General features: G+C 64.0%; 49 protein-coding genes and 1 pseudogene (1 of these 50 running past the window's edge). 35 read left to right on the top strand and 15 right to left on the bottom strand.

From position 1 onward, the window contains the following. Window positions 1-211: the 5' portion of a VOC family protein gene (locus FZI91_RS00240; RefSeq protein ID WP_155936761.1), read on the bottom strand. The gene continues 155 nt to the left of window position 1, outside the view; 211 of the gene's 366 nt are visible here — the first part of the coding sequence; the start codon lies at window positions 209-211; the stop codon falls past the left edge of the window. 116 nt (window positions 212-327) lie between these two features. Between FZI91_RS00240 and FZI91_RS00235 the strand changes: the two genes are divergently transcribed. The 6 genes from FZI91_RS00235 (at window position 328) to FZI91_RS00210 (ending at window position 5,880) form a co-directional block, all read left to right on the top strand. Continuing rightward, on the top strand, window positions 328-1,059 hold the full coding sequence (locus FZI91_RS00235) for a L,D-transpeptidase family protein (protein WP_162526753.1): 732 nt from the start codon (window positions 328-330) through the stop codon (window positions 1,057-1,059). 30 nt (window positions 1,060-1,089) lie between these two features. Beyond that, window positions 1,090-1,983, top strand: a complete 894-nt coding sequence (gene map, locus FZI91_RS00230) for a type I methionyl aminopeptidase (protein WP_162526740.1) — start codon at window positions 1,090-1,092, stop codon at window positions 1,981-1,983. Continuing rightward, window positions 1,980-3,485, top strand: a complete 1,506-nt coding sequence (locus FZI91_RS00225; RefSeq protein WP_155936760.1) for a cobyric acid synthase — start codon at window positions 1,980-1,982, stop codon at window positions 3,483-3,485. The genes map and FZI91_RS00225 overlap by 4 nt, the downstream gene beginning before the upstream one ends. 101 nt (window positions 3,486-3,586) lie before the next feature. After that, window positions 3,587-4,189 carry a hypothetical protein gene (locus FZI91_RS00220; protein WP_162526752.1) on the top strand — a complete coding sequence of 201 codons (603 nt, stop codon included), beginning with the start codon at window positions 3,587-3,589 and terminating at the stop codon, window positions 4,187-4,189. A gap of 108 nt (window positions 4,190-4,297) precedes the next feature. Then, window positions 4,298-4,924 (top strand): alpha/beta fold hydrolase, encoded by a 627-nt coding sequence (locus FZI91_RS00215; protein WP_162526739.1) that lies wholly within the window; start codon window positions 4,298-4,300, stop codon window positions 4,922-4,924. 41 nt (window positions 4,925-4,965) lie between these two features. Beyond that, complete coding sequence (locus FZI91_RS00210; protein WP_155936759.1) at window positions 4,966-5,880, top strand: alpha/beta fold hydrolase; 915 nt, start codon at window positions 4,966-4,968, stop codon at window positions 5,878-5,880. Here FZI91_RS00210 and FZI91_RS00205 read toward each other — a convergent pair. Next, a complete protein-coding gene (locus FZI91_RS00205; RefSeq protein ID WP_155936758.1) occupies window positions 5,861-6,856 on the bottom strand; it encodes an alpha/beta hydrolase in 996 nt (331 codons plus the stop codon). The two genes, FZI91_RS00210 and FZI91_RS00205, sit on opposite strands and share 20 nt — an antisense overlap. Before the next feature lie 108 nt (window positions 6,857-6,964). Here FZI91_RS00205 and mqo point away from each other — a divergent pair, with 108 nt between their 5' ends. From mqo to FZI91_RS00165, 10 genes are all read left to right on the top strand, one after another. Continuing rightward, window positions 6,965-8,449, top strand: coding sequence for a malate dehydrogenase (quinone) (gene mqo / locus FZI91_RS00200; RefSeq protein WP_162526738.1), 1,485 nt, complete (start codon window positions 6,965-6,967; stop codon window positions 8,447-8,449). Window positions 8,450-8,460: 11 nt separating this feature from the next. Continuing rightward, window positions 8,461-8,913 (top strand): GNAT family N-acetyltransferase, encoded by a 453-nt coding sequence (locus tag FZI91_RS00195; protein WP_375234399.1) that lies wholly within the window; start codon window positions 8,461-8,463, stop codon window positions 8,911-8,913. After that, complete coding sequence (locus tag FZI91_RS00190; RefSeq protein WP_155936756.1) at window positions 8,906-10,798, top strand: VWA domain-containing protein; 1,893 nt, start codon at window positions 8,906-8,908, stop codon at window positions 10,796-10,798. The genes FZI91_RS00195 and FZI91_RS00190 overlap by 8 nt, the downstream gene beginning before the upstream one ends. Before the next feature lie 19 nt (window positions 10,799-10,817). Then, window positions 10,818-11,432, top strand: a complete 615-nt coding sequence (cobO, locus tag FZI91_RS00185) for a cob(I)yrinic acid a,c-diamide adenosyltransferase (RefSeq protein WP_155936755.1) — start codon at window positions 10,818-10,820, stop codon at window positions 11,430-11,432. Between the two features lie 11 nt (window positions 11,433-11,443). Continuing rightward, window positions 11,444-12,778, top strand: a complete 1,335-nt coding sequence (locus FZI91_RS00180) for a cobyrinate a,c-diamide synthase (RefSeq protein ID WP_162526751.1) — start codon at window positions 11,444-11,446, stop codon at window positions 12,776-12,778. 59 nt (window positions 12,779-12,837) lie between these two features. Continuing rightward, the gene (locus tag FZI91_RS23790; RefSeq protein ID WP_203448891.1) at window positions 12,838-13,314 is read left to right on the top strand and encodes a hypothetical protein; all 477 of its coding nucleotides are present in this window, start codon (window positions 12,838-12,840) and stop codon (window positions 13,312-13,314) included. 253 nt (window positions 13,315-13,567) lie between these two features. After that, window positions 13,568-13,855 (top strand): hypothetical protein, encoded by a 288-nt coding sequence (locus FZI91_RS24160; protein WP_166548230.1) that lies wholly within the window; start codon window positions 13,568-13,570, stop codon window positions 13,853-13,855. Between the two features lie 236 nt (window positions 13,856-14,091). Then, window positions 14,092-14,730 (top strand): MspA family porin, encoded by a 639-nt coding sequence (locus FZI91_RS00170; protein WP_162526737.1) that lies wholly within the window; start codon window positions 14,092-14,094, stop codon window positions 14,728-14,730. A gap of 3 nt (window positions 14,731-14,733) precedes the next feature. Next, complete coding sequence (locus FZI91_RS23865; protein ID WP_166548218.1) at window positions 14,734-15,036, top strand: hypothetical protein; 303 nt, start codon at window positions 14,734-14,736, stop codon at window positions 15,034-15,036. Beyond that, on the top strand, window positions 15,033-15,326 hold the full coding sequence (locus FZI91_RS00165) for a hypothetical protein (RefSeq protein ID WP_155936753.1): 294 nt from the start codon (window positions 15,033-15,035) through the stop codon (window positions 15,324-15,326). The genes FZI91_RS23865 and FZI91_RS00165 overlap by 4 nt, the downstream gene beginning before the upstream one ends. On the opposite strand, the gene FZI91_RS00160 is transcribed toward FZI91_RS00165, so the two are convergent. The 3 genes from FZI91_RS00160 to FZI91_RS00150 are packed head-to-tail and all read right to left on the bottom strand — an operon-like array spanning window position 15,309 to window position 19,158. Beyond that, entirely contained in the window at window positions 15,309-15,944 is a 636-nt protein-coding gene (locus tag FZI91_RS00160; RefSeq protein ID WP_155936752.1) for a TetR/AcrR family transcriptional regulator, read from the bottom strand. The genes FZI91_RS00165 and FZI91_RS00160 overlap by 18 nt on opposite strands. Then, window positions 15,941-18,757 (bottom strand): RND family transporter, encoded by a 2,817-nt coding sequence (locus FZI91_RS00155; RefSeq protein ID WP_155936751.1) that lies wholly within the window; start codon window positions 18,755-18,757, stop codon window positions 15,941-15,943. Before FZI91_RS00155 ends, FZI91_RS00160 begins: the two co-directional genes overlap by 4 nt. Beyond that, a complete protein-coding gene (locus tag FZI91_RS00150; RefSeq protein ID WP_239001971.1) occupies window positions 18,754-19,158 on the bottom strand; it encodes an MmpS family transport accessory protein in 405 nt (134 codons plus the stop codon). Before FZI91_RS00150 ends, FZI91_RS00155 begins: the two co-directional genes overlap by 4 nt. A gap of 1,094 nt (window positions 19,159-20,252) precedes the next feature. Between FZI91_RS00150 and pks2 the strand changes: the two genes are divergently transcribed. From pks2 to FZI91_RS00135, 3 genes are read left to right on the top strand one after another with little or no spacing between them, the layout of a single operon-like run. Continuing rightward, a complete protein-coding gene (pks2, locus tag FZI91_RS00145; RefSeq protein WP_155936750.1) occupies window positions 20,253-26,546 on the top strand; it encodes a sulfolipid-1 biosynthesis phthioceranic/hydroxyphthioceranic acid synthase in 6,294 nt (2,097 codons plus the stop codon). A 10-nt stretch (window positions 26,547-26,556) separates the two neighbouring features. Further along, window positions 26,557-27,972, top strand: coding sequence for a condensation domain-containing protein (locus tag FZI91_RS00140; protein WP_155936749.1), 1,416 nt, complete (start codon window positions 26,557-26,559; stop codon window positions 27,970-27,972). A 2-nt stretch (window positions 27,973-27,974) separates the two neighbouring features. Next, window positions 27,975-28,652: a GAP family protein gene (locus FZI91_RS00135; protein WP_155936748.1), complete on the top strand. Its 678-nt coding sequence runs from the start codon at window positions 27,975-27,977 to the stop codon at window positions 28,650-28,652. A 66-nt stretch (window positions 28,653-28,718) separates the two neighbouring features. Here FZI91_RS00135 and FZI91_RS00130 read toward each other — a convergent pair whose 3' ends face one another. The 6 genes from FZI91_RS00130 to FZI91_RS00105 form a co-directional block, all read right to left on the bottom strand. Next, a complete protein-coding gene (locus FZI91_RS00130) occupies window positions 28,719-29,552 on the bottom strand; it encodes a hypothetical protein (protein ID WP_155936747.1) in 834 nt (277 codons plus the stop codon). Then, the gene (locus FZI91_RS00125) at window positions 29,539-30,702 is read right to left on the bottom strand and encodes a hypothetical protein (protein WP_155936746.1); all 1,164 of its coding nucleotides are present in this window, start codon (window positions 30,700-30,702) and stop codon (window positions 29,539-29,541) included. The genes FZI91_RS00130 and FZI91_RS00125 overlap by 14 nt, the downstream gene beginning before the upstream one ends. A gap of 4 nt (window positions 30,703-30,706) precedes the next feature. Further along, the gene (locus tag FZI91_RS00120; RefSeq protein ID WP_155936745.1) at window positions 30,707-30,991 is read right to left on the bottom strand and encodes a hypothetical protein; all 285 of its coding nucleotides are present in this window, start codon (window positions 30,989-30,991) and stop codon (window positions 30,707-30,709) included. Further along, window positions 30,991-31,572 carry an SAV_915 family protein gene (locus tag FZI91_RS24155; protein ID WP_309224219.1) on the bottom strand — a complete coding sequence of 194 codons (582 nt, stop codon included), beginning with the start codon at window positions 31,570-31,572 and terminating at the stop codon, window positions 30,991-30,993. The genes FZI91_RS00120 and FZI91_RS24155 overlap by 1 nt, the downstream gene beginning before the upstream one ends. Before the next feature lie 233 nt (window positions 31,573-31,805). After that, window positions 31,806-32,582: an energy-coupling factor transporter transmembrane protein EcfT gene (locus FZI91_RS00110; protein ID WP_155936744.1), complete on the bottom strand. Its 777-nt coding sequence runs from the start codon at window positions 32,580-32,582 to the stop codon at window positions 31,806-31,808. Continuing rightward, window positions 32,579-34,537: a DUF2232 domain-containing protein gene (locus FZI91_RS00105; protein ID WP_155936743.1), complete on the bottom strand. Its 1,959-nt coding sequence runs from the start codon at window positions 34,535-34,537 to the stop codon at window positions 32,579-32,581. Before FZI91_RS00105 ends, FZI91_RS00110 begins: the two co-directional genes overlap by 4 nt. 109 nt (window positions 34,538-34,646) lie before the next feature. Here FZI91_RS00105 and cobA point away from each other — a divergent pair, with 109 nt between their 5' ends. Further along, window positions 34,647-35,849 carry a uroporphyrinogen-III C-methyltransferase gene (gene cobA, locus FZI91_RS00100; RefSeq protein ID WP_162526736.1) on the top strand — a complete coding sequence of 401 codons (1,203 nt, stop codon included), beginning with the start codon at window positions 34,647-34,649 and terminating at the stop codon, window positions 35,847-35,849. A gap of 45 nt (window positions 35,850-35,894) precedes the next feature. Continuing rightward, on the top strand, window positions 35,895-37,409 hold the full coding sequence (locus FZI91_RS00095; protein ID WP_155936742.1) for an MFS transporter: 1,515 nt from the start codon (window positions 35,895-35,897) through the stop codon (window positions 37,407-37,409). Here the strand turns inward: FZI91_RS00095 and FZI91_RS00090 are convergent. Further along, window positions 37,406-37,765, bottom strand: coding sequence for a hypothetical protein (locus tag FZI91_RS00090; protein WP_155936741.1), 360 nt, complete (start codon window positions 37,763-37,765; stop codon window positions 37,406-37,408). The genes FZI91_RS00095 and FZI91_RS00090 overlap by 4 nt on opposite strands. A gap of 41 nt (window positions 37,766-37,806) precedes the next feature. Between FZI91_RS00090 and FZI91_RS00085 the strand changes: the two genes are divergently transcribed. Then, window positions 37,807-39,549: a proline--tRNA ligase gene (locus FZI91_RS00085; protein ID WP_162526735.1), complete on the top strand. Its 1,743-nt coding sequence runs from the start codon at window positions 37,807-37,809 to the stop codon at window positions 39,547-39,549. Continuing rightward, the gene (locus FZI91_RS00080) at window positions 39,549-40,037 is read left to right on the top strand and encodes an SRPBCC family protein (protein WP_162526749.1); all 489 of its coding nucleotides are present in this window, start codon (window positions 39,549-39,551) and stop codon (window positions 40,035-40,037) included. Before FZI91_RS00085 ends, FZI91_RS00080 begins: the two co-directional genes overlap by 1 nt. 84 nt (window positions 40,038-40,121) lie before the next feature. Here FZI91_RS00080 and FZI91_RS00075 read toward each other — a convergent pair whose 3' ends face one another. Together FZI91_RS00075 and FZI91_RS00070 are read right to left on the bottom strand one after the other, a co-directional pair. Continuing rightward, a complete protein-coding gene (locus FZI91_RS00075; RefSeq protein ID WP_155936739.1) occupies window positions 40,122-40,595 on the bottom strand; it encodes a ferritin-like domain-containing protein in 474 nt (157 codons plus the stop codon). Then, the gene (locus FZI91_RS00070; protein WP_155936738.1) at window positions 40,592-41,059 is read right to left on the bottom strand and encodes a hypothetical protein; all 468 of its coding nucleotides are present in this window, start codon (window positions 41,057-41,059) and stop codon (window positions 40,592-40,594) included. Before FZI91_RS00070 ends, FZI91_RS00075 begins: the two co-directional genes overlap by 4 nt. Window positions 41,060-41,199: 140 nt before the next feature. Here FZI91_RS00070 and rimP point away from each other — a divergent pair, with 140 nt between their 5' ends. Genes rimP through FZI91_RS00055 form a run of 3 tightly spaced genes read left to right on the top strand, consistent with a single transcriptional unit; the run spans window position 41,200 to window position 43,186 of the window. Continuing rightward, entirely contained in the window at window positions 41,200-41,736 is a 537-nt protein-coding gene (gene rimP / locus FZI91_RS00065; protein WP_155936737.1) for a ribosome maturation factor RimP, read from the top strand. Next, window positions 41,733-42,728 carry a transcription termination factor NusA gene (gene nusA, locus FZI91_RS00060; protein WP_155936736.1) on the top strand — a complete coding sequence of 332 codons (996 nt, stop codon included), beginning with the start codon at window positions 41,733-41,735 and terminating at the stop codon, window positions 42,726-42,728. Before rimP ends, nusA begins: the two co-directional genes overlap by 4 nt. A 38-nt stretch (window positions 42,729-42,766) precedes the next feature. Beyond that, a complete protein-coding gene (locus FZI91_RS00055; RefSeq protein ID WP_309224218.1) occupies window positions 42,767-43,186 on the top strand; it encodes a DUF4149 domain-containing protein in 420 nt (139 codons plus the stop codon). Here FZI91_RS00055 and FZI91_RS00050 read toward each other — a convergent pair. Beyond that, complete coding sequence (locus tag FZI91_RS00050; protein WP_162526734.1) at window positions 43,183-43,377, bottom strand: hypothetical protein; 195 nt, start codon at window positions 43,375-43,377, stop codon at window positions 43,183-43,185. The genes FZI91_RS00055 and FZI91_RS00050 overlap by 4 nt on opposite strands. A 162-nt stretch (window positions 43,378-43,539) precedes the next feature. On the opposite strand from FZI91_RS00050, the pseudogene FZI91_RS24150 reads away from it, so the two are divergent. The 9 genes and pseudogenes from FZI91_RS24150 to FZI91_RS00005 all read left to right on the top strand — a co-directional run. Then, a pseudogene (locus tag FZI91_RS24150) lies at window positions 43,540-43,755 on the top strand (YlxR family protein); the annotation flags it as partial. A 199-nt stretch (window positions 43,756-43,954) separates the two neighbouring features. Then, complete coding sequence (gene infB / locus FZI91_RS00040) at window positions 43,955-46,711, top strand: translation initiation factor IF-2 (protein WP_162526732.1); 2,757 nt, start codon at window positions 43,955-43,957, stop codon at window positions 46,709-46,711. Then, entirely contained in the window at window positions 46,711-47,196 is a 486-nt protein-coding gene (rbfA, locus tag FZI91_RS00035) for a 30S ribosome-binding factor RbfA (RefSeq protein ID WP_155936733.1), read from the top strand. Before infB ends, rbfA begins: the two co-directional genes overlap by 1 nt. Further along, window positions 47,177-48,172 (top strand): bifunctional oligoribonuclease/PAP phosphatase NrnA, encoded by a 996-nt coding sequence (locus tag FZI91_RS00030; RefSeq protein ID WP_155936732.1) that lies wholly within the window; start codon window positions 47,177-47,179, stop codon window positions 48,170-48,172. The genes rbfA and FZI91_RS00030 overlap by 20 nt, the downstream gene beginning before the upstream one ends. A gap of 86 nt (window positions 48,173-48,258) precedes the next feature. Further along, window positions 48,259-49,563: an MATE family efflux transporter gene (locus FZI91_RS00025; protein WP_309224217.1), complete on the top strand. Its 1,305-nt coding sequence runs from the start codon at window positions 48,259-48,261 to the stop codon at window positions 49,561-49,563. A gap of 65 nt (window positions 49,564-49,628) precedes the next feature. Further along, window positions 49,629-51,116, top strand: a complete 1,488-nt coding sequence (locus tag FZI91_RS00020) for a DHA2 family efflux MFS transporter permease subunit (protein ID WP_155936731.1) — start codon at window positions 49,629-49,631, stop codon at window positions 51,114-51,116. Between the two features lie 124 nt (window positions 51,117-51,240). Then, a complete protein-coding gene (locus FZI91_RS00015; RefSeq protein WP_155936730.1) occupies window positions 51,241-52,179 on the top strand; it encodes a methionyl-tRNA formyltransferase in 939 nt (312 codons plus the stop codon). 79 nt (window positions 52,180-52,258) lie between these two features. Continuing rightward, window positions 52,259-52,468: an MbtH family protein gene (locus tag FZI91_RS00010; protein WP_155936729.1), complete on the top strand. Its 210-nt coding sequence runs from the start codon at window positions 52,259-52,261 to the stop codon at window positions 52,466-52,468. An 89-nt stretch (window positions 52,469-52,557) separates the two neighbouring features. Continuing rightward, the coding region (locus tag FZI91_RS00005; protein ID WP_155936728.1) for a non-ribosomal peptide synthetase at window positions 52,558-57,671 on the top strand (5,114 nt) is incomplete at its 3' end.

Here is a 57,671-nt window from a genome sequence, read left to right as displayed (position 1 = left end):
GGTGCAATCGGTTCTTGGCCACCTTCTGGTCACGGTTGGCCAGGAAAAACAACGAAGGCGGATGTCTGTCGGGCTGAAACACCTCGATGTCGCCGTCTTGGTCTTCGGAACACTGCCATTCGAGGGCCTCGGCCCACCACCGGCCGAGCATGGTGGCGTTCTGGCAGTCGATCACGATGGCTTCCAATCTGACGGTTGAGGTCAGGCCCATGAATTTGATTGTGCGCCCAGTCGCTAACGTTCTGCCCGGAGTTGACGAACTAGCATGTAGTAAAACAGCATCCAGGGAGGATCGAGAGCTTGCGCAGAGCATTTCGGAGTGTGCTTGTGGTGACCGGGCTCGCCGGGCTCCTCATGAACATGGCGATCACCGCACCAGCGACCCTTGGCCACGCATCGGCCGCGTCTCCCAGCGGGGTGGCCTCCGTGTCACCCACGCCGGGGCAGACGGTCGGTGTGGCCATGCCCGTGACGATTCGTTTCGCGGCTCCTGTCGCGGATCGGCCGGCCGCCGAGCGGTCCATCGACTTCTCCGCATCAAAGGTGCCGACGGGAATCTTCAGCTGGATCGACGATTCGACGGTCCGTTTCACGCCACGTGAGTATTGGCCTTCGCATTCGTCGGTCACTGTGTCGGTCAGTGGAATGAAGTACAAATTCCAGACGGGTTCAGAGGTACTGGGCATCGGCAGCATCAGCGCCCACACCTTCACGGTCAAGATCGACGGCACGGTCATGCGTGAGATGCCCGCGTCGATGGGGAAGCCCAAGCACCCCACGCCAGTTGGTTCATTCACGGCGCTGGAGAAGCAGAGCCCCGTGGTCATGGATTCGCGGACCATCGGCATCCCGCTCAACGATCCTGAGGGCTACAAGCTGACCGTTTACTACGCGGTGCGGGTCACCTGGGGCGGCGTCTACGTGCACAGCGCCCCATGGTCGACGGGATCACAGGGCAATTCGAATGTCAGCCACGGCTGCATCAACCTGAGCCCGGATAACGCATCCTGGTACTACAACACGGTGAGCATCGGCGACCCCATCGTCATCAACGCCTAGTCGATTCGGCGTTCCGGCTACGCTGCCTTCATGACTGCGCCTGATTCTCTTCGCGCTAGCGGCTCATCGACACGTGCTGCGCTGCGCCCGGGTGAGCTCTCGCCCGAGCGCAGGGTTCCTCTATCGATCGACCGGCCCGAGTACGTGGGCAAGGCCAAGGTCGCCGAGGCCATCGGGGAGCCGTACGTCCAGACGCCCGAGGTGATCGAGAAGATGCGCGTCGCCGGGAGGATCGCGGCGCAGGCGCTGGCGCTCGCTGGCAAGGCGGTGGCCCCCGGTGTCACCACCGACGAACTGGACCGCATCGCCCACGACTACATGGTTTCGCAAGGCGCCTACCCGTCGACACTGGGGTACAAGGCATTTCCCAAGTCATGCTGCACTTCGCTCAATGAGATCATCTGCCACGGGATACCGGACTCCACCGTGATCCAGGACGGGGACATCGTCAACATTGACGTCACCGCCTATATCGACGGTGTGCACGGCGACACCAACTCCACCTTCTTGGCCGGGAATGTGTCCGAGGAGCACCGGTTGCTGGTCGAGCGGACACACGAGGCCACCATGCGGGCCATCAACGCCGTGAAACCGGGTAGAGCCCTGTCCGTCATCGGCCGGGTGATCGAAGCTTATGCAAAGCGCTTCGGCTACAGCGTGGTTCGCGCCTTCACCGGCCATGGTGTGGGTCCGACGTTCCATAACGGGCTCATCGTGCCGCACTACGACGACCCCAACCTGGACATCGTCATCGAGCCGGGTATGACATTCACCATCGAACCGATGATCAACCTGGGATCGCTGGAGTACGAAATCTGGGATGACACCTGGACCGTGGCGACCGTCGACAAGAAGTGGACCGCGCAGTTCGAGCACACCATGGTGGTCACCGACGACGGAGTAGAGATCCTCACCCTGCCATGACCGGCGCCGTATCCGGCGCGCTGCTGGTGGGGGGTGTCAGCTCCGACGCGGGTAAGAGCCTGGTGGTGACGGGTCTGTGTCGGCTGTTGGCACGCAAGGGGATTCGGGTCGCGCCGTTTAAGGCGCAGAACATGTCTAACAACTCCGTGGTGACGATCGATGGGGGAGAGATCGGGCGGGCACAGGCGCTTCAGGCTCGTGCCTGCGGACTGGAACCATCGGTGCGGTTCAATCCGGTGCTGCTCAAGCCCGGCAGCGATCGCACCTCGCAACTGGTGCTGCGGGGAAAGGCGACGGGAAACGTCAGTGCCCGTTCCTACATCGAGCATCGTGAGGAACTGCGGCAGGTGGTCGCCGAGGAATTGCGCTCGCTGCGCGAGGAATTCGACGTGGTGATCTGTGAAGGCGCCGGATCCGTCGCCGAGATAAATCTGCGCTCAACCGATATCGCCAACATGGGTCTGGCGCAGGCTGCGGATCTCCCAGTGGTGTTGGTCGGCGATATCGACCGGGGTGGTGTGCTGGCGCATCTTTTCGGTTCGGTGGCCGTGCTGGAGCCCGCGGATCAGCGGCGTATCGCCGGCTTCATCGTCAACAAGTTCCGCGGTGATCGCGCGCTGCTGGAGCCCGGGCTGGACCAGCTTGCCGCACTGACCGGCCGGCCCACCTACGGCGTGCTGCCCTATGACGACCAATTATGGCTTGACGCAGAGGATTCGGTGTCCGTGGTGGCATCGGGTCAGGTGGGTCGCGCGGCCGCTCCCATCGGGCAGGAGTGGCTGCGAGTTGCCGCGGTGCGGTTGCCCCGGATCTCCAATTCCACCGATATTGAGGCCATCGCCTGCGAGCCTGGAGTGATCGTGCGATGGGCGGCACACCCCTCTGATATCGCCGATGCGGATGTGGTCGTCATCCCCGGAACCAAGGCCACCGTTGCCGACCTTGCCTGGATGCGGCGCAGCGGGATCGCGGACGCGGTGGTCGCACATGCCCGCACGGGCGGGCCGGTGCTGGGTATCTGTGGTGGATTCCAGATGCTCGCCATGACGATCGACGACCGCGTGGAATCTGGGTCCGGAACCGTCGACGGACTGGGCCTGCTGGATATCGACATCGTCTTCGAGCCGGAGAAGACCCTGCGCCGCTGGCAGCCTCCGGGCCTGACCGGTTACGAGATCCACCACGGCACCGTCACCCGCTCGGCGGTCGCGCCCTGGCTGACCGATCACCACGAGGGCGGTTCCGACGGCGCCGTTCGCGGGACCCATTGGCACGGAGTGCTCGACAACGACGATTTCCGGCGCACCTGGCTCACCGAAGCGGCAACTGCGGCCGGGCGCCCAGGATTCGTCGTGGCTCCGGATACCAACGTGGGCGGCTGCCGCGTCGCGCAGATGGACCGATTGGCCGACCTCGTCGAGACGCATGTTGACGTCGACGCCCTGGAGACACTCTGGCGCGGGTCCACGCCGTCACATCCTGTAATTGCGCACAGTCGGTAATTGCGGCAGCGGTCGAATAATCTGTGCGGGTGCACCGGGTCCTCCGAAACATCACAGCTATCGCAGCATCCGCGTTGACGCTCGTCGGCTGCTCTCCCTCGATAGCGGGGCAAGCCACGTGGCCGGGGGAGCGCATCGCGAAATCGCTGCTCACGGCCGACGAGCTGCCCAAGGGCACCCAGTACGACAGGGTTATCGCCGATCCGGGTCGGGTGATCGTCAACAACCAGCAGGTGGTCGGTGCGATGCCCTCGAATCCGCAGGGCTGCGCCGACGGTTTGTCTCCCCGGTTGGCCAATGCAGGCCAGCCCGGACCCGAGAACACGGCGCGGTACATCGCACGGTTCAACGGGGCGAACATCATTGTCAGCCTGTTGCGCGACACCATCGACCTGGCCAACGTCAAGAGCGTGGCGACTCGGTGCGCCAAGTACGAGGTGTTTTTCGACAAGAACTCGCCGGGAACGTCGATGACTACCGAACTGGTGCAAGGCGGCCCCGTCGGCGCCCTCATCTACAAGCAAACGATGATCATGCCCAAGGGCACGAACATTCGTTATATGGCCTTTGCGAACGTCCAGGGGGTGGCAATGGTGGCGACATCCTTTGAGTTGCGTGACCCATCGGTCACGGCCACCGCGACGATGCCCAAGACCTTCCTGGACATCGTGGAGAAGCAGGTCGACAAGATCGAACGCACCTGACGGGCCGGGTTAACGTTTCCTGAAAGGGCTGGTTAAAAGCCCAACCGGAAGGCGCTTACTCAGGTACCGTGCGCCCATGCCCTTGGTCCTCGCGCAAGCGGCTCACCCGTGAGTCCGCCGCCTGAGCTTCGTCGCCCACACCCGGGTCCCCCGTCCGCGCGTGACGGCGAACTGCATCAGGTCGTCACCATCGACGGCCGAACGGTGCAGGTCAATGTGTCGGGGCCGGATAAGGGAACCACCGTCGTCATGCTCGCCGCGGCGGGACATTTTGCGCTCAGCTATCGCTCGGTCTGCGAGCGGCTGCATACCGCCGGGCTGCGCACCGCGGTGATCGGTCACGATCCGCACCTGCATGCCAAGGCCATCACCGGAGTGCTCGACGATATCGGCGTCAAGGTGGCGTTGTTGGTGGGAGACCGCGCCGGCGGCGAGCTGGCCTGGGATCTGGCGGCAACCAAGCTCGACCGGTTCATCGGCCTGGTGGCGATCGATCGCGGACATCCGCGGGTTGCCGATCGAGCGGGTGTGATCCGCGACAAGCACTGCCCACCGGTGGAAATCAATACGACGGTGTTGGTGACCTCGGATACCACCCGGGCGATCGCCCGCGCCAGTCAGCGCTTCGTGTACGGCGATTACCGGATCGTTGAGCTGATGGGGCGCCGGTCGGCAACTCGGGACCTCACCCCGGAGTTGGCGGCCGAGGTAGTGCTGCGCAGCAGCTCTTGGTAAACCGCTGGCTCCCGGCTAGTTGACTCAGAAGGGTCCGCGCCATGAGGTTGCTACGTCGGATCTTGATGCTGCTCGTCGTGGTGGTTGTCACGTTGGCGGCGAACGCATACTTCGTTGATCGGGAGCAGCGGTCGGCCGCTCCCTTCTTCGGTGGCCACGTACTCCAACTCGATGGGCCCGACCTCAATGTGCGTGAGTATGGTCCGCCGGGGGATCGTGCCGTGGTGCTACTGCACGGCTATTCGGCTTCCATCGAATGGTGGGAGAAAGTGGCGCCTGAGCTTGCCCGCACCCATCGGGTGATTGCTATCGACCTGGTGGGCCATGGTGGTTCGGAGGCTCCGCGAGATCCTGCGCAGTATGGCGCCACCGGCCAGGCCGCCGCGGTGCGCCGCGCCCTTGATGCGCTCGGAGTGCGCCACGCCCTGTTGGTAGGCCACTCGATGGGCGGGCATATCGCGACGGCTGTCGCCGAGGCCGAACCAGGCCGGGTCGATCGGATCGTTGTCTCCGACACTTACGGCGCCAGCGGGCTCAAGGCGATGCCCGCGCTGGGCAGCCTGGCGTGCTGGCCGCTGATCGGGCCTGCCGCCGACCGACTGCGTGGTGTCGACGCCATCACCGATAGCGCGCTGCAGGCGGGATTCGCCCCTGGATACCCGGTGCCTGAATTGGCCCACCGCTCTCTGAAACAGCTGACGCACACCGGGGTATGCGATTCGACGGCAGGTGACGAGCTCAACGCCGCCAAGCCCGTCGCAGAACAACTGGCTGGACTGGGAAAGCCCGTGCTGGTGGTGTGGGGTGCGCAGGACGTGCTTACGCCAACGGGCACTAATGTCCAGCGCTACACCGAGGCCGGGCTGCCACCGCGCATCATTGCGGGCTCGGGCCACAGCCCCATGGTGGAGAAGCCGCAGGACTTCCTCGCTGCGGTCAGCGATTTTCTGAAGTAGTCGGCCGCTCTTCGTACCAGCTGAGCCACGAATTCAGCTCCCGGTAGGCCTGTGCGCGTGCGTCCGCTGCGGACAGGAAGACATCATGTTTGGCGTCGGGAACCGGGACGACCCGCTGATAATTGCCGACACATCCCGACCATCGTGCGATCTGCGCAACGTCCAAGACGACGTCGCCGTGCAGGGCCGCTGAGGGATCGACGTCGCCCGAGAGGCTTCGGTCGGAGCGCAGGATCAGATTGGGCACGCCGACGTCCAAGCCGCGGTGTAGTTCGGCATGTCCGCGCCGGATCGCACTGAGCCATCCGAACCGCACCGGGAAGCCGCCGACAGGCTTCCACTCCAGGTTGTACTCGAACTCGCCGTGGAAGTCCTTGTGCAGGCTCGCCCCGTACGCGCCCTCGTGCGGCAGTGGGATCGCTTGTTTCGCACGGAATCTCGAGATCGCCTTCACTGCCGCCGTGGTGCTGCCGCTGCGCAGGAGGGGACGGCCTTGGAGGTCCAGCCACGGGCTGTTCAGGATCAGGCCGGAGATGTCTTCCAGGCGGTTGGCCATCCGCAGGCGGTTGAGCCACAGCGAGACGATGAGGCCACCGGCGGAGTGCCCGTATACGAGCAGTGATGCGCCAGCCGACTCGCCATTGATGACGCCTACCGCGGCGTTGAGTTCGGCGTCGTAAAGCGCCAGATCGCTGATGTAATGCGGGGTTTGGTGAACGCGCCGCGAGCGACCGCATTTGCGTAAATCGAGTGCGAAGAATCGGTATCCGCAGGCCAGGAAATGTTCGGCAAGTGCGGTGTGGAAGAAGTAGTCGGTGTATCCGTGCACCATGAGTACCGCGCGCCCGGTATCCGGCTGAATTTCCGGCCGCACCAGTGTGGCGGCTATTACACCTTCGCCGTCAGGGTCAACGCCCAGTTCAATGGTCTTTCGAAGGTAGCCATCGAGGACATCGGGTTCCCATGTCACGGGCATAGCCTAGTTGACGGAATGATGGAATTACTCGCGCGATAACCTGTGTGTACTCCCGGGTGGCGGCGAAGCATCGCTACTCCAATCAGATTCGAAAAGGACAGTGAACCGGTGTCAAAAGCGCAGGTGGAGCAGACAGACGTTGCCCTGATTGGGTCAGGAATCATGAGCGCGACACTCAGCGCTCTGTTGCGGTTGGTCGAGCCAGACCTGTCGATCACCCTGATTGAGCGCCTCGACGCGGCCGCCAGCGAAAGCAGCGACCCGTGGAACAACGCGGGCACCGGCCACTCGGCGCTGTGCGAGCTCAACTACACGCCGCAGAAGGCCGACGGCTCGATCGACATCACCAAGGCCGTCACGGTCAACGAGCAGTTTCAGGTATCGCGCCAGTTCTGGGCATACGCCGTGGAGAACGGTGTGCTGCCCGACGTACGTGGCTTCCTGAACCCGATCCCGCACGTGAGCTACGTGCGCGGCGCCGACAAGGTCGACTTCCTGCGCAAGCGCCACGACGCCCTAGTGGGTAACCCGCTGTTCGCGAAGATGGAATTCATCAACGACGACGATGAATTCGCGCGTCGTCTGCCGTTGATGGCTGCCGGGCGCGACTACTCCGACCCGGTGGGATTGAACTGGAGCCAGGACGGCACCGACGTAGACTTCGGCGAGCTGTCAAAGCAGTTGGTGGGCTATGGAATACGCACCGGTACCGCAGCCGTTTTCGGCACCGAGGTGCGCAACATCAGCCGCGAGAGCGACGGCGGGTGGATCCTCAAGCTTGTCAACGGACGCACAGGTGAGAAGCGAAAGCTCAAGGCCAAGTTCGTCTTCGTTGGTGCCGGCGGTGGCGCGCTCGGCCTGCTGCAGAAGGCCGGAATCCCGGAGGCCAAGGGCTTTGGCGGTTTCCCTGTCAGCGGCGCTTTCCTGCGGACCAATAACACCGATCTCACCGACGGCCACAAGGCCAAGGTGTACGGCTTCCCGCCGCTTGGTGCACCTCCCATGTCGGCGCCGCACCTGGACACCCGGGTGATCAACGGGAAGGAATGGCTGTTGTTCGGGCCATTCGCCGGTTGGTCGCCCAAGTTCCTCAAGATGGGCAAGATCACCGATCTGCCGGCGACGGTGAAGCCCAACAACCTCGCGTCGATGATCGGTGTGGGTCTGACGGAGTTCGGTCTGGTGAACTTCCTGCTCAGCCAGTTGCGTCTCGGCCCGGATGACCGGATCGACATGTTGCGCGACTTCGCGCCCAGGGCACAGCGCGCCGACTGGGAGCTCATCACCGCAGGCCAGCGCGTGCAGGTCATCCGTCCGGCAAAGGGCAAGGGCGGTGCGCTGGAATTCGGCACCATGGTGCTCAATTCGGCCGACGGCAGCATCGCCGGTCTGCTCGGCGCCTCCCCGGGCGCGTCTACCGCGGTGCCCGCCATGCTCGATGTCATGCAGCGGTGCTTCCCCGACCGCTACGCCAACTGGATGCCCAAACTCAAGGAAATGATTCCGTCGTTGGGCATCAATCTTTCCGAGGAGCCGACGCTGTTCGGTGAGGTATGGGACTGGGGGACACAGGTTCTCGGCTTGGGGCAGTGACGCCGCCGGCGGTGCCGGCACAATCCCGGTGGTGTTGGTCCGCGGACCTGGATACCGAGACACTCTATGGGCTGTTGCGACTGCGTGCCGACGCGTTCATCGTCGGGCAGAACTGTGCTTACCAAGATCTCGACGGTCGTGATCTGGAACCCGAGACTCGGCATTTCTGGATCAAGAACGAAAACAACGATGTCGTCAGCGGCCTGAGACTGCTTGCGGATCCCGGAGTCTCGGGCTTCTGGATCGGCCGGGTGTGCACGGCCGTGGAGGAACGTGGCCGCGGGCACGCGGCGCGACTGGTCCGTGCCGTGCTGGCGGAGATCGGGGGCGCACGTTGCCGGTTGAACGCGCAGGCCCACCTGGCTGGCATGTATGGCAAGCTGGGATTCGTGGTCGCCGGTGATGAGTTTCTCGAGGACGGAATTCCGCACGTACCCATGACCTGGGTGGCCGGAAATGAGTAGCACGACAACGGTTCCCGGCTACCCGCTGAGCGCGATCGTCGGGCACGACCAATTACGACTGGCGCTGGTGCTCTCGGCGGTACGGCCCGACATCGGCGGGGTGCTCATCCGCGGCGAGAAGGGCACTGCCAAGTCGACCGCGGTGCGTGCGCTGACGACGGTGCTGAGTTCTGTCGATGGCGCACGTTTGGTGGAGCTGCCGATCGGTGCCACCGAGGATCGGGTCGTCGGATCGCTGGACCTGCAGAAGGTACTGCGCGACGGCGAACATGCCTTTTCCCCAGGGCTTTTGGCGCGTGCCGATGGTGGCGTGCTCTATGTGGACGAGGTCAACCTGCTGCACGATCATCTGGTCGATGTGATCCTTGATGCAGCGGCGATGGGTCGGGTGCATGTGGAACGCGACGGCGTATCCCATTCCTACGATGCGCGATTCGTGTTGATCGGCACCATGAACCCGGAGGAGGGGGAACTGCGTCCGCAGTTGCTCGACCGCTTCGGATTCGCGGTCGACGTGCATGCCTCGCGTGATGTGGCGGTGCGAGCCGAGGTCATCCGCCGCCGTCTGGCCTACGAGGCTGACTCTGCGGGATTCGTGGCGCGGTATGCGTCGGAGGAGTCTGAGCTGGCGGCCCGGATCTCCGATGCTCGGCGACTGTTACCCCGGGTCACCTTGCCGGATGCGGAGTTACAGCGCATTGCCGCCCTGTGCGCGGCCTTTGATGTGGATGGGATGCGTGCCGACCTGGTGGTGGCGCGTGCCGCAGTGGCGCATGCCGCGTGGCGTGGCGCCGAGGTAGTCGGCGAGCCAGACATCCGGGTGGCCGCCGAGCTGGCGCTGCCGCACCGGCGGCGCCGCGATCCGTTCGATGAGCCGGGTCTGGATCCCGAGCAGCTCGATCAGGCGATGCGTGATAGCGCGCCTCCGCAGGATCAGGATTCCGGCAGGGACGACCCAGATCCCGACCCGGATGGCCCGGGTCCGGGCGGTCCGGGGGGTGCTCCAGAGCCATCCCCGGATTCCGGCAAAGCGGGTGACTCGCAGCAGAATTCGGTTCCCGCGCCCGCGTCATCGCGCCCCAGCCCCGCACCGTCGGCGACCTTTCGTGCCAAGACGTTCCGGGTGCCGGGTGTTGGTATGGGAGCGCCTGGACGACGCTCGGCAGCACGCAACCGGGCCGGCAAGGTGATTGCACCGAGCTCCGATGAGGGCTTCGGAGTGCACGTGCTCGGTACCTTGATGTCGGCGGCCGGCCGGGTAACCGAGCCCGGCAAGCTGCCCAGGCCGGTGCTGTCGGACGTGCAGTGGGCGATCAGGGAAGGGCGCGAGGGCAATCTGGTGATCTTTGTGGTTGACGCCTCAGGGTCGATGGCGGCTCGTCAGAAGATGTCGGCGGTCAGCGGGGCAACGCTGTCGCTCCTGCGCGATGCGTACCAGCGCCGCGACAAGGTTGCGGTCATCACGTTCCGCGGAGCGGAGGCTGCGACGTTGTTGGCGCCTACCAGCTCCACGCATATCGCCGGGCGCAAGCTGCAGCAATTCGATACCGGCGGCAAGACGCCACTGGCGCAAGGACTTCTGGCCGCGCGCGACCTGGTGGCGCGTGAGCGTGGACGCGACCCGCATCGACGATCGCTGGTGGTTGTGCTCACCGATGGCCGCGCGACCGGCGGGCCCGATCCGCTGGGACGGACCCGTCGTGCGGCGGGGATGCTGCGCGCCGAACGGGTGGCCTCGGTGGTGGTGGACTGCGAGACATCATTTGTGAGAATGGATCTAGCGGTCACACTGGCTCAGCAGCTCGATGCGCCGGTCATCCAGCTAGCACACCTGAACGCCGACCGACTCGTCGGTGTGGTGCGCGGCGCCACCGCTGCTGCGTGAGATAGCGGGGGAGGTTTCGATGCCACAGGGACAACCGTCGATGGTGCCGGAGGACGGGCTCACCACCAAGGCGCGGCGCAATGCGCCGATCCTCGCGGTGCACACGGGCGCCGGAAAAGGCAAGTCCACCGCGGCTTTTGGCATGGCCTTGCGAGCCTGGCACCACGGTGCGGATGTTGCGGTGTTTCAGTTTGTCAAGAGCGCCAAGTGGCGGGTGGGCGAGGAGTCGGTCTTCGGCGAGCTCGCCAAGCTGCATGACGAGCAGGGAATCGGCGGCTCGGTGCAATGGCACAAGATGGGGTCGGGGTGGTCCTGGTCACGCAAGACGGGCACCGAGACCGACCATGCGGCCGATGCTGCCGCCGGGTGGGCCGAGATCGCACGGAGATTGGTCGCGGAAGAACACGGGTTTTATGTGCTCGACGAATTCACCTATCCGCTCAAATGGGGATGGGTCGACGTAGAAGAAGTAGTCGAGGTGCTTCGCTCCCGGCCCGGGACGCAGCATGTCGTCATCACTGGGCGCGATGCGCCACAACAGCTTCTGGATGCCGCCGACCTGGTCACCGAGATGACGAAGATTAAGCATCCGATGGACGCGGGCCGCAAGGGTCAACGCGGCATCGAGTGGTGAGTATACCGGCGATCGTGATCGCCGCGCCCGCTTCGGGTAGCGGAAAGACCACGGTGGCAACGGGTTTGATGGGTGCGCTGCGGCGTGCGGGGCATCGGGTGGCGGCGTTCAAGGTGGGACCGGACTACATCGACCCCGGGTATCACACGCTGGCGGCCGGGAGGCCGGGGCGCAACCTCGACAGTGTGCTGGTGGGTAGCGATCTCATCGGGCCGCTGTTCGGTCACGGGTGCCGGGGGGCGGATATCGCTGTGGTGGAAGGGGTGATGGGTCTCTTCGACGGGCGGGTCGGTGATGCGAAGGGCTCTACCGCCGAGATTGCCGCCTCGCTTGGTGCCCCGGTGGTGCTGGTGGTCGATGCGAAGGGCTACAGCCACAGCATGGCCGCGCTGCTGCACGGGTTTGTGGTGCACGCAGCCGAGGCAGGGATTCGGATCGCGGGTGTCATTTTCAACCGCGTCGGGTCTGTACGGCACCGAGAGATCCTCGCGGCTGCGGCGGAGCACGCCGGACTTCCCGTGTTCGGAGCGATACCCCGGGCCGAGGAATTATCTATTCCGTCACGGCATTTGGGACTCGTGACGGCGATGGAACACGGCCAGTCGGCGCTCGATGCGATTGAGGCGATGACTCAGCTGGTTGCGGTGCATGCGGATGTACCCGCGCTCGTCGCCGCCGCGCGTAGCGATGTGACGGGCAAGCCGTGGGATCCGGCCGAGGTGGTTGGCACTCCGGTCGCCGGGGAACCGGTGGTGGCGCTGGCCGCCGGTCACGCGTTCACCTTCGGGTACGCCGAGCATCGCGAGTTGTTGGCGGCAGCCGGTGCGGCGGTGGTCGAATTCGACCCGCGTTCTGACGATCTGCCCGCCGGGACCGCAGCCTTGGTGTTACCCGGTGGATTCCCGGAGCAGTTCGCCACCGAACTCTCGTCCAATGGGACTCTGCGCCAACAGATCCGCGACATGAAGGGGCCCATTCACGCCGAATGCGCCGGTCTCACGTACCTGTGCGCAGATTTGGATGGCGCGCCGATGTGCGGGCTGATCGATGCGCGTGCGCGGTTCACCGACACTCTGACCCTCGGATACCGAGATGCGGTGGCGATCACCGGTTCCGTGCTCTTCGATGAGGGAGAACGGTTGAGCGGACACGAGTTTCATCGGACCACGGTCGACTACCGGGACGACGCCAGACGCCCGACCTGGGCCTGGAGCGCCGCTGACGGCGTCCGCCACGAGGGCGCCGTGGCGGGAGACGGACGCATCCACGCCTCGTATCTGCACACCCATCCGGCAGCGAACCCTAAGGCGATGGCCCGGTTTGTGGCGCAAGCGGCTAGATCCTAGTTCTCCTGTCTCACGCAGGGGAGAGACTATAGACTGCGCACCTGAGCCGAGGGGGCATCATGACTGATCAGCCGCAGTATCCCGAGATTCCACATCCGGGTGTTCCGCCCAGCCAACCGGCACCCCTTCAGCCCTACCCGGGCGCCTACTACCCGGCCGTGCCGTATTCGGGCACTCCCTATCCGCCGCCGCAGTATGCGACCGCGCCCCAGCAGTATCCACCGCCGTTTGGTTCGCCCGGCTATCCGTACCCACCTCCGACGGTCAACGTGGCGATGTACGGACCGGCAATACCGCCCAAGAACCCTGGTATCGCTATCCTTCTGTCGTTCCTTTTCGGGCCGCTCGGCATGCTCTACTCGACCGTCAGCGGTGGTCTGATTATGTTGGGCGCCAACTTTCTTATTCTTATACTCGGATTCCTCACCTTGGGTCTCGGCTACTTACTGTGGTTCTTCACATGGTTCGGCGGAATAGTCTGGGCATACATGGCAGCCGAAGAACATAATCGTCGGCTTACGCCTCCATACCGCTGATGCAGACGCCTCAATCTGGTTGAAGTGTGGGGAGTTCCGAATGGTGGAACTTTTCGGTGCTGAATGCTGACCTTCTGGCAGCGGAAACATCTGTGATAGAGGATGTTTCAAGAACAACGAGTCTTGAGCCCTGGGCTGCAAAAATTTGCCTGGTACCATCGTTGACATGTCAGGTTGCGGGGTGCCCAAGTACTGGCTGCGCTCCGCGGTCGTGCTGGCAGTTCTGTGCTTGTTCGTCGGGGGCGCTAGCTTATTGCCTGGCGACAGTTCGTACTTAGCAAATGCGGCTACCCCGGTGTCGTTGTATGACACTGCCGAGGTTCATCATTGGGAACCGATACAGCACGGCATGGCCGTCACCCGTGTTCGCCACGGGCTGGCTGTGCAGCCGGTCTGGCAGCCGCTCGCCGTGTCGGTTTTCTCGCTTAGTGGTGCGGCATTACTGGTTTTGTTGATGTCCCGGCGTAGCGCGTTACTTTCACATGCCCCGGATAATGCTGGGTGGCAAAGACTTCTGTATTTAGGGATCAATCGGCGCTGAGGGACCGCTGAGTCGGCAATTGCTGCCGTCTTGCGTGTATCAAACCCTCACTAGCCGTGCAGCGCCCGTTATCGGGGTGCCTGGGCGGCTCCGTATCTGTTGATTGGACCGGTTCTTGTGGCGACTTCTGCCTCTGTCTATAGACCTTTGTTGTTTGTGAGCGTGCGCCACGATGCGCTGGCGTCTCCCTCTCTTTTCCTAGTGGCATCCCACCTGCGTACGGAATGGTGGATCTCGTGATTGCCCGCCTCGTCACGACGAGCTTCTTCATGGCTGCGTGTGGGCTCACAGATGCGGCCATGGCCATCGCAGAGCCAAAAGATATGGCGTCGCAGCAATATTCGAGGACGACCCGGGATGGATGGCATCTGGAGATCCGGCTGGACCACGAGCGTGTGAACTCCGTGCCGAACCTGGCGGCAGCCTCGAACTCACGCGAGGCCTTCATTACGCTCTCGGGCACGGCAACGGCGACAGGCGGAACCAACCCCATCACCGACAGTCTCTTCCTGATCGGCTACCAGCTCGGCTGCCAGTCCGATGTGTCGTCGGGATTGCAGATCGGTGGATCCGCCGGTGTCGCACCGTCAGTCAACGTTGGCGTGCTTCCCCTGCAAACCGTGGGAGTTGGAGGCAGTGCTGGAGTCAGCGGATTTGTGCAGACCGTGGTGCAACCCGGCGTCATTGTGAACCTGCCGCTGGGCAACATGGTGCTGTCGCAGGGCAATACGGGAGCGTTGGATCTGGACAACGTCCATGTGAAGGCGGACGCCTGCGGAGGAGACGTTACCGTCCGGTCCTTCGCCTCGCTGCGTGTGGCTACCGAGACCGGGCACACCGAATTCGCCATCTACGGCGACCCGATCAAGATCTAGACCATGCGATTAGTCTGTCTCGCAATACTCTTGGTCGTCCTTACGTGGCAAGCCTCGGTGACCGTGGCAGCGGCTGAACCGCTGTACCCGTTGCCCGCAGTGCCGGTACCAGTACCCGGCGCGGCTCCCAACAATCATGCAGCCACCCCATCGCAGTCAGTTTTCGGGCTGTTGCCGCCGCCGCGGCGCGGGGGTATGCAGATCTCGGCCGGAATTGATGGCGGGCATAGCGCTCGGATCGGTGGGGGGATGACCGGCGGGCTGTTGGAGGACCCGCGCGGGCTCAACGGAGGAATTGCGCCATGATCCGAGCATCGTGTGTGGCAACGATTTGCATAGTGCTTGCCGCCGGCCTTGCCGCACCCGCGTCGGCGGAGCTACCCCCGCCCAACCCGGCTCCGTACGGTCCGGCGGTCGCACCAGGCCAATTGCCTACGTTGAACGTGTCGCGCGGAACCAGGCTGCCGTCTTCGATGTCCGGTGCGCATGGGCCGCGGATGTCCGGTGGTATGGATGTAGCCGGAGCATCTGGGGGTATCAAGGCGAGCGCAGGATTCGGAGACGGGAAACGGGGGAGCTCAGCCGCGGTCCCGTGACACGGTGACGGGCGCCTGTACCAACGGGAGTATCACCTCGTCGATCATCCTGTGCATATAGGTTTCGTCGATGACGGTTCCCTTGAGGGCCGCGGTCAGGCTGAGGCCCAACGGGATGTCGTAGACGAGTGACAAGTCGCGGTCCCGCGCGATCTCACCTCGTGCAATTGCGCGGAAGAAAACGAGTTCCATCCGTTTCTGAGTCTGCGACACCAACAGCTCGTTCAACGCGGTTGCCAGGGTGGGGTCGTTCACGGCTTCGGCGATAATCCCGGCGAGGAGGTTGCCGGTGAGCAGGCTGTTGTCCCCGAGATCCCTTGCCGCACTGAGGGCATGTAAATCACCGCGCAAGCTCCCGGTGTCGGACACGTCCGAGTGCTGGGCGAGCGAGGGCCGACCGTGCAGGAGTGCGTCCGCGGTCAGCGCTGCCTTCGAGGGCCACCGCCGGTAGATGGCTGCCTTGCCGACACCGGCGCTGGTGGCCACCTCGTCCATGTTCATCGCGTCGTACCCCTGCTCGACCAGCGCCGAGAAAGCCGCCTCAAGAATCGCCACGTCCAGGGATCTGTTGAGCCGCCCGGGTGTTCGTTGCCGTTGTATCGCTGTGCTCTTGGTCATCGAGATCTCACCGCCATGTGATCGCGGAGATTCAGCGGCCACCAGAACCAGCGGCCGAGCAGCGCGGCGATGGCCGGCATCATGAACGACCGCACGATCAGAGTGTCGAAGAGCAGGCCCAAGCCGATCGTCGTCCCGAGCTGCCCGACGATCCGCAGATCGCTGACGACCATGGCGCACATGGTGAATGCGAACACCAGGCCCGCGTTGGTCACCACCTTTCCGCTGCCACCCATGGCGCGTATGAATCCGGTCTTGAGCCCGCCTGGCAGTTCTTCCTTAAACCGGGCGATGAGCAGCAGGTTGTAGTCGGAGCCCACGGCCAACAGGATGATGACCGACAACGGGACCACGAACCAATGCAGATCCATACCCAGCAGGTCCTGCCAAATCAGTACCGAGACACCGATGGACGCGCCGAGCGACACCGCGACCGTACCGACGATGACAAGAGCGGCGACCACGCTGCCGGTGACGAGCAACATGATGATGAAGATCAAGCACAGTGAGGCGATGCCCGCGAGAAGGAGGTCGTACTTGGCGCCTTCTTGTAGGTCCTTGTTGGCTGCGGCGGTCCCTCCCAGGTAGATCTTGGCGTTCTCCAAGGGAGTTCCCTTGATCGAATCCGCCACTGCCTCTTTGATGTTCCCTACGGTCGCTATTCCTTCCACGGAGGCAGGGTTCCCCTGATGGGAGACGGTCATCCTGACGGCCTTCCCGTCGGGGGACAGGAACATCTTCAATCCACGTTTGAAGTCGGCGTTGTCGAATACCTCGGGCGGCAGGTAAAACGAGTCGTCGTTCTTGGCCTGGTCGAAGTACTTACCAATCAGGGTGGAGTTCTTGGTGCTCTCATCCATCTGGTTCATGATCCCGGACATGGTGCTGTGCATGGTCAGCAACGTGCCGTGCATAGACTTCATGATCGCGATCATGGGCGGAAACTCGGCGAGCATGCGCGGCATCAGGACATCGACTTTGTCCATGTTCACCATCATGCCGTCCATGTCTTCGACCATCGCATCGACACCGTCGAGAGCATCGAACATCGTCCGGCTCGCCCAGCAGATCGGGATGTCTGAGCAGTGCTTTTCCCAGTAGAAGTAGTTGCGAATCGGTCTGAAGAAATCATCGAAAGTGGCTGTCAGGTCACGCATGTCGTGCATCCTGCCTTGCATCACCTTCATCTGGCCGGTCATATCGTGCATGATGCCGGTGAGTTCGCGCATCATGCCGTACACGCGTTCCATGGTGCCGATCATGATTTCCATCTGGTCGGCCATCGTCAGCATGTCCGCCATGCGGTCCTTCATGTACTTCATGTTCTGGATCTGGCCGGCTCCCTGTAGGCCTATCTGGAACGGTATCGAGCTGTGTTCGATCGGAGTGCCCAGCGGTCGGGTGATTGCTTGCACTCGGCCCACGCCTCGGGCATGGAATGCAGTCTTGGCGATTCTGTCGATGACAAGCATGTCCGCGGGATTGCGCATGTCGTGGTCGGTTTCGATCATCAGCATTTCGGGGTTCATCCGGGCTGGCGAGAAGTGCCGCTCCGCAGCGGCGTACCCAACTTTCGACGGTACGTTGTCGGGCATGTACTGACGGTCGTCGTAACCCGGGGTGTATCCCGGCAGAGTGAGCAGGCCGACGAGCGCAATGCCCATTGTCACGACGAGAATCGGTCCGGGCCAGCGCACTACGGCCGCGCCGATACGCCGCCAGCTGCGCTCGTCGTGCTTGCGTTTGGGCTCGAGGAGCCCGAAGCGACTACCCACCGCAAGTACCGCAGGCGCCAAGGTGAGCGCCGCCGCCACGATCACGAGAATGACGAGCGCGCACGGCACACCCATCGACCGGAAAAGCGGTAGGCGCGTCAGGCTCAGGCAGAGCGTCGCCCCCACGATCGTCAAGCCTGATCCCAAGATCACGTGGGAGACACCGGAGTACGCGGTGTAGAAGGCCGCTTCCCGGTCCTGACCGGCCTGGCGCGCTTCGTGATATCGGCCCAGTAGGAATATCACGTAGTCGGTACCCGCCGCGATGCCCAGCATCGTGACCATGCTGACGGCATACGTCGACAGCCCGATCACATTGAAATTGCCCAATGTCGCGACGACACCCTGGCCCGCCATCAGTTCCACCCCGACGATCACCAGCGCCAGAAACATGGTGATCACGGAGCGATACACGAAGAGCAGCATCACGACGACGACGCCGACGGCTATCAGGGTGGTTTTCTGCATACTCTTGTTGCCCGCAGTTCCGGTGTCCGCACTTGCGGCGGTCCCGCCGGTGACATACGCGGTGACCCCGTCGGGACCCGGTGTCTCCGCAATGATCTTGCGGACGGCATCCACCGATTGATTCGCCAAGGTGGTGCCCTGATCGCCAGCCAGATTCACCTGAACATAGGCGGCCTTTCCGTCGGCACTCTGGGCGCCGGATGCGGTGAGCGGATCGCCCCAGTAATCCGAGATGTGCTGGACATGGGTCGGATCGGCCTTCAGCTTCTTGATGATGTCGTCATAGAAGCGGTGCGCCGAATCCGCCAGCTCCTGCTGTCCCTCCAGCACGATCATCACGGAGCTGTCGGAGTTGAACTCCCCGAACACCTTTCCTGTGTGCATCATGGCGATCATCGACGGGGCATCCTTCGGGGACATCGAGACCGAATGCGCCATGCCGACCTCGTCGAGCGAGGGGGGGAGGACGTTCAGGAGGATCGCGAGGGCAAGCCAGAAGAGGATGATCGGGACCGACAGAACCCGGATCAGTCGTGCGATCCGGGGAGGCTTCGCTGCGTGGCCGCTCATGCGGACTTCACCAGGCAGTAGATATAGGCGTTGTGCTCGTTGGAAACTCGCTCGACTTTGACCTCGCCGTTGACGATGATCCGGCAGCCGATCTGATCGCCATCACCTTGTGCGACGATGTTGCCGCTCAATGACGGCAAGATCGAAACGATCTTGAACGACCAAGGCAGCTGCACGGCGTCGACGCGAGTCGGTTGCGCGTCTTCGTTGAAGTAGTTCACATCGGCCATGGCGCCGGGCCGGCCGAATATCTCGTAGATCAAGGTCTTGGGGTTGTAGGGGACGGCGTCCCTTGCGTTGTTGTCAGCGGCGGAGGCCGAAGACTCGGACCCAAAGATTCCACGGACCCGGAAGACCGCGAAGCCGCCGACGGCGACCACCACCGCGATCAGCAGTGGCATCCAGATCCGTCTTACGATACGAAGCAACACCAAACCCCTTTGTGCTCAAATGAATAGCCGCACTCGTCGAGTTGGGCGCCGTTGCCTCGGAATGATGCGGAACTTGAGTTCCGTGTGATGTCGGGGACGCTACTCCATCGCGATCCGGCACGCGACATGAGCGGCCTCGGTTGAGATCGGCGCCATAGTCTGTCAGATCCGTTGCGCTAGGCCGTGTTTGCATTCCGCACCGCTTCCGTCGCCGGGTATGTCTCGCCGCCGCGGAGGCATACGGGCCAACTTCCCGCCCACGCGGGCGGGAAGCCCGGTGGTATTCGCTCGCAACAGATACATCGACGCAGACCTGGACGTCCCCTTATGTTCGCTTCAGCAACCTGTTTGGGGGCGTTTGATCGTCTGGGAACCGCGTGGCGCCGGACTCCCCATGCGATCCCCTGTGGAGGAGGTGTCTCCTCTGCCCGGCGCGCCGGGCGAACCTCCGTTGCCCTGTTCTCGGCTGACCATTGGAGTAAGCGATAAAGGCCTCGTCATGGCGGATCTTGATCGGTATCCGATAGTAGAAATCTAGATTCATGATGAGTGAATCTCATAAATATTTCGTATGCGCGAGTTTCATTGCTAGATCCGTATATATGCAACATGTGGCAAACAATGTGGACCGCTGCAAAGATCCTGCGCGAAGAATCTAGAGTCGTATGGTCTCGGGTGCGGCGCCCATGGGATCCCACATCACCGCATTTGAATGCCAGTGTAATGGTGACCGCGGGTCGACGAATCGGCGGCTGTGAACGGTGTTCCTTGGTGGATGCGCGAGGCACGTCGAAGAGTAAGGCAAATTTTGTCAGGCATGTCTACATTTGTGAATATTGTGTTTCTCGGTTATCAATGGACTGTTAATGGACGGTGGGGGCGCCTCGTTCTTGTGACCATTTGTCGGCGCTGCAAGTCTGTGTGCCGGGGTGCGGTGTGATGCTGATCTCCCGAGTCGCGTATTCCCTTCGCGCGCCTTATCTTTAGCTCTAACGAGCTCGACTGCTAGTTATCTCCGGTTCTACTACTAGACGGATTTCGGTGTGCGAGGAGGGCTAAAAGAAATGAACGACGCGTCTGTAACTCCTGTGGCAGTTATCGGCATGGGGTGCCGTCTCCCGGGCGGGATCGAATCGCCCGAACAGCTCTGGCAGGCGTTGCTACGTGGTGAAGACTTCATTACCGAAGTCCCGCCGGATCGTTGGGACCTGAATGAGTACTACGACCCCGAGTCCGGTGTGCCCGGGAAGTCGCCGTCCAAGTGGGGGGCATTCCTGGACGATGTCGGCGGATTTGATGCGGACTTCTTCAGCATCAACGAACGAGAGGCCGTCTCGATTGATCCGCAACATCGAGTATTGCTCGAGACTTCTTGGCAGGCAGTCGAACACGCAGGTCTGAACCCCAAGAGGCTCGCAGGTTCGCAGACCGGGGTCTTTGTCGGCGTGACGCACAACGACTATCAGTTGGTAGCCGCGGACGGGGGAGACCTGGGCGGTACCTATGGATTCGCGGGAACCAACCTCAGCATGGCGTCGGGGCGTATCTCGTATGCCCTTGGCGTGCACGGTCCTTCGTACGCAATAGATGCAGGGTGTGCCTCTGGCCTGCTGACGGTGCATATGGCCTGCCAAAGTTTGTCGGCAGGAGAGAGTGACTTTGCGCTCGCAGGCGGTGTCAACCTGGTGTTGGAGCCACGCCGGTACGTCGGGGCTTCGCAGCAGCGGATGCTCTCGCCAACGGGGCGCTGCCATACCTTCGCCGAAGACGCCGATGGCTTTGTGATGTCCGAAGGCTGCGTCGTCATCCTGCTGAAGAGGCTCTCGGACGCGGTGCGTGACGGGGATCGGGTCTTGGCGGTTGTACGCGGTACCGCCTCGAACCAGGACGGTCGCACCGTAAATCAGTCGACTCCGTCCTCGGATGCCCAAATGGCCGCTTGCCGTACGGCACTGGCGGTCGCCGGGATAGACGCCAACACCATCGGGATGGTCGAGGCGCACGGCACAGGTACCCCGGTGGGTGACCCCATCGAGTTCGCGGGCCTTGCGCAGGTCTACGGCGTCGATGCGCCCTGCGCGGTGGGCTCGGCGAAGACGAACTTTGGACACACCATGTCGGCGGCCGGCGCGTTGGGGCTTATGAAGGCCGTGCTTGCCGTGCAGCATGGCGAGGTTCCCCCAAATCTGCACTTCACGGGCATGTCCGGCAAGGCTGCCAGTATCGAGACGAATCTCTTTGTACCGCAGACGGTTACTGCCTGGCCCGGGCCGGTCGGTGTTCCGCGCCGCGCGGCGGTGTCCTCGTATGGGATGTCGGGTTCCAACGTGCATGCCGTGGTAGAGCAAGCCCCTTCCGCAGGTGCGGTGGTGGAGAACGGTGTTGCGCAGTCCCCGCTGGGGGAGCAGTTGCTTTTCCCGCTGTCATCCACATCGGCCGATGAATTGCGCCGCACCGCAGGTCAGTTGGCGGATTGGGTGGCAGCGGCAGGAAAGCAGGGAGACTTCGAGCTGACCGATGTCGGATACACCCTGGCACGCCGCAGGGCGCACCGGCCGGTACGTGCCGCGGTGGTGGCACGCGGAATCGACGAGCTGCTGGCTGGATTGCACGAGATTGCGGACGCGGATGCTCCTCATCAAGCGGCTGTCGCGCAGGATGATCGGGGGCCGGTATGGCTGTTTTCGGGCCAGGGTTCGCAGTGGGCGGGCATGGGTGCCGAATTGTTGTCCAAGGAGCCGGTGTTCGCCGAAAGCATCGCCCGGCTTGAGCCTCTGATCTCCGAAGAGTCCGGGTTCTCGGTGACAGCGGCGGTCTCGGCATCTGAGACAGTCACCGGCATCGACCGTGTCCAGCCGACACTGTTCGCGATGCAGGTGTCGCTGGCCGCCACGATGGCGTCCTACGGCGTCACTCCGGGTGCCGTCATCGGCCATTCGATGGGTGAGGTTGCGGCTGCGGTGGTGTCAGGGGCACTCTCGCTGGAAGACGGTGTGCGCGTGATCTGCCGTCGCTCGCGGCTGATGTCCCGAATCGCCGGTTCCGGCGCCATGGCGTCCGTGGATCTGCCTTCTCAGCAAGTTGTGTCAGAGCTCGCGGATCGCGGAATCCACGATGTCGTACTTGCCGTGGTCGCGTCGCCGCAGTCGACGGTGGTCGGTGGCGCCACCGAGACAGTTCGAGAACTGATCGCCGAGTGGTCCGAACGCGGGTTGATGGCGCGTGAGGTGGCCGTCGATGTTGCCTCACATTCGCCGCAGGTCGACCCGATCCTCGACGACCTGGCCGACGCACTTGAGGACCTTGTGCCGCTCACTCCTGGTGTGCCGCTGTATTCGTCGGTGACGTTCGATCCGCGCGAACCAGCTGTCATGGACGCTGATTACTGGGTGGACAACCTGCGCCACACGGTGCGTTTCGCGACGGCGGTGCAGGCGGCGCTGGATGACGGCTACCGGGTGTTCGCGGAGCTGGCGCCTCACCCGCTGCTGGTTTACCCGGCAGAGCAGACCGCACGCAGCCTCGATATCCCGATGGTGGCACTGGCGAGCATGCGTCGTGAACAGGCGCTGCCGCATGGGCTTCGCGCATTTGTGGGCGATCTGCACGCAGCCGGAAGCGCCGTTGACTTCTCGGTGCTGTACCCGTCCGGCGAGCTGGTGGACGTGCCGCTGCCCACCTGGGCCCGTCGGTCTTACCTGTTGAGTGCAAGCTCGTCGGCCCAGCACGCACAGGGCGGCCATTCCGTGGCCGCACATCCCTTGTTGGGCGCATACGTGCGCCTGGCCGAGGAGCCGGAACGTCACGTCTGGCAGGCGGAGGTCGGCACAGCCGCACAGCCGTGGATCGCAGATCACCAGGTGCGCCACGTCGCGGTATACCCGGGCGCTGCGTACTGCGAGATGGCGCTGTCGGCCGCGTCCGCCGCATTCGGCGAAGACTCTGCTGTGCATGACATCTCATTCGACCAGCTGCTGACGCTGGGCGAGACGGCACCGATATCGGCAACGGCCACGGCGAAGTCCCCGGACGTGCTCGAGTTCGTGGTGGAGACCCACGACGAGGGAGACAGCACCAAGCGCTCCGCTGCCACCTTGCGTGGCGGCGGCGAGCCTGACGCTCCCGCCAGCTACGACCTGGCTGTCTTGCGTGCGGAGCATCCTCATCACGCCGCGGGCGATGAGTTGCGAGAGTCGTTCGACGAGCGGGGAGTTCAGTACGGCCCCGCCTTCCAGGGTCTGGTGGCGGCACGCAGCGGCGACGAATCTGTCAGGTCGGTGCTCGCCGAAGTAGCACTGCCCAGATCCATTCGGGCGCAACAGGCCAGCTACATCGTTCACCCCGCGCTGCTGGACGCCTGCTTCCAGTCCGTCATCGCGCTGCCGGACGTCCAAGAAGCCAGCAGGAATGCATTGCCGCTTCCCAAGGGTGTGCGCAGTCTTCGCGCCTACGGTTCGGCTCGCCACGCGCAGTACTGCTACACGCGAGTGACCACGGTGACCGCGAACGAGGTGGAAGCCGACCTCGATCTGTTGGACGAGAACGGTGCGGTTCTGCTTGCCGTGCGAGGCTTCCGCTTTGGCACCGGGGCCTCCGAGGATGAGCAGCGGGATCAATTGCTCAACAACCGGCTGCTGGCCATTGAATGGCAGCAGCAGCGGCTGCCCGAGGAGACGGCGGCTGCGCGTCGACGGTGGCTGCTGGTGAGTACCGGAGAAACGCTCGACCCCTGGGCGGCGGAGTTGATTGACTCGCTCAAGTTGCGCGAGGGTGAGGTGACTTCCGTGCAGTGGCAGCCGGACGCCGATCACGTTGCGGTGCTTGAGCTCCTGCGTGAGGAGCTCGCGACGGGCAGTTTCGACGGCGTGCTCATTGTGAAGGCTCCAGCGGAGGGCGCAGTCCCGGCCAGTGCCGCGCGGCAGGGTGCGGTGCAGGTGCGGCATCTGGTGCGTATCAGCCGTGAACTGGTGGACCTGCCGGGCGAGCCCCCGCGGCTGTACGTGGTGACCCGCAACGCGCAAACGGTGGTGTCCGGCGATGTGACCAACCTGGAGCAGGCCGGCCTACGCGGCTTAGTCCGGGTCATCGGTGCCGAGTACCCACACTTGCGCGTCACTCACATCGATGTCGACGGCCACACCTCCGCGCAGAATGTGGTGGGGGAGTTGGTCTCTGGATCGGAAGAGGACGAGACAGCGTGGCGAGACGGCGACTGGTACCGGGCGCGTCTGAACCTGGGTCCGCTGGGGCCCGACGAATGGCGCACCACGGTTGCGGCGCCGGATAATGAGGGTGTGCAGTTCGAGGTCCGGACGCCAGGCGACCTGCAGTCGCTCGGCTTCGTCGCCTTTGACCGGGTCGCCCCGGGCGCCGGGCAAATCGAGGTTTCGGTCACGGCCACCAGCATCAACTTCGCCGACGTGCTGAATGTGTACGGCCGATACTCGAGTTTCGAAGGCCGGCAAGAGCTTGGTGTCGATTTCGCGGGTGTGGTGACCGCGGTCGGTCCGGGAGTGACCGAGCATCGGGTGGGGGATCGGGTGGGCGGTATGACCACCACCGGTGCATGGAAGAGCTTCGTCGTCGTCGACGAGTATCTGGCCGCGACACTTCCACCGGAGGTGCCCGAACAGGAAGCGGCCGCGGTCCCCGGTGCGCACGTGACGGCCTGGTACGGCCTGCACGAGCTGGCGAGGATCTCAGCACGGGACAAGGTGCTGATCCACTCTGGCACCGGTGGAGTGGGACAGGCGGCAATAGCTATCGCGCGTGCCGCCGGCGCCGAAATCTACGCCACCGCGGGCAGCTCGGAGCGCCGGGAGCTATTGCGCAGCTGGGGAATTGAGCATGTCTATGATTCGCGCAGTACGGAATTCGCCGAGCTGATCCGTCGTGATACGGGCGGGTACGGGGTGGATATCGTGCTCAACTCGCTCACCGGTGCCGCGCAGCGGGCAGGCTTGGAACTGCTGTCCTTCGGTGGCCGTTTCATCGAGATCGGCAAGCGCGACATCTATGGAGACACCCGGCTGGGTCTGTTCCCGTTCCGGCGCAATCTTTCCTTCTACGCCGTCGACCTGGTGCTGGTGGCCAAGACCCGCCCGGAGATCATTCACCGGACCCTGAACGCGCTGTATCAGCAGATGGCCGAGGGGGTGCTCCCGTTCCCGGAGATCTCGCCGTCACCGTTGCAGGATGCCGCCGAGTCAATCCGCGTAATGGGCGCCGCCGGGCACACCGGCAAGCTGGTGTTGGATCTGCCGAAGACCGGCCGCGTCGACGCGGTGATACCGCCGTCGCATGCTCCTGCATTTCGCACCGACGGCGCGTACATCATCACCGGCGGCCTTGGCGGCCTGGGCTTGTTCCTCGCCGGCAAGCTCGCGGCGGCCGGATGCGGGCAGATCATCCTGAACGGCCGCAGTGCTCCCAAGCCGGAGACTGTGGACGCCCTCGACGGTATCCGTGAATACGGGGCCCGGGTCGATGTGGTCCTCGGTGACATCGCCGAGCCGGAGACGGCGCAGCGGTTGGTGGCGGCGGCGGCACAGCACGGGGTACCTGTGCGCGGCGTGCTCCATGCGGCGGCACTGGTCCGTGACGCCACACTTGCCAATATCACCGATGAGCTGATCGACCGCGGCGACTGGCGACCCAAGGTGCATGGCGCCTGGAACCTGCACGAGGCCACCGCGGACCAGCCGCTGGACTGGTTCTGCTCGTTCTCGTCGATCGCGGCACTGGTGGGTTCGCCGGGGCAAGGTGCGTACGCGGCGGCCAACAGCTGGTTGGACGGGTTCACGCACTGGCGGCGGGCACAGGGCTTGCCGGCCAACGTGATTGCTTGGGGCGCCTGGTCGGAGATCGGTCAGGGCACCCACCTGGCGCAGAATGCGGACGCGGCCATCCTCCCCGACGAGGGCGCCTATGCCTTCGACACGGTGCTTAGACACGACCGCGCCTACACCGCGTACGCACCGATGGCCGGCATATCGTGGCTGTCCGAGTTCGTGGAGCGGAGCCCATTCGCACAAGCCTTCCGGGAATCGGGCCAAACTCCAACGGAGACAAACAAATTCCTCGACGAACTGAGGGCCTTGCCCCGCGAGGAGTGGACGACGCGGCTTCGGAAGCTGGTCGCCGAGCAGGTTGGGCTGGTGTTGCGCCGCTCCATCGATCCCGACCGGTCCCTGCCGGACTATGGCCTGGACTCGTTGGGCAATCTCGAAATTCGTACCCGTATCCAGGCGGACACCGGCGTCCGTATCGGCCCGGCCGATGTATCGACCGTGCGGTCTTTGGCATCGCATGTGTACGACAGGTTGGCCGAGCAGGAATCCGAAGTCGCGTCGTCCTAAGGGGAATAAAATGCGTAGTGGACCAGTCACAGTGTCGTTGACCGACAAGTGGGAGCCTGCCCCTGGATCGGTCATCGCCTGGCAGCCCTCGCCGGCGTCGTACGCGAAAGCGCTTGAGGCGCCGGTCAGTGCGATCCCGCCGAGCTTCATGCAGGTGCAGCATCTGCGCACGTATCTGCGGCAGGCGGCCAAGGGTCTCGACTTTTCGCGGGTGCTCGTCTTCACCTTGGACATGCCGGGCCGGTGCGACAAGCGCGCCATGGGCCACGTGATCAATGCTCATCTGCGCCGGCACGATACGTATCGCAGTTGGTTCTCTCTCGACGAGGAGCAGAACATCGTCAGGAGGACGATTGCTGACCCGGCAGATGTCCAGTTCGCGCCGGTACGGCTTGGTGACATGACGTCGGAAGAGGTGCGGGAATTGGTGGTCTCCGGCACCCCCAATCCTCTCCAGTGGGACTGCTTCCGTTTCGGAATCATCCAGAGCGCAAGTCATTTCACCTTCTACTTCAGCGTCGACCACCTGCACCTGGACGCGACCTTCGCGCGGTTGCTGATCATGGAAATCCTCATGGGATACAACGCGCTGGTTCAGGGTGGGGCGCCCATCGACCTACCCCCTGCGGGCAGCTACGGTGACTACTGCATTCGACAGCATGAGTTTCTCTCCGGTCTGACGCCCGATTCTGGGCCAGTTCGCGAATGGACTCAGTTCGCCGAGCGCAACCGTGGCAGCCTCCCAGATTTTCCGCTTCCACTGGGTGACCACTCCGTGCCGTGCAGTACCGCGATCATCACCGAGCAGCTGCTGGATGAGCAACAGGCGCTGAACTTCGAGTCCCTCTGCGTGGAATCGGGTGCGCGGTTCATAGGCGGTGTGATGGCGGCTCTCGGATTCGCCGAGCGTGAATTGACTGGCGCCGATACGTATTACGGGATCACGCCGAGTGATGCCCGCGCGGAAGCGGATATGTTTACGACAGGATGGTTCACGGGGCTCGTCCCGATATCGGTGCCCGTTGACGGGACTTTCGGTGCTGCCGCCGTCGCCGCGCAGGAATCTTTTGATCGCGGCAGACAGCTGGTGAATGTCCCGTTCTACCGGGTTCTGGAATTGGTTCCGGAGCTGAGCTGGCCCCGGCCGTACCACCCGATGATCAACTTCTTCGACGGTGGGGCCCCTCCACTTTCGCAGTTGTTCACCAACCCGCTTCTGGTCAGCAATCCCATCGGCCTGTACGCAGAGAGCAAGTCGGTGTACCAGCTGACGATCTTCATCTCCCGGTTCCCGACGGAGACGACACTGATGATCGCGTACCCGGAAAACCCCATCGCCCGGGAGTCGATCACCCGCTACGTAGACCTCGTGAAGTCCGTGTTCACGCGGGTCTGCGAGCAGAATGACGTTGTGCCCGCGCGGTAGTCATGTGGACCATCGTTTTGTTGATGGCACTTGGAGTGAGCGTCGAGCCCACCCGGCTGGGACTGACCGTCCTGATGTTGAACCGGCCGCGACCGCTCCTGCAGCTGTTTGTGTTTCTGTGCGGGGCCTTCGCGATGGGGCTCAGCCTGGGCCTCACGCTGCTGTTCGTGCTGCGGGTCTCGCCGATAGGGAAGGCAGACGTCTCCGGGCCGAGTATTCAAGTTGCGCTGGGTGTTCTCGCCTTGTTGGTCGCTGCGGTGTTGGCCGCGACGGCGTCGGTCCATCGGCCACCCGCGGCACCCCGGACGGGTGTCGCAGGGAAGCTGGCGACTCGGGTACGCGGCTTCCTGCAGAACAACTCGTTGTGGGTCGCGGGGGTGAGCGGATTGGGGATTGCCTTGCCGTCTGCGGACTTTCTCGCGGTGATCGCGCTCATCCACGCATCAGGTGCCACTCAGCCCGTCCAGTCCATGGCCCTGCTCTTCTTCAATGCGGTGGCCTTCTCGATGGTGGGGCTGCCGCTGCTGAGTTATGCCGCTATGCCGAGGCGGACATACGAGATGGTGTCGGCCCTGCATACGTGGGTTCGTTCACGCAGAAGGATCGACGTCGCGGTCATAGTCGCGGTCCTCGGTCTGATCATGCTCGCGCTCGGCGTGATCGGCATTCTCCGCGCGTGACACCAGGAGGCAGCACCCATGTCGGAGCCATGGACGGTCACCGTAACCAGCGAATGCCGGACGCTCTCAATTAGTGGGTATGTGTGATTGGCTAGCGCGGGTCAAGGCAGCTTCTGTCCCAAGTTCGCTGCGCGTCTCTGGGAAGTCCACGTAGGTTCGTATGTACCCATAGAGAGCTTTGGGATCGATATCGAATTTTCGGCAATCGACTTCAATCATCGGTACTGGTGGGAGTCGGTCGATTCGCCAGATACGTGTCGTGTACCGGCGATCCCAGCTGGAGTTGGCGTAACCGATCACCAGGATTACTGGGTAACCGTTAAAGGCTGGCTTCACGCCGGCGATACTGGCCCATTCTAAGGATGACGTGAAGCTCCATCCACGTTGCGTAATTCCCTTGTTGGAGAGCGTGATTCCACCGCGACTGATGCGTCCGAAGATTGCTGCCGCTCCGAATGACGCGAACACGAGACCGAGCGCACCGAAGAGAACCGAAGCGCCGGGAAAGCCCTCGTCCTGACGGATCCATATGTCGATTGCTGCTGTGGCGCAAAGAAGCGCAAAGCACGCCATCAGTGCGACGAGTATCGTGAATTGCCAGGTCGAATAGCGGATTTCCGTCCCCCGGATACCATTTCGCTCAACTACCCGTATCGCCGCTGAAAGCTCCACACGCCGGAATCGAACGACTACGCCGTATGCAATCACGAGGGCCATCAGCACCGCGAACAGCAGGCAGTATCTGAGCCACGCGACGTTACCTGCGCGTGCGGCTGCGATACCGACCAGGACTGAGACCGTCGTGATAGCTATCAATCCTGCCATCGCGAGATAGAAACGTGCACCATCACGTGCGCCTGCCCATGCTTCGGGCAGGCCTGGATGCTCAGAAGACTGCATCCCACGCACTCTTTGCTAGTCCTCCGATGGCCTTTCCTGTGTCGGCAACGGCATCGGCTCCGTCGCCGATTGCGTCGCCGATGCCGCTGATGCCGTTCTGGTATAGCGAATCGACTGCACCGGAAGCAAATATCCCGACAACTGCGCCGCCCACAGCGCCGACCGCAGTTCCCACGATTGGCACAGGAATCGCGGTACCGATCGCCGCCCCCGCCAGCACGGAAGCGCCGAACCCGACTCCGCCCGAAACAATAGCCTGGTCAACGTCTTTGCCATTGGCGATGTCATAGACTATGCCGCCTACCGCCAGCACTCCGCCAACCTTCAGGCCGATGCGGCCCGCTCGTGCTTCGGCACTCGCCCCCGCCTTTGCGGCGTCGTCGGCGGTTTGTGCAAGGACTTTGGATGTATCGAAATCTCTATAGATCGCTGCGGCAGGGGTGCCCGGAGGCGCATTCTTCGCCAAGTCCAGATATTTTGCCGATTCATCGGCAAGGAATTTCGAGTGTTTCAACAGCGTAGAGGAATGGGCGGCAGCCAGTGCGCCAGCCGCGCCGTTGATCAGGTCTCCTGCAACGAAGAACCACTTGCCCTTGATATCCGCCCATACGTTGTTCAACGTATCGGTGGCAAGTTTTTCGATCTTTCTGGCGGCGTCAGCATTTGTCATTGCTGTGTTGTAAGCCGTCACAAGTTTGGCGTGGTGATCTGATGCGGCGACTGCGTCGTTGTAGGCGGCGACGGCCTGGGGTGTCGCCGCATCTCCCGATGGCGGTGTGCCTGGTGCAGGAGGAGCGGGTCCAGGCTCTTGAATGACCGAGCCGTCCACGGTCAAACCTGCGGCTGTCGCGTCGTCACGAACTCGCTGCATGTCGGATTGGGTCCGCTGTATCTCGGCGGCGTAGTTGTCAAACGCTCGTGCACTATCTGCGGCGGCAGTTTCCAGTCCGTCGGCCTTCGTTGATCCGCTTGTCATCCTCTTGACGAAGGCATCGCCACTATCTCCGTGCCAGCCGGCATCTGCGGTATTCCGCGCATCGACGATCTTATCCGTCGCGTTCGAGATCTGCCCCCCGAGTGTATTGCGGAGCCACGCCGCCGTAGAGCGGACTCCGTCAGGGCTGCCCTCGACTTTCGTGTCGATTGGCATGTGATCATCCCCTCCAGGCTATTTGATTCAGCGGCTCTGCGGCCGCTTCGTCGAGAGTGCGGTAGTTGGAGTTGGCCGCGGCAACTGCCTCGCCGGTCGCCTCGACTGCGACAACAAGCTGACCAGCGTTCTCGACAATTCTTCCGAGAATTCCGAGAATGGCAGGTGTCCCGAGTCCACCGTCAACCGAAGCCGGTGCCGACCCGCTTACACCATCGAGGTCTTTACCGGCATCGGACAAGGAAGTGGAAATTCTGTCTAATGCTTCTTGGTCGACATGGAGTGTCATCAGTTTCCCCTTCGAAGTTCATCGGGAATAGAAACATCGAGCATTAGAAGCTGAAAGGGATGGGCGTCCTGCAGCTGGGATATGTGGGCAGTTGCTATTGAGATCCATGCTTGCTCATCTCCGCAACATTCGTGCAACCGGTCGATATCCGAGTACACGAGCAGTGCCGTGCGGCCGTCTCGAGTCTGACGCATGTCAACTCGGGCGGAAGTCGGGTCGTCTACCTTTTCCGCGCAAGGCAAGTAGACGACGGGCGGCAGATCGACGTGAAACACAGTCGGAGCTGCTTCGCTGCCCTCATCGTCGGTGAGGTCACCATGATCCGGGATGCTTCGGTGTGTTGCGTAATGCTCCTCGGCTTGCTTAACAGCAGCCCACTCGTCGAGCGTTTCGGAGGATGGCGCAGATTCCCAGCCGTGTTTTTGATACCACTCTTTGCACAGATCTTCGGCGGTTGGGTGCCCTGGCTGCCAGCGCACCTCGCGGGCTGGCTGTGCACCGCCCTCCGGCCGTAAATACCCCAAATCTCGCCCCTCCGCTAGCGATTGCCCCGCAAACGCCACCACAATATTGCACTCCACTGATGCCTCCGTCGGGAACGAAGACTTCCGAGGAAGCAACGCCGATGCTCCGCTATGCCCCGCGAACACCGCTCTCGTTTGACTGTACCAATCGGCCTAACCGCCATGGGCATGACGAGGTAGCGGGTTGATCTGGTCCACGAAAGGCTGGCAGGCGTGCCTCGTCACCGTCCGGCCGAACTTCCTGCCCGCGCGACGGTGCTCGTGCGGGTGGATAAGCCACAGGACTAGCGTTACTGCAGGAGTCCCGCGAGCGCGATGACACCGACCAGCACGGCCGCAGCAAGTACATCGCGCCATCCCGGCCGGTTCGGTCGTGCCGAGATGCGTCCCGCGCCGCCTCGCGCGGTGATGGCGTCGCCCATCTCGGTGGCCCGCCGCAGCGAGACCACCATCGCTGCGGTGCACAGATCAACGACTTCGGCTCGACGCGTGGGCTTCTCAGGCTGAGGAGGCTGGAGCCTGCGAGCGGCGGCCAGCAGTCGGAATTCCTCGGCCAGCATCGGGAACATCCGGAACGCCAGGGAAATGGTGACCGCCCAATCGTCGACGGGTATCCGTACGACCCGTAGTGGCCGGCACAGCAGTGCCAACGCGGGCGCGATATCGGCGACGTGGGTGGTCCATGAGATCACCGCACCCAAGCCGATTAGCACCAGTCCCAGCCCAGTGACGCGCAGGAAGCTCAGGAAGCCGCCGACGCCGATGGTGGCTGGCCCGAGCGAGAACTCGGGAGCGCCCCCGTTGACGATCGTGAACACACTGCCCAGCACGACGAGCAGCCAAACCCAGCGCGGCACCGACGGAATGCAGGTGTACGAAATCCCCGCGAGCACAGCGGTGGTGACGATGAGCAGGGCCACCAGTCCTATCGCCGTCCATGACGGCATGACGGTTAGCAGCACCGATATCGCCAGCACAGCAAGGAGTTTCGTGCCGGCCCACAGGTTGTGGATGGGCGAAGGGCCGGGGACCGGCCGCATCAGCATCAATGGGCGTCGTTGGCTCATCCGGCGGTCACCAACTCACCTTGTTCCAGACGAATGGTGCGGGGGCACAGGGGGGACAGGCTGTCGGTGTCGTGGGATATCACGATGACGGTCTGTCCGCGGCGCCGAATTTCCATCAACAGGTCGATCAGATCGGACTGCGCCGCGATATCCAGGCCCGCTAGTGGCTCGTCGAGTATCAGCAGTCGCGGAGAGCGAGCCAGCAGTCCGGCGAGGGCGACGCGTCGTAGTTGTCCGCCGCTGAGTCGGTCGATCAGGACGTCGGCGATCCCGGGATCCAGGCTGACTGAGGCCAGTGCGCGATGGATGTTTCCGGTATCGGCGATGGAGAACCCCGCCAGCGCCGCCACCGCCGTGCCGGCGTGGCCGCGCAGCAATTGCAGGCGCGCGGCCTGGAAGCACAATGCAACCGCACCAACCTGTTCCGCGGTGGGGCGGCCATCGAGCAGGCAGCGGCCTGCCGATGGTTCCAGGAGGCCGGCCATGATCCAGGCCAGCGTGGACTTACCGGACCCATTCCCGCCGCATAGCAACATCCCGTCGCCCGCCTCGACGCGCAACGACACGTCGCGCAGCACGGGCTTGGACCATGGGGTGCCGACGGCGTAGTCGAAGGACACCCCCTGCACGTCGAGAATCGTTTCCCCGCCGGCAGATTCGATGGGGGATCGGCGCTCCATGTGCTCGCGCACCTCGGTGTCGCTCAGGGCCACCACACGATCGGCGGTGGCAGCTTCCTCGGGGTAGTGGGTGATGTGCACCAGCCCCAGGCGGTGATGCGCGGTAAGCCCGTCGAGCACGTTGATGAGGGTCTGCCGACCACCCTGGTCGACCATGGTGGTCACCTCGTCGGCGACCAACAATGCGGGTTCGCGAGCGAGCGCCGACGCGACTGCGAGCCGCTGAAGCTCGCCGCCAGAGAGCCCGGCGGTGTCCCTGTCGCCCATGCCGTCCAGGCCGACCTCGCGGAGCAGACTCTCGGTGTCGATCTGCCGGTCGTGCGGTAAGCCCCAGACGACGTCGTCGGAAATCCGCAACCCCAGCACCTGGCTTTCGGGATGCTGCAGGACCAGTGCGGTTCCGCCCACCTGCCCCAGTCCCACACCTCCCGGGCGTTCGACAACTCCGGTGGTGGGGGTGACTCCCGCCAGAATGCGCATGAGGGTGGATTTTCCGGATCCGTTGGCGCCGGTCACCGCGATGTGCTCGCCGACGTCGACGCGCATGGTCACCGGGGCCAGCGCGTCCCGGTTCGCCCCGGCGTACCGATATCCGGCAGCGGTGAGGACGGTGGGCAGCGGGTCCGGTGCTGCCTCGTCGTGACCGACGGCCAGTGTCCCCACCGACGATAGATCGGTCACCTCCTCAAGTCGGCGCAGCACGGGAGTCAGCACCCGCCACCCGAATGAGGTGCCGAAGATGACGATCAGCCACACCGAGACACCAAAGAACCAGGGCCAGTGCACAAGCCAGGTCTGCACGGAGTGGTTCAGTCCGGTCGCGGCGGTGCCGAGCAGCGGCACCCTCTGCAGGAGCGTCGCGAACCCGCCGACATTGGCCGCCACGGCCCCCAGTACCACCTCACGCAGATTCCTCAGCGCCGCGAACACCCCCACACAGAACGTGGAGACCACCACGCCCCACAGCATGGCGACGACAAACATCGTTGCCGGGCCACGGTTTCGGCGTTTCACCTCACCGGAGATCGCGCCCATGTATGCGCATGTCAACACCGACACCAGACCCCCGAAGCCTGCGATGAGAAAGCTAATGAGACCGGCGGCGACGCATGCGGCCAACGCGACCCGGAGTCGGTGTCGATAGCACAGCACGCCCATGGGCACGGCCCCCAACCAGGCGAACACCACCGCACCGGGCAGCATGATGGACACCACGGCGATTGCGCCCATGAGGGCGGCGGTCATCGCGGCCTGGGCCAATTCCGCTGGTTGCATGCGATTCGGTTGCACTGTGCTGATTACAGCACGGAGTGTGGTCACGGCGCGGACCCGATTGGAGCATGTCCGAACTGCCGTCCGAAGTCCTCCCACGTAAACTCGCGCGGTGACTCATGACGCCTACCTCGTCGGCCTCCGCCTCTCGGGACGCAAGGTCGTAGTCGTCGGCGCCGGTTCCGTCGCGCAGCGGCGCCTCGGTCTGCTGGTGGCCAGCGGCGCCGACGTTCACGTAATCGCTCCCAGTGCGACCCCGGCTGTGGAGGGCATGGCCTCGATCACCCTCACTCTCAGACCGTACGAAGACGGCGACCTCGACGGCGCCTGGTACGCCATTGCCTGCACCGACGACCCTGCCGTCAACGCCGCGGTGGTGTCGGAAGCCGAACGGCGACAGATCTTCTGTGTCCGGGCCGACGCCGCCCGAGAGGGCACCGCGGTCACGCCTGCTTCGTTCAATCACGACGGCATCGCGGTGGGCGTGCTCACCGGTGGCCAACACAAGCGGTCGGCGGCATTGCGCTCGGCGATCCACGAGGCGCTGCAGCGTGGGCTGATCACCGAAACCGCCGAGACGAGACCGGAGGGCGTCGCGCTCGTGGGCGGGGGACCGGGTGATCCTGATCTCATTACCGTCCGCGGTCGCCGCCTGTTGGCCCAGGCCGATGTGGTCGTCGCCGATCGACTCGCGCCCGCCGAGCTGCTCGCGGATCTCGGTCCGCACGTCGAGGTCATTGATGCCGCGAAGATCCCCTACGGCCGCGCAATGGCGCAGCAGGAGATCAACCGGGTGCTGATCGAGCGGGCGCAGGCCGGCAAGTTCGTGGTCCGCCTCAAGGGCGGCGACCCCTTCGTTTTCGCGCGCGGCTACGAAGAGGTACTGGCCTGTGCCGAGGCGGGTGTGCCGGTGACCGTCGTACCCGGTGTGACCAGCGCAATCTCCGTTCCCGCGGCCGCCGGGGTGCCCGTCACGCAACGCGGTGTGAACCACGAGTTCGTGGTCGTCAGCGGACACGTCGCACCTGGTCATCCCGAATCGTTAGTCAATTGGGATGCGCTTGCTGCGCTGAAGGGGACCATCGTGCTGCTGATGGCCGTCGAGCGCATCGAGCAGTTCGCGAAGGTACTCATCGATGGCGGCCGACCTGCAGATACCCCGGTGTTAGTGGTGCAGCACGGCACCACCGACGAGCAGCGCGTCCTGCGCGCAGACCTCGCTTCCGCGCCGGAGCGGATTCGCTCGCAGGGCATCAGGCCGCCAGCAATCATCGTCATCGGTCCCGTCGCTGCTTACGGAGTCCCTCAGGCATGAGTTTGTGACCTAAGGGCACGTTAAGAGGACGGTAAGGTGTCCTCCATGCCTGCCCTCAGCGTCGAGCAGCTCACTCAAAAGGCGCGAGAACTCCTGCCGTCTCGGCACTATCTGTACGCCGTCATCGCGATCGCCGGTATGCAGTTCCTGGCCACCATGGACGGCACCATCGCCGTGGTCACGCTGCCCAAGATTCAGGCCGAGCTGCACCTCAATGACGCGACCCGAAGCTGGGTCATCACCGCGTACATGCTGTCCTTCGGCGGGCTGATGCTGCTGGGTGGACGCCTCGGTGACACCTTCGGACGTAAGCGCGTATTTATCGGCGGCATTGCGTTGTTCACCGTCGCTTCGATTGGGGTGGGCCTGGCGCAAGAGGACATCGGTCTGGCCGTCTTCCGTCTCATTCAGGGGGTGGGTGCAGCCGTCGCATCGCCCACGGCATTGGCGTTGATTGCGACCACCTTCCCCAAGGGACCGCTGCGTACCGCCGCTGTTGGGGTGTTCGGCGCCATGACGGGGGTGGGTTCCATCGCCGGACTGATCGTCGGCGGTGCACTGGCCGAGGTGTCCTGGCGTCTGGCCTTCCTTATCAACGTGCCTGCCGGTGCGCTGATGATCTATCTGGCCGTGCGGTCGCTGACCGAGACCGAACGCGAACCGATGAAGCTGGATGTGGCTGGTTCCGTGCTGGCCACGCTCGGCTGTACGGCGGCGGTGTTCGGATTCACTCAGGGGCCCGACCGCGGTTGGGACTCGCCGTACACGATCGTGTCGCTGATCGCGGCCGCGGCGCTGCTGATCGCCTTCCTCTATGTGGAACGCACCGCGGAGAACCCGGTGCTGCCATTCAGTCTGTTCGCGGACCGCAATCGGGTCGCGACGTTTGCGGCGATTTTCCTGGCCGGCGGGGTGCTTTTCACCCTCACCATCACCATCGGCTTGTACATGCAGGATCTGATGAAATACAGCCCGCTACGGACCGGCGTCTCCGCCATTCCGTTCGTCGTCGGCATGGGAATCGGCCTGGCGGTGTCGTCCCAGCTCGTCACGCGATTGGCGCCGCGGGTGCTGATCCTGTGTGGTGGAGTAGTCGTGTTCGCGGCCATGCTCTATGGCTCGACGATTGACCGGACCATCGCGTACTTCCCGAATTTCTCAACGGCGATCTTCGTCGGTGGACTGGGTATCGGGACCATCGTGGTGCCGGTGATCTTGTCGGCCATCACCGGAGTGGATGCTGATCGCATCGGACCGCTGTCCGCTATTTCCCTCATGTTGCAAAACCTTGGTGGGCCAATCGTTCTGGTGATCATTCAGGCGATCATCACGTCGCGGACCTTGTACCTGGGCGGCGCCAAGGGGCCGGTACAGAACATGAACTACGCGCAGTTGCACGCCCTCGACCACGGCTATACCTACGGCATGCTGTGGATTGCCGGCACAGCCGTGCTGGTGGGCGTGGCGGCACTGTTCATCACGTACACCGCGGCCGATGTCGCCCACGCGCAGAAGGCGCAGTCCGCGCACGACCAGGGGCTGGACGAAGAACCGGCCTAGCAGTCCTGTGGGGTGTAGTCCCCGGCGTGGAACAGCAGTCCATTGGTGACGGGGACGCCGTCATTCACGGTGATATGGCAGGACATCCGGAAGACGCTCGGGGCGCCGGCCGCCGTGACTCGCAGCACGGGCTGCGGCCCAGCGAGTTTCACTGTGCGTTCCCAGTAGTACCCCGCGAAGGTGTGTCCCGACTCTTCGCGGAGCTGGTTCCCGTCTTGGTACTGGACGGTGAAATCGCTGTTGCCGATCCCGATCGCCGACAACGAGTACTTCACGGTGGCCGGGGCCGCATCGGCCGGGGCCGCGACTCCGAGACCGAATACCGCCACCGCCGGAATGATCGCCCACACATGCATGCGATCGATGCTAGTCCGGGCCGCCGATATGCTGTGCAATCGTGATCACCCGACTTTCCGAGCTATTCGTCCGTACGCTGCGCGACGACCCGGCCGACGCCGAGGTTCCCAGCCACAAGCTGCTCATCCGCGCGGGCTACGTGCGCCCTATCGCGCCGGGTGTGTACAGCTGGCTACCGCTCGGCCTTCGGGTTCTCCGCAAGATCGAGAACATCGTCCGCGAGGAGATGAATGCCATTGGTGGCCAGGAGATCCTGCTGCCCGCGCTGCTTCCGCGCGCACCGTATGAGACCACCAACCGGTGGACCGAGTACGGCGACTCGCTGTTCCGGCTGAAGGACCGCCGAGGCACCGACATGTTGCTTGGCCCCACCCATGAGGAGCTTTTCGCGCTCACTGTGAAGGGGGAGTACAACTCCTACAAGGATTTTCCCGTCGTCCTCTACCAAGTCCAGACCAAGTACCGGGATGAGGCGCGTCCCCGCGCGGGCATTCTGCGAGGTCGCGAATTCGTCATGAAGGACTCGTACTCTTTCGACACCTCCGATGACGGTCTCAAGGCGGCTTATCACGCGCACCGTGAGGCCTACCAACGGATCTTCGGCCGGCTGGGCTTGGACTACGTGATTGTCGCGGCGACCTCGGGGGCGATGGGCGGCAGTGCGTCGGAGGAGTTTCTCGCCGAAAGTCCCACCGGGGAAGACACTTTCGTGCGGTGCGTGGAGTCCGGTTATGCCGCGAACGTCGAGGCGGTCATTACCGCGGCGCCGCCCGTACAAACTCTTGAGGGCTTGCCTGAAGCCGTCGTGCATGAGACGGGTGACACCCCGACCATCGCGACCCTGGTGGACTGGGCGAACTCGGTCGATCTCGGGGTAACCGTGACGGCAGCCGACACCCTCAAGAACATCTTGCTTAAGGTGCGTCAGCCCGGTGGTGAGTGGGAGCTGCTGGCCGTCGGCGTACCTGGGGATCGGGAGGTCGACGAGAAGCGGCTCGGGGCCGCGTTGGAGCCCGCCGAGTACGAGTTGCTCGGCGATGCGGATTTTGCCAAGCACCCGTTCCTGGTGCGCGGCTATATCGGTCCTAAGGGGCTGAACGCCAACGGGGTTCGCTATCTCGTGGATCCGCGGATCGTGGAGGGCACCAGTTGGATCACCGGTGCCGATGAGCCCGGCAAGCATGTGGTGAACCTCGTCGCCGGTCGCGACTTCACCCCGGACGGCACCATCGAGGCCGCCGAGGTGCGCGACGGTGATCCGTCACCCGATGGCGCGGGTCAGTTGGTGTCGGCGCGCGGCATCGAGATCGGCCACATCTTCCAGCTGGGCCGCAAGTACACCGACGCCTTCACTGTCGATGTGCTCGGTGAGAACGGCAAGCCGGTGCGGCTCACCCAGGGGTCCTATGGCATCGGTGTCTCGCGGCTAGTGGCTGTGGTCGCTGAGCAGCAGCACGACGAGCTTGGGCTGCGGTGGCCCTCGGAGGTGTCTCCGTTCGACGTGCATGTGGTGATCGCCAACAAGGACGCGGCGGCACGTGCGGGTGCCGAGGAGCTGGCCGCAGATCTGGATCGGCTGGGCCATGAGGTGCTGCTGGATGATCGGACCGCCTCACCGGGCGTCAAGTTCAAGGATGCCGAGCTGCTCGGTGTGCCTTGGATCGTGGTGATCGGGCGTGGTTGGGCCGACGGAACCGTCGAGTTGCGTAACCGGTTCACGGGCGAGGCGCAGTCCATTGCGGCGACCGACGCAGTGGCGTCCATCACACAGGCGATAAGGTAATCGGTATGCCGTCCTTTAAGCTTGCCTCGCTTGCCGAAAGCGACTTCAACTCAAGCGATTTCGCGTACAGGTTCTCCACGCCGCTGCCCAAGGATGCGGCCACGGTGTGGGCGGAACTCAACGGCGTGAGCCCGCTGCACTGGTGCAGTGCCATCAAGAAGATCAGCTGGACCTCCCCGGAACCGCGCGGTGTGGGTGCGACGCGCACCGCCAAGCTGTCGCTTCCCGGCGCCGCCGTCAACGAGCGGTTCATCCTGTGGGAGGAGAGCCCGGAGCGTTACCGCAACGCGTTCATGGTCGAGACGGCGACCTTCCCGGGCACCAAGCGGTTCGGTGAGCTCTACGAGGTCGAGGCAACGGCGACCGGGTCACTGTTCACCTGGACCTTCTACATCGAGCCGACGCTGGGATTCACGCGCTACCTCAAGCCGGTGATCCGTCGCGGGCTGTCGGGTCTGATCACCGACACCCAGAAGCACTTCGCCTAGCCCCGCTTCTGCGACGACACGCCCGTTTGTGGCGAGAACGTGCGATACGAAACCGCCATCACACGGTGTGTCGACGGGGAGCGGTTAGGCCTGCTCTGACCCGCCCGGGAATGCGACGCTCGCGGGCGTGATGTCGGCGGCTACGCGCCACCGCGCCGCGCGAATCGCGCTCTCGGTCAGCATCCGCACCGCGAATCCGCGGTCTTCGCTGTTGCTGGACTGCTCGGCGACAGCCCGCCAGGACGCCGCGGTATCGGTCTCCACTTGCAAGGCCAACTTGGTGGCGTCTGCGGGCGTGTTCACCCCGAATGGGATCTGGTAGCCGGCGGCGGCCACGGGGGCGGCGACCGAACGGCGGCGTAGCGTGGCGATGCACTCTTCGCGGCACTCCCGGTGTTCGACGAGGCATGCGGTGACCAGCCAGTTGTTGTCGGGCACTGAATGCGCCGACACCAGCCCGTACGAGTAGATGGCCGCGTGTTCGTTGGCGAGAGCGTTTGCCAGCGCGGTGTCGTCGGCCGATGTGGCGGGTTGCGGAGTGGGCTCGGTCGATGTCATGGAAGATCGACTTCCGCCGCGGAAGCGCAGGCCGCACTGATGGATGCGAGCAGTCCGGCACGGTAGCCGCCGTGTTTGGTTGCCAGGTCGAACGCGGAGCGCGCCGACCGCTCGAGGTCCATCTTTATCTGGGCGACCTGCGGCGGCGGTGCTGACGTCGTGGTGGTGCTGGAAGCCGGTGTGGTGGTGGTCGCACCGGGGATGCGGTCAAGTTCCTTGGTCAGTGCGCTGGCGTGGGCTCGGCGGATGGCCGCGACGGCGGTCAGCGCGGGCGCCAGCGGTGCGTTGATGCTCGCTGCGGCGGTCGCCGAGGCGGCGTCGCGGTGAGCGAGATCGATCTGTGTGAGTAGGTCGTCGACCTCTGGTTTAGTGTCCGGCGTCTGCTGGCACGCGGCGGCCACCACGGTGACGCCGAGTGCGGCGCCCCCGATCAACACCGCGCGGCGCGACAGGCTTCTGGGCATCCGCCCATCCTGCCAGTGCCCGCGGTTACCGCATGACAGCCCTCGCCGGGCGTAAGGTGGAGTGCTGGCCAGCACGACCGTACGACTAGGGTGTGCAAGCCGAACGTCCGACAACTCAAGATGAGGAGCCACAAACCATCATGGGCCTCCCATCCGATGACCAGGTGATCGAGCTCCTTGCTGCGGAGTTCTCCCGGTCCGGCGTCGAGATCGAGAGCGTCTCGGTGATCGAGGGAGTCCGGGAAGGCGACCTGTCCCGCATCACCGTGGTCGTTGACTCCGATTCCCCGGTGGACCTGGATGCGGTGGCCGCATTGAGCCGAACCGCGTCGGCACTGCTGGACGAGACGGACACCGGTTCGGTGGTGTACGAGCTGGAGGTCACCACACCGGGTGTCGATAGGCCGCTGACGACTCCGGCGCATTTCCGGCGCGCCCACTGCAGGCTGGCGCAGATTCGTCTCGCCGACGGTGACGAGCTGCTCGGGCGCATCGGTAGCACCAACGATGACGGGGTGCAGGTGGTGCTGCGCAAACCCGTCAAGGGCACTGGCTGGATCGTGCGCGATCTCGCGTTCTCCGATATCGAGAACGCCGTCGTGCAGGTCGAGTTCAAAACGCCCAACCCGCAAGAACTCAAACTGGCTGGGGCAGCCGAAACTGGAGGTGGCGCATGAACATTGATCCCGCAGCGGTAAACCTGATGGCCGCCGATAAGGGCATTACCGTCGATGAGGCGATCGACATCATTAAGTCGGCGCTGCTGACCGCATACCGGCACACCGACGGTCACGAGGCCAATGCGCGTATCGAACTCGACCGCAAGACGGGCGTGGTCCGCGTGATGGCCCGCGAGACCGACGAGGACGGCAACCTCATCACCGAATGGGACGCCACTCCCGAGGGATTCGGTCGCATCGCGGCCACCACCGCGCGGCAGGTGTTCCAGCAGGGCGTGCGCGACGCGGAGAATGAGCACAAGTTCGGTGAGTTCTCCACCCGGGAGGGTGAGGTCGTTGGCGGCGTCATCCAGCGTGACGCCCGCGCCAACGCCCGCGGGCTTGTCGTGGTTCGGATGGGCAGCGAGACAAAGGGTTCCGAAGGTGTCATTCCGGCAGCCGAGCAGGTGCCGGGTGAGGAATACCACCATGGAGACCGGTTGCGCTGCTACGTGGTTGGCGTCTCCCGCGGCGCCCGCGAACCACTGATCACCCTGTCGCGTACTCACCCCAATCTGGTGCGCAGGCTGTTCTCGCTCGAAGTGCCGGAAATCAACGACGGCTCGGTGGAGATCCTTGCGGTCGCTCGCGAGGCGGGGCATCGTTCCAAGATTGCGGTGGCTTCGAAGGTTTCCGGGCTCAACGCCAAGGGGGCATGCATCGGTCCCATGGGGCAGCGTGTGCGCAACGTGATGAGTGAACTGTCCGGCGAGAAGATCGACATCATCGATTACGACCCCGATCCCGCCCGCTTCGTCGCCAATGCACTTTCGCCCGCGAAGGTGGTGTCGGTCTCGGTCATTGACGAGGCGGGCAAGGCCGCCCGCGTCATCGTCCCCGACTTCCAACTGTCCCTGGCGATCGGCAAGGAAGGGCAGAACGCCCGGCTTGCCGCACGTCTTACGGGATGGCGAATCGACATCAGGAGCGACGCGGACCCCACCGACTAGCACCGAGTAACCCGGATTAGGCACCTCGGGAGGCCACGTTGGTAACTGTTGCGCTTACCGCATTCTGGCTGGGCATGGTGGTGTCAATTTCGTTTATTGAGACGCCCCTGAAGTTCCGGGCGCCGGGGATGACGATCCAGCTGGGGCTCGCGATCGGACGTCTGGTGTTTCGCGCGCTCAACGCCGTGGAATGTGTACTTGCCGTGGCATTGTTGGCCGTGTTGGTGGCAGGCGGTGAATCGTCGAGAGTCATGGTTGCCGTTGTTGTGGCAGTGGTCTGCCTGATTGTTCAGCTGCTGGTAGTTCGGCCGGTGATGAGCAGGAGAACCACCGCGATTCGGGACGGCGCCGTCTACTCCGGACGTAGCCGTATCCACCTGGCTTATGTTGCCGCGGAGGGCGTCAAGGCTGCAGCACTGATTACCGCGGTGGTGCTGGCTGTCGTCGGGGGCCACTAACCCGATCGATCTCGATCAGCCGGTTCGCCACCGCCGTAGGAAGACTCGCGCGGACTAGGCATCCGCGGTGGCCCGTCACCGTTGTAGTCGACATTGCCGGTTGGGGCACCGGGCCGGATGGTGTTGTTGAGACCGGTCAGCAGCCGATCGGTGACGGTGACCGAATCGATGTCAGCGAGGTCGGCGCCCACCAAGGCTGCCCCGAATGGCCGTGGTCCTACGGGATGCATTGGTGTCGGTCGACGAGTTGCAATTCCCGTCTTGTGAGCGGGAGTTGACCGGGAATCACATCCCTGTCGTTCCTCGATATGGGGCGATTCTTAAATAAGGTGCTGCGGACGGTAGACTAAGCCGTGATCCAGCGTGAGACTTCGGCGTTCGCATGCGCCCATACCGGCCAGCCGGTACGGACATGTGTCGGGTGCCGAGGGCGAGGGCTGGCTGCGGATCTGTTTCGTGTGGTTGCTGTGTTTGCTTCGGATGGTCGGGAAGTTGTCGTCGACGTCCATCGCAGACTGCCTGGCCGCGGTGCGTGGTTGCACCGTTCGGACACGTGCTACCACCTAGCGGTGAAACGGCGGGCGTTCGCACGAGCGCTTCGGATCAGCGGAAACCCGGATACGACCGCGGTCTTCGAACATGTTGAGCAATACCAAGAGATTGGCAACGACAAACAATGAGCACACCGTGAAGCGTCGATGATGATCGTCCATCACAGCTAACACGAGGTACGGCGCCTGAAGCCGCTGCCTCGCAGACAGGAGAGCAGTGGCAGGCAAGGCCCGGGTACACGAGTTAGCAAAAGAACTCGGTGTGACCAGTAAAGAAGTTCTCGCCCGACTGAGCAATCAGGGCGAATTCGTTAAGTCCGCATCATCGACGGTGGAAGCCCCCGTCGCGCGGCGTCTTCGTGAGTCATTTGGCGGCGACAAGCCCGCGGCTGCGGCGTCCAATGGTGCGGCTGCAGACACCGCGGCTGCACCCAAGAAGGCCGGTCCCAAGCCCGGGGCCCCGAAGCCGGCGCCAAAGAAGGTTGCTGAGCAGGTTATCGAGACGCCCGCCCCGGCGGCGCCTCCTGCACCTCCGGCCGCATCTCCGGCCGCGCCAGCGCCAACACCAGCGCCGACACCAGCACCAGCCCCGGCGCCCGAGCCAAGCGCCGCTGAGCGACCGGCCGCTGAGGCCCCGGCACCGCGCCCGGGTGCGGTACCCGGCCCCAAGCCCGGCGCACGAGTGCCGCGCGTCGGCAACAACCCGTTCTCCTCGGCGCAGCCTGTCGAGCGTCCGATCCCGCGCCCGCAGGCGCCGCGCCCCGGTGGGGCACCGCGTCCCGCTGGCGCGACCCCGAGCAATATGCCGCCACGGCCGTCGCCCGGATCCATGGGGCCGCGCCCGCCGCGTCCCGGTGGTCCTCCTCGTCCCGGTGGTGGTCGTCCCGGTGGCCCCGGTGGCGGTCGCCCAGGTGGCCCCGGTGGCGGTGGCGGTAACTACCGCGGTGGCGGTGCCGGTGGCGGTGCCCCCGCAGGCGGTCCTCCCGGCGCAGGAGCCGCTGGCGGTTTCCGTGGTCGCCCCGGTGGCGGCGGTGGCCGTCCCGGACAGCGCGGTGGCGCGGCCGGTGCGTTCGGCCGTCCCGGCGGTGCCCCGAAGCGTGGGCGCAAGTCGAAGCGGGCGAAACGGGCCGAGTACGAGAACATGCAGGCTCCTGTCGTCGGCGGCGTCCGGTTGCCGCACGGCAACGGCGAGGTCATCCGCCTCGCACGCGGTGCCTCGCTGAGCGACTTCGCCGAGAAGATTGACGCCAACCCGGCATCGCTGGTGCAGGCGCTGTTCAACCTGGGCGAGATGGTGACCGCCACCCAGTCTGTGGGTGACGAGACCCTGGAGCTGCTGGGCGGCGAGATGAACTACGTCGTGCAGGTGGTCTCGCCCGAAGATGAGGACCGCGAACTGCTGCAGTCCTTCGACCTCACCTATGGCGAGGACGAGGGCGGCGAAGAGGACCTGCAGACCAGGCCACCGGTGGTCACGGTCATGGGTCACGTCGACCACGGCAAGACCCGACTGCTCGACACCATCCGGCAGGCTAACGTCCGCGAGGGCGAGGCCGGCGGCATCACCCAGCACATCGGTGCCTACCAGGTGCTGACCGAGCTGGACGGCAACGAGCGCCTCGTCACCTTCATCGATACGCCTGGTCACGAGGCGTTCACCGCCATGCGTGCCCGTGGTGCGAAGGCCACCGATATTGCGATCCTGGTGGTTGCCGCCGACGACGGCGTCATGCCGCAGACGGTGGAGGCCATCAATCACGCGCAGGCGGCCGATGTGCCGATCGTGGTGGCGGTCAACAAGATTGACAAGGAAGGTGCCGACCCGGGCAAGATTCGGGCTCAGCTCACCGAGTACAACTTGGTGGCCGAGGACTTCGGTGGTGACACCATGTTCGTCGACATCTCGGCGAAGCAGGGCACCAACATCGAGGCTCTGCTGGAAGCGGTGCTACTGACCGCCGATGCCGCTCTGGATCTGCGAGCCAACCCCGATATGGAAGCCCAAGGTGTGGCGATCGAAGCCCATCTGGACCGCGGTCGCGGCCCGGTGGCCACGGTGCTCATCCAGCGCGGCACGCTGCGTGTCGGTGACTCGATCGTCGCGGGCGATGCCTATGGCCGCGTGCGGCGCATGGTCGACGAGCACGGTGAAGACGTCGAAGAGGCGTTGCCGTCCCGTCCGGTTCAGGTCGTCGGCTTCACCTCGGTACCTGGTGCCGGTGACAACCTGCTCGTCGTCGAAGAGGATCGGATCGCCCGGCAGATCGCCGACCGGCGCAGTGCGCGTAAGCGCAACGCGTTGGCCGCCCGTAGCCGCAAGCGCATCAGCCTGGACGATCTGGATGCCGCGCTGCGGGAAACCAGCCAGCTGAACCTGATCCTCAAGGGCGACAACGCCGGTACGGTCGAGGCCCTGGAAGAGGCGCTGCTAGGTATCGCTATCGACGACGAGGTGCAGTTGCGCGTCATCGACCGCGGTGTCGGTGGTGTTACCGAGACCAACGTCAACCTGGCTTCGGCCTCGGACGCCATCATCATCGGCTTCAATGTGCGGGCCGAGGGCAAGGCGACCGAGCTGGCCAACCGCGAGGGTGTGGATATCCGTTACTACTCGGTGATCTACCAGGCCATCGACGAGATCGAGAGCGCGCTCAAGGGCATGCTCAAGCCGGTCTACGAAGAGGTGGAGCTTGGCCGTGCCGAGATCCGTGCCATCTTCCGGTCGTCCAAGGTCGGCAACATCGCGGGTTGTCTCGTGCAGTCCGGCATCATGCGGCGCAACGCGAAGGCCCGACTGCTGCGCGACAACGTGGTGGTGGCTGAGACGGTCACCATCTCGTCGCTCAAGCGGGAGAAGGACGACGTCACCGAGGTCCGCGACGGTTACGAGTGTGGTCTGACCTTGACATATAACGACATCAAGGAAGGCGACGTCATCGAGGCGTACGAACTTCGGGAGAAGGAACGGGTCTGATGGCAGATCCCGCCCGCGCACGCCGGTTGGCCAAGCGGATCGGAGCCATCGTCGCCTCAGCGATCGAGTACGAGATCAAAGACCCGAGGCTGACGATGGTCACGGTCACCGATACCCGGGTGACCAACGATCTGCACGATGCGACCGTGTACTACACCGTGATGGGGCAGACTCTGTCCGACGAGCCGGACTATCCCGGCGCGGCGGCTGCGCTGGAAAAGGCAAAGGGTGTGCTTCGAACCAAAGTGGGGGCAGGGACGGGTGTGCGATTCACCCCGACCCTGACCTTCGTGCTGGACACGATGGCCGAGTCCTCCCGGCACATGGAGGAGCTGCTGGACCGCACCCGGGCGGCCGATGCCGCGCTCTCCGAGGTTCGGCAGGGAGCAGTCCATGCCGGAGACGCCGATCCCTACAAGGCTTCGCCGGAGGATGCTTCCGCGGAGGGTGCGCATGACGAGGACGATGAGCGCAGTCCCGATTGAGACGGGTGCGTTGGGAGCACGCGTAGACGCGGAGGGTGCAGTGGCGGTCCTGGCCGAGGCCAGGACCGTGACGATCATCTGCCATGTGCACCCGGACGCGGACACGGTGGGCAGTGGTTTGGCCCTCGGGCAAGCGTTGGTGGCCAAGGGAACTGACGTCCAGGTGAGTTTCGGGGCACCGGCGACACCTCCCGAGTCGCTGGGCACATTGCCGGGTGTCGACCTGCTGGTGCGTCCGGACGAATTGCGGACTGACCCGGATCTGGTGGTCACGGTCGACAGCCCGAGTGTGCGGCGACTGGGGCGGCTGTGCGAGTTCGTCGAAGGGGACATCCCGGTGCTGGTTATCGACCATCACGCGTCGAACGAGCTCTTTGGAACCGCAAATTACGTTGATATCAACGCCGATTCGACGACGATGATGGTGGCCCGCCTGCTCGACGTCTGGGGAGTGAAGATCACCCCCGAGATGGCGCATTGCCTGTATGCCGGCCTGGTGACCGACAGTGGGTCATTCCGCTGGGCCACGCCGGATGGGCATCGGCTGGCGGCCCGCCTGCTGGACCTGGGGGCTGACGGCGTGAACATCGGCCGCACGCTGATGGATTCGCATCCGTTCCTTTGGCTGCCGATCCTGTCGCAAGTGTTGGCCACCGCACAGCTGGAACCCGATGCTGTCGGGGGTGCGGGACTGGTCTACGCCGTTGTCACCCACGATGTGTGGTCCGCCGCGCGGGCCGAAGAGGTCGAGTCGATTGTCGACATCGTGCGCACCACCACCGAGGCCGAGGTTGCGGTGGTACTCAAGGAGATCGAGCCGCAGCATTGGTCGGTCTCGATGCGCGCCCGCTCCGCGGTAGATGTGTCGGCGGCAGCGGCCACCTTCGGTGGTGGTGGACACCGGCTGGCCGCCGGGTTCTCGGCGACCGGACCGGTCGACGACGTAGTGGCGGCCCTGCTTCGCGCCTTTGACTAAATCGCTTTCGACGACAACGCACTCAGGTACATGATTGACCGAATTTCTGTACGTGAGTGCGTTCTCGGCGTACGTGGGGAGCAGGTGTGAAGCAGGTTTCGGCGCGGCGGATTGCGACGCTGGCGCTGCCCGCCCTGGGCGTGCTGGCCGCCGAACCGCTGTATCTGCTCTTTGATATCGCCATGGTCGGCCGTCTGGGGGCGGTGCCATTGGCGGGTTTGGCTGTTGGGGGACTGGTGCTTTCGCTCGTCGGCAGCCAGCTGACCTTCCTTTCGTACGGCACGACGGCCCGTGCGGCGCGCCTGTTCGGGTCCGGTGATCGCACCGGGGCGGTGCACGAGGGCGTGCAGGCCACCTGGCTGGCACTGCTCATCGGTGTCGCGCTGATGCTCGCCGTGCAGGCGGTGGCCGCGCCGGTGGTGCGGGCCATCGCCGCGGCGCCCGATGTGTCCGCGCAGGGCCTTACCTGGTTGCGTATCGCCATCCTCGCAGCGCCGGCAATCCTGGTGTCGCTGGCAGGCAACGGATGGATGCGGGGTGTACAGAACACGGTCCGACCGTTGCGGTATGTCCTTGTCGGCTTTGCGATCTCGGCGGTGTTGTGTCCGGTGCTGGTGTACGGGCTGCTCGGAGCTCCGCGCATGGAGCTGGCCGGTTCTGCCGTCGCAAACCTGGTAGGGCAGTGGTTGGCCGCGATCCTGTTCCTCCGTGCCTTGTACGCCGAACACGCCCCGCTGCGGATGGATCCGCCCCTGCTGCGCGCGCAGCTGGTGTTGGCCCGCGATCTGCTGGTGCGCAGCCTGGCCTTCCAGGCCTGCTTCATCAGCGCCGCGGCGGTAGCGGCCCGGTTTGGCGCGGCGGCGCTCGCGGCGCATCAGGTAGTGCTGCAGGTATGGAGTTTCCTTGCGCTGGTTCTCGATTCGCTGGCGATCGCTGCGCAGACCTTGGTTGGTGCCGCGCTAGGGGCTGGCCAGGTGCCGGAGGCCAAGTCGGTGGCGCGCAGGGTGACGGTGTCCTCGTTCGGGTTCGCGGTAGTGCTGGCGGCGCTGTTCGCTGGAGGGGAGCCGGTGCTGCCGGGGTTGTTTACCTCCGACGCGGAGGTGCTGCATCAGATGCAGGTGCCGTGGTGGTTCCTAGTGTGTCAGTTGCCGATTTCCGGTCTCGTTTTCGCGCTGGATGGAGTGCTGCTGGGCGCCGCCGATGCGCGATTCATGCGCAATGCCACCATGGTTAGCGCGTTGTTGGGATTCCTGCCGCTGGTGTGGTTGTCGATGGCCTTCGGGTGGGGGCTGGCCGGAATCTGGTCCGGGCTCACCCTTTTCCTGGTGCTGCGGTTGGTGTTGGTCGGGTGGCGGACACTGTCGGACCGTTGGGCAGTCCCGGGAACATAGCCTGCCGCGGACGGCCATACGGTAGCCCGCAACTGACGCCGTGCACCTCATACACTCGCTGACTTATGGACAACGCGCCTCCCGCCCCTCCGGTGTCGAGCTCTCCCACCAGGCTGTTGGATGAGGGTGGGTGTGGGTACCCCGACCGGCTGGACGCCGCGCTGTTCCGAATCGCGGCAGTGTGCGGTCTGGCCAGTGTGATGGCCTTCCTGGACAGCACGGCGGTATCTGTCGCGCAACGCACATTTGTCGCCGAGTTCGGATCTAGCCAGGCGGTTGTCTCCTGGACGATTGCCGGGTACATGCTCGCGTTTGCGATGGTGATCCCCTTGACGGGGTGGGCGGCTGATCGGTTCGGCACGAAGCGGCTCTTCATGGGTGCGGTCCTGGCGTTCACCCTCGCCTCGGTACTTTGCGCAGTATCATCAAACATACTGTTACTCATCACTTTTCGAGTCTTCCAGGGCCTGGGTGGCGGCATGTTGATGCCGTTGAGTTTCATGATCTTGACCCGTGCGGCGGGTCCCAAGCGGCTAGGCCGGATCGTTGCAGTGGGCGCGATTCCTTTCTTGCTCGGCCCCATCGGCGGTCCGATTCTGGGTGGCTGGCTAATCGGCCACTACGGCTGGAAATGGATCTTCCTAATCAACCTGCCTATCGGGCTCGTCACCACCATGTTGGCGGCGATCATGTTTCCGAAGGATCGTCCTGAACGCTTAGAGGCGCTCGACGTCGTGGGCGCGCTGCTGTTGTCACCTGGTGTGGCGGCACTGCTCGCGGGACTGTCAGCCATCCCCGGTCGCGAATCCGTGGCCGATCCCCATGTCGCGATACCGGTCGTCGCCGGTGTGCTCTCGATTGTCGTGTTCGTCGTGCGTACCAGGAATCGCGCGTCCTACCCGCTCATTGATCTGCGGCTGTTTGAGAACCGTGTTGTCAGATGGGCCAATGTGACGCAGTTGGGATTTGCCGCCACCTTTGTCGGTATCGGGTTGCTCGTCCCGAGTTATTTCCAGGTGGTGCTGCATCAGACTGCGATGCAGGCTGGAATGTCGATGGTGGCAATGGGTATCGGTCTCGTGCTGACCATGCCCCTGGCTGGGGTGTTCACCGATAAGAGTGGGCCCGGCAGGCTTGTCTTGCTCGGCCTGTCGGCGATTGCGCTGGGTCTGGGCATTTTCACGTTTGGTGTGGCCAGGAACGCGGACGATACGTCGACGCTCCTGGCCGGGTTAACGGTCGTCGGGATGGGCGTGGGCTTAACCTCGACGCCGCTGTTCTCGGCGTGTGTGCAGTCGTTGGCGCAGTCTCAGATCGCGCGGGGCACGACGTTGTTGAGTGTCAACGATCAGGTCGGTGGCGCCATGGGCGCCGCGTTGATGGCCGTGCTGCTGACCAATCAAGTCGGTCGAAACGCCGGTGTAGATAACTCCTCGGTCCATCTGTCGCACGCCTACACGACCGTGTTCTCGGTGGCCTTTGTGTTGGCGATACTCGCCGTCATTCCCGCGCTTTTCCTGCCACGCACGTTGGCGGTGGACGGCGAAACCTGAATTGTAACTCAATTAGGTAAGGCTTGCATAACATTCTAAAATCCCTAAGCTGTTTTGCCAGCGGCCCGTAATCGGAAGCGGGCACAAGCGCTGGCCGACGATGACGAGGTAAAGGGGTTTATGCATGCGTATCGTGTCGTTCGGGTATCAGGCCTGGGGTTATCGGACCCTGCAGGCGCTGATCGATCTGGGTCACGATGTCGCGCTTGCCGTCACTCACCCGGCCAGCGAAGACGCGTACAAGGCGATCTGGTCAGGGCCGGTTGATGATCTTGCGCGCCAGCACGGTATTCCCGTGCATTTCACGAAGCGGGTCGATGCCGAAACCATCGATTTGGTGAAGGGTGCCGAGCCGGACGTCATCGTCGTCAATAGTTGGTACAACCGGATGCCGGTAGAACTGTACGATTTCCCGCCACACGGCACCCTGAACTTTCATGATTCGTTGCTGCCGAAATTCACCGGTTTTTCGCCTGTTTTGTGGTCGTTGATCAGCGGGGAGTCCGAATTCGGATTGACCGTGCACCGAATGGACAGCGGACTGGATACCGGTGACATTCTGGTGCAGCACTCGCTGCCGATCGGTCCCGCCGATACCGGTACCGAACTGGTGTTGCGGGGTATGGACCTCATTCCGGGCGTGCTGGCCGAAGCGCTGAGCGCGTTAGAGTCCGGGACCGCCGTCTGGCGTCCGCAGAACAAGTCCGAACGGACTTACTGCCACAAGCGTTCGGAGCGTGACAGTGCGGTCGACTGGAGCTGGCCGGCCGAGGACCTTGAACGATTCGTGCGCGCACTGTCCGATCCGTATCCCCGCGCTTTTACCTACTACGACGGGGAGCGAATCGAGGTCCTCGAGGCCCGCATCTCCGAAGCCCGCTATGGCGGGACGCCGGGCCGGGTAATCGTCCAGGAAGAAGGCGGGGTCGTGGTGTGCGGATCCGATGCCTATCGCGTCGGCAACCGAGGACTGGTGATCACTCGTATCCGCTGTGCCGACGGGGTCGAGCGCAGTGGCGAAGAGTACTTCCGTCGTGGGGGATACCTCAACGGCCACACATGATCTCGGGGCGGCAGAACCGGCGCTGCCCGGCAGAGGCCGCGGCGCCGTCGCTTTCGGATCGTGATGATGAGGAAAATCCATGCAAACCAATCCCTTTGATGATGACAGTGCCAGCTTTTTCGTCCTGGTCAACGACGAGGACCAACACAGTCTCTGGCCTTCCTTCGTCGAAGCGCCGACGGGCTGGCGGGTGGTCTACGGCCGGGCCGACCGTGCGGCGTGTCTCGAGTACATCGATGAACACTGGACCGACATACGGCCTAAGAGTCTGCTTCAAAGGCTCGCGTAGAGAAACTGCTCGCCTTGCGCGACAAGCGATCTCATCGCTGAAATTTCAGACGTCAGTATGCAGGCCCAAGTAGGGAGTTCGTCGTCCTCATGCTCAATTACGGAACCCAGCCAGACGTTCTTGGACCTCTGACAGCCGCGCAGCGTTCGATATGGGTCGCCCAACAATTGCGGCCCGAGGTTCCCTACAACATCGCGGGATTTCTCGAGATCGATCATTTCGTCGATGCCGACAGGCTGACCGTTGCGTGTGAATCGGCAGTGGCACGGTTCGCCACGACATGCGCGCGGCCACGCGTTGTCGATGGCGAGCTGGTCTTCGTCGTCGACCGCTCGTTTCCGGAGACCATGCATTGTGTCGATCTGCGCAGCGAGCACGACCCGGAAGCCGCCGCCCGCCGCTGGATGGACGCGGAATACCGTCAGCCATTCGATGTCCTCAGCGACCGGCTGACCCAGACCGCGCTGCTGCGGGTCAGTGACAACATGTCGTACTTCTACCTACGCGCACATCACGTTCTGCTGGACGGCTACGGCACCAACAATCTGCTCCGACACATCGCGGCGGTCTATTCGGGATCGGCGGCGAGTGAGACCGAGGTTGTCTTCTCCGAACTCTCTGTGATCCGCGACGCCGACCTGAAGTATCAACAGTCCGCTCGCAGCGAAGCCGATTTCGAATACTGGAAGACCGCCATGCACGGCATGGTGGAGACCACCGACCTTGCCGGTATGCAACGGTCGGTGTCGCCGCGTCACCCGCTGGTGCGTGACCTCGTATGCGATGGGCTGCTGTCGCAGAACGGGCTTGGCCAGGTAGATGTGGCCCGCGTCGTGGCATCGCTGGCCGCTTTCATTGCGAAAACAACAGGCCGCCAACGGGTATCGCTCTCGCTGCCGGTGTCGGGGCGTACTACCGCAGCGCTGAAGAAACGTGCGGGCATGGTGTCGAATCTGGTGCCGCTAGGTGTCACTGTCGAAGATGCCGACACCATTGGCGAACTCACCGACCAGGTCGCCCACACCGTGGTGGGCGCGCTGCGACATCAGCAGTTCCGGCGCTGGCCGGAGTTGGTCGCCGACGCGGGTCGCCGCGACACAAACATCGAGTTCGGTCAAGTGATCAACGTATTCGACTTCGCAGACGCGTTCAGTTTCGGGCCGTCGGAGGCCGTCGTCAACGTGTTGACCACCTTTCCGATCCAAGACGTCGCAGTCAATATCCATGCGCGGCCGGGCGGCGGCACCTCACGTATTCAGTTCGCCTGGAATCCCGACCGATACACCGTCGACGAAATCGACAGGCATATAAGCCGTTTGGAATCACTCCTGGGCCGCTTCCTGATGGCCGACGCCTCCGTGGAGGTGGGTGCGGTCCCACTGTTGGGTCAGCGTGAGCGTGAACTGCTGCTGTCGGAAGCGTCCGGAGCCGGCACGCAGGCGCCGGTGGGGGTGGCGTCGCAGTTGCTGGCCGCGGCGATGGACACCGATCAGCACGCGGTGGCGGTGGTCGACGGTGGCCGGGAGCTCTCGTATCGCGAGCTCGACCAGTGGTCGACGCGGTTGGCGCGCGTGCTGATCGAAGCGGGGGTGGGCCCGCAACGTGCGGTGGGTGTGGCCATGGACCGGTGCGCCGAGTTAGTCGTCGCATGGTGGGCCATCGCAAAGGCCGGCGGTGTATACGTGCCGGTGGACAGCGCGCATCCTGTCGAACGAGTCGCCACGGTGTTGGACTCTGTGTCCGCCGTGTGCGTTTTGACTTGCGGGGCAGACGAAGTCGATGGCGCCGGTACGCGCCCGGTGTTGCGCGTCGACGGTCTGGATGTGTCGGAGCGGTCGGCGGAACCGATCACCGATACCGATCGGCTGGCCGCGCTGACGGTGGACAACACCGCGTATGTGATCTTCACATCGGGTTCCACCGGGACCCCTAAGGGAGTCGCGGTTCGCCATTCCGGTCTGCTCGGGTCCGCGGCTGCGCAACGGGAGCTGTTCGGGCTGGGCACTGACGCACGGGTGCTGATGGTGGCAGCGCCGACCTTCGATGCCTCGGTCTTCGAGATGTTGTGGGCGGTGGGCGCCGCGGCGGCGTTGGTGGTGGCGGGGCGGGACGTATATGCCTCCGACGCATTGACCGAGTTCTTGCAAGACCAGCGGGTCACCGCGGCGATTTTGACTCCCACGGTGTTGTCATCACTAAACCGGTTGCAGCTGAACGGGCTTGACACGCTGATCACCGGAGGTGAGGACTGCCCGAGGGAGCTGGTGGATGCCTGGGCGCCGGGCCGGCGACTGGTCAACGCCTACGGTCCCAGCGAGGCGACTATCTGGGCGACCTCGGCGCCGTTGGCGGCAGGGCAACCCGTGAGCATTGGCACCCCGATTCCGGGGATGTGTGCGTGGGTGCTTGACGCGGGGCTGAAGCCAACCCCTATTGGGGTGGTTGGCGAGCTGTATTTGTCCGGCGCCGCGCTGGCGTCCGGTTACGTGGGCCGTCCGGCATTGACCGCAGGCAGTTTCGTGGCCTGCCCGTTCGGCGAACCGGGTGCGCGGATGTACCGCACCGGAGACCTGGTGCGCTGGAACGCCCATGGCGCACTGCAGTACCTCGGCCGTGCCGATGAACAGGTCAAGGTTCGCGGCAACCGCATCGAGCTCGGCGAAGTTCAGGCGGTGCTCGCCGGCGTCCCCGGGGTAGAGCAGGCTGTGGTGATCGTCCGTGAGGACCGTCCCGGGGACAAGCGCCTCGTGGGTTACATCACCGGCGCGAGCACTCGGGCTGTCGATTCCGCTCAGGTTCGCGCCGCGCTGGGTGGTCGGTTGCCGGCCTACATGATTCCGTCCGCGATTATCGCTGTGGACGCGCTTCCGCTGACGACTAGCGGCAAGCTCGATATCCGAGCGCTGCCGGCGCCTGAGATCGCCGCCGGCGCATATCGCGCGCCATCGAATGGGGTCGAGGAGATCTTCGCCGCCGTCTACGCCCAAGTCCTGGGCCTCGAGCGGGTCGGCGTGGACGATTCGTTCTTCGATCTGGGCGGGGACAGCATCATGTCGATGCAAGTGGTGTCCCGAGCCCGCGCGGCCGGAGTGCTGTGCCGACCGCGCGACATCTTCGTCGAGCAGACCGTGGCGCGATTGGCTCTCGTGGCCACGGTGGTCGCCGATGATGCCGACGCGGCCGACGACGGCCTGGGCGAGGTGCTTGCGACACCGATCATGCGCTGGCTGCAGGGTGTGCCGGGGGACACCGGTCAGTTCAATCAGACGATGGTCGTGACTGTCCCGTCAGTCGTCACCGAACCCGATGTGGTGGTGGTTCTGCAAGGGATTCTGGACCGCCACGCGATGTTGCGGTTGCGTGCCGAAGACGGGTCCTTGACCGTCGCCGAGTCGGGAGCGGTGGATGTGCGCAACTGCCTGCAGACGGTGGATGTGCTGTCCGATGAGGCGTTGGTGGCGGCTCGTTCTCGGCTGAACCCTGCCTCCGGCTCGATGCTGAGCGCTGTGTGGGTTCCCGGCGCCAGCCAGTTGGCTTTGGTGATTCACCATCTGGCCGTCGACGGGGTGTCCTGGCGAATTCTGTTGGAAGACTTGAACATTGCATGGGCGCAGCGCCGCAGCGGAGAGGATGTGGCCCTGCCGCGGGGCGGCACGTCGTTCGCCAAGTGGGCGGCGCTGATCGATGAGCATGCGCGCACCGCCGAGGTGGCCGAACATACCGAGGCCTGGAAGCGGGTGGCGGAGACCCCCGCGTTGCTGCCTGCCGTGCGTCCCGAGGCAGACACGTATGCCACCGCCCACACGATGTCGGTTTCCCTGGATGCGGACACCACCCGCATGTTGTTGGGCGAAGTTCCTGCCGCGTTCCACGCCGGAGTGGGCGACATTTTGTTGATCGCCTTTGGCCTGGCGGTGGCGCAGATGTCGGGCAACACCGGCGCACCGGTCGGCATCGACGTGGAAGGCCATGGACGCGACGAGGAACTGGCCACCAGTGCGAATTCGGCAGTCGACCTGTCGCGCACAGTGGGGTGGTTCACCAGCAAGTACCCGGTCGCGTTGAACCTGGGCAGGTTGGACTGGACACAGGTGAGTGCCGGTGAGCCCGCATTGGGCGCGCTAGTCAAGGGCGCCAAGGAACAGCTTCGTGCGTTACCCGAGGGCATAACCTACGGCTTGTTGAGGTACGCGAACCCCGAAGTGGGTCTCGTTGGGGCAGAACCGGTTATCGGATTCAACTATCTGGGACGGCTGGGCGGCGTAGGTGACCTGCCGGGAGAGTTATGGCTGCCGAGCCCCGATGCTCTGTCGGCGTCGGCGGTCACCGCTGCGGTGCCGCTGGCCTTGGCTCATTCCGTGGCACTGAATGCCGGCGTCATGGAAACGAGCACCGGAGCGGGGCCTCAGTTGCAGGCCAACTGGACCTGGGCGCCTTCGATTGAGGATGCGCAAATCAGCCGACTGAGCCAGCTGTGGTTCGAGGCTTTGAAGGGGATCTGTTCGCATGTGCGTTCCGGTGGTGGTGGTTTGACGCCGTCGGATCTCGCGCCGGCACGGTTGACCCAGCAGCAGATCGATGTGTTGGTGCAGCAGTGCGAGATCGCCGACGTGCTCCCGCTGACTCCGCTGCAGCAAGGGCTGCTTTTTCAGGCGGGTTACGCCGAGGAGACCGGCGACTCCGGAGACGATGATGTGTATGCGGTGCAGCTTGCGCTCACCGTGAGCGGCCCACTCGATGCCGCCCGGCTGCGCGATGCGGTGTACACCGTGGTGAAACGACACCCGAATCTGGCTCCCCGATTTAGCGAGGAATTCGGGGAGCCCGTGCAGGTCATCGCGGTCGAGCCTGTAATCGCTTGGCAGCATGTCGAATTGAGTGGTGATACCGACGGCAAGGTGGACCAGCTATGCGCCGCCGAGCGTGCCGCGGTCTGCCGAATTCGCACCGAGCCGGTGTTCCGGGCGACGCTGGTCTCGGGGCTCGGCAGCTCTGATAGCGACCGCGCGAATCGGCACCGCCTTGTCCTGACCGCGCATCACATCGTGATCGACGGCTGGTCGCTGCCGATTTTGTTGCAGGAAGTGTTCACCGCGTACTACGGGCAGCGACTGCCCGCGGCGACGCCCTACCGCAGTTTTGTGACGTGGTTGGCGGGGCAGGATCGTGTTGCGGCGCAGCGGGCTTGGGGTGCGGCGCTCGA

Origin of the sequence: Mycobacteroides sp. CBMA 271, from assembly GCF_009729205.1 — a bacterium.
Taxonomy (GTDB): Bacteria; Actinomycetota; Actinomycetes; order Mycobacteriales; family Mycobacteriaceae; genus Mycobacterium.
The sequence above is the reverse complement of the archived record's forward strand: the minus strand, read 5'-3'. Positions and strand labels throughout refer to the sequence as shown.

Coding starts and splice junctions, on each gene's coding strand:
- map (WP_162526740.1), top strand. CDS start 1,090: ATGACTGCGCCTGATTCTCTTCGCGCTAGCGGCTCATCGACACGTGCT.
- FZI91_RS00225 (WP_155936760.1), top strand. CDS start 1,980: ATGACCGGCGCCGTATCCGGCGCGCTGCTGGTGGGGGGTGTCAGCTCC.
- FZI91_RS00210 (WP_155936759.1), top strand. CDS start 4,966: ATGAGGTTGCTACGTCGGATCTTGATGCTGCTCGTCGTGGTGGTTGTC.
- FZI91_RS00205 (WP_155936758.1), bottom strand. CDS start 6,856: ATGCCCGTGACATGGGAACCCGATGTCCTCGATGGCTACCTTCGAAAG.
- FZI91_RS00190 (WP_155936756.1), top strand. CDS start 8,906: ATGAGTAGCACGACAACGGTTCCCGGCTACCCGCTGAGCGCGATCGTC.
- cobO (WP_155936755.1), top strand. CDS start 10,818: ATGCCACAGGGACAACCGTCGATGGTGCCGGAGGACGGGCTCACCACC.
- FZI91_RS23790 (WP_203448891.1), top strand. CDS start 12,838: ATGACTGATCAGCCGCAGTATCCCGAGATTCCACATCCGGGTGTTCCG.
- FZI91_RS23865 (WP_166548218.1), top strand. CDS start 14,734: ATGCGATTAGTCTGTCTCGCAATACTCTTGGTCGTCCTTACGTGGCAA.
- FZI91_RS00165 (WP_155936753.1), top strand. CDS start 15,033: ATGATCCGAGCATCGTGTGTGGCAACGATTTGCATAGTGCTTGCCGCC.
- FZI91_RS00160 (WP_155936752.1), bottom strand. CDS start 15,944: ATGACCAAGAGCACAGCGATACAACGGCAACGAACACCCGGGCGGCTC.
- FZI91_RS00155 (WP_155936751.1), bottom strand. CDS start 18,757: ATGAGCGGCCACGCAGCGAAGCCTCCCCGGATCGCACGACTGATCCGG.
- FZI91_RS00150 (WP_239001971.1), bottom strand. CDS start 19,158: ATGCCACTGCTGATCGCGGTGGTGGTCGCCGTCGGCGGCTTCGCGGTC.
- pks2 (WP_155936750.1), top strand. CDS start 20,253: ATGAACGACGCGTCTGTAACTCCTGTGGCAGTTATCGGCATGGGGTGC.
- FZI91_RS00140 (WP_155936749.1), top strand. CDS start 26,557: ATGCGTAGTGGACCAGTCACAGTGTCGTTGACCGACAAGTGGGAGCCT.
- FZI91_RS00135 (WP_155936748.1), top strand. CDS start 27,975: ATGTGGACCATCGTTTTGTTGATGGCACTTGGAGTGAGCGTCGAGCCC.
- FZI91_RS00130 (WP_155936747.1), bottom strand. CDS start 29,552: ATGCAGTCTTCTGAGCATCCAGGCCTGCCCGAAGCATGGGCAGGCGCA.
- FZI91_RS00125 (WP_155936746.1), bottom strand. CDS start 30,702: ATGCCAATCGACACGAAAGTCGAGGGCAGCCCTGACGGAGTCCGCTCT.
- FZI91_RS00120 (WP_155936745.1), bottom strand. CDS start 30,991: ATGACACTCCATGTCGACCAAGAAGCATTAGACAGAATTTCCACTTCC.
- FZI91_RS00110 (WP_155936744.1), bottom strand. CDS start 32,582: ATGAGCCAACGACGCCCATTGATGCTGATGCGGCCGGTCCCCGGCCCT.
- FZI91_RS00105 (WP_155936743.1), bottom strand. CDS start 34,537: ATGCAACCAGCGGAATTGGCCCAGGCCGCGATGACCGCCGCCCTCATG.
- FZI91_RS00095 (WP_155936742.1), top strand. CDS start 35,895: ATGCCTGCCCTCAGCGTCGAGCAGCTCACTCAAAAGGCGCGAGAACTC.
- FZI91_RS00090 (WP_155936741.1), bottom strand. CDS start 37,765: ATGCATGTGTGGGCGATCATTCCGGCGGTGGCGGTATTCGGTCTCGGA.
- FZI91_RS00075 (WP_155936739.1), bottom strand. CDS start 40,595: ATGACATCGACCGAGCCCACTCCGCAACCCGCCACATCGGCCGACGAC.
- FZI91_RS00070 (WP_155936738.1), bottom strand. CDS start 41,059: ATGCCCAGAAGCCTGTCGCGCCGCGCGGTGTTGATCGGGGGCGCCGCA.
- rimP (WP_155936737.1), top strand. CDS start 41,200: ATGGGCCTCCCATCCGATGACCAGGTGATCGAGCTCCTTGCTGCGGAG.
- nusA (WP_155936736.1), top strand. CDS start 41,733: ATGAACATTGATCCCGCAGCGGTAAACCTGATGGCCGCCGATAAGGGC.
- rbfA (WP_155936733.1), top strand. CDS start 46,711: ATGGCAGATCCCGCCCGCGCACGCCGGTTGGCCAAGCGGATCGGAGCC.
- FZI91_RS00030 (WP_155936732.1), top strand. CDS start 47,177: ATGAGCGCAGTCCCGATTGAGACGGGTGCGTTGGGAGCACGCGTAGAC.
- FZI91_RS00020 (WP_155936731.1), top strand. CDS start 49,629: ATGGACAACGCGCCTCCCGCCCCTCCGGTGTCGAGCTCTCCCACCAGG.
- FZI91_RS00015 (WP_155936730.1), top strand. CDS start 51,241: ATGCGTATCGTGTCGTTCGGGTATCAGGCCTGGGGTTATCGGACCCTG.
- FZI91_RS00010 (WP_155936729.1), top strand. CDS start 52,259: ATGCAAACCAATCCCTTTGATGATGACAGTGCCAGCTTTTTCGTCCTG.